We start from the raw sequence: 57,671 nt of genomic DNA on the forward strand, positions 1-57,671 counted from the left end.
CTCCCCCCCCCGTGCCGCCCCCCATCGCTCGCTCGATGTCGGCGTCATCGGCAATTGTGCGTTCAGCGCGCTGATCGACAGGATGGGCTGCGTTGTCTGGAGCTGTCTGCCGCGCTTTGATGGCGATCCGGTCTTCAACGCACTGATCGACACCTCGGACCACGCCGGCCTGTGGAGCATCGAACTCGAGAACTATGCGCGTGGCGAGCAGTTCTACGAGCCGAACACCGCAGTGCTGCGCACGCGCCTGTACGACACGAACGGACAGGGTATCGAGATCACCGACTTCGCGCCGCGCTTCTACTCGCGCGGGCGTTATTTCCGCCCCACGACGATGGTGCGCCGCGTGAAGCCGCTGCAAGGCGCGGTGCGCATCACGGTACGGCTGCGCCCGCGTTTTGACTGGGGCCGGCTGCCACCGGCGATCACGCACGGCAGCCACCACATCCGCTATGTCGGCCCCGCGCAAACGCTGCGACTCACGACCGACGCGCCGTTGTCCTACATCGTCGCGGAACAGCAGTTCCTGCTCGATCGCGAGGTCAACTTCATCCTCGGACCGGACGAGACGCTTGCCACAGGCATCGAGAACACCGCGCGCGATTTCGAGCAGGACACGATCCAATACTGGCGCACGTGGACTGGCCGGCTCGCGATACCGCTGGAGTGGCAGGATGCGGTGATTCGCGCGGCGATCACGCTGAAGCTGTCGCTGTTCGAGGATACCGGTGCGATCATCGCCGCGATGACCACCAGCATCCCAGAGGCACCGAGCAGCAGCCGCAACTGGGACTACCGCTATTGCTGGCTGCGCGATGCGTTCTTCGTCGTACGTGCGCTGAACAGTCTGTCCGAGGTCGGCACGATGGAGGACTACCTGCGCTGGCTGCGCAACATCGTGCTGCGCTCCAAGGGCGGACATATCAAACCGCTGTACGGCATCGGCCTGGAAGCGTCGCTGCCGGAGTCGATCGTCGAGCATTTGGGCGGATACCGCGACCACGCGCCGGTGCGCGTGGGCAACCAGGCGCACGAGCACTTCCAGCACGATGTGTACGGCAACATCATCCTGGGTGCGACGCAGGCTTTCCATGACCGGCGCCTAATACGCCCGGCCGGCCTGTTCGAGTTCGAGCACCTGGAAGCCGTCGGCGAAAATGCCTATCGAATCTATACAAAGCCGGATGCCGGCATGTGGGAGCTGCGCTCGCGCGCGCGCATCCATACGTCGTCGGTGCTGATGAACTGGGCCGCTTGCGACCGGCTCGCAAAGATCGCGCATACGCTCAGGCTGCCCGAGCGCGAGATGCTGTGGCGCGGGCGCGCCGACGCGATCCGCGAATACTTGCTGAATAACGCGTGGAATGAGGCGCGCGGCGCGTTCGCTGAAAGTGTCGGCGGCCAGGATCTGGACGCGAGTGTGCTGCTGATGGCCGAAGTCAACATGATCGACCCGAAGGATCCACGCTTCGTATCCACTGTCGAAGCGCTCGAGCGCTCGCTGTGCGACGGGCCCTACATGCGGCGCTATGAAGCACCGGACGACTTCGGCAAGCCGGAAACCGCGTTCAACATCTGCACATTCTGGCGCATCGACGCGCTGGCTAGGATCGGCCGTCGTGAAGACGCGCGCGCGATCTTCGAAGCGATGCTGGCGGCGCGCAATCACCTCGGATTGCTATCAGAAGACACGCACCCGGTCACCGGCGAGATGTGGGGCAACTTCCCACAGACCTACTCGATGGTCGGCATCATCAACTGCGCGATGCGGCTTTCCGCACCGTGGGATTCGGTCATCTGAGCGAAGCGCTTAACGCATTGGCAGCGCCCACCGTTCAGGAAAACAAATCTTCGTAGTTTGCCGGTCAAACTGTCGATTTCCTCGGCGGTGGCACTCCCTGCCCCGTTACCGCCGCGCTACGCTACGGCGGATTTTTACGACGGGGGTTCGATGATCAAGGTTTGGTCCGGCACCAGCCGTGCGCAGGCACGCCACGCGCAGCCTCGCTACAGGATTCGGATTCGCGAAGCACGCAAAGCTGGCGCCGGCATGCTCAGCTCTTCAGGCGGTACCCGGTCTTGAAGATCCACGCGACGATCGCCATAAACAGCGCCAGGCATGAGATCGTCACGCCCAGGCAGACGCCGATGCTCACCTCGGCCTCGCCCTGAAAACTCCAGCGAAATCCGCTGACCAGATACACGACTGGGTTAAACAGTGCCACCGTGCGCCAAAACGGCGGCAGCATGTCGATCGAATAGAAGCTGCCGCCGAGAAACGTTAGCGGCGTGATGATCAGCAACGGCACGACCTGTAGCTTCTCGAAGTTGTCGGCCCACACGCCGATGATGAAGCCGAACAGCGCGAATGTGAACGCGGTCAGCAGCAGAAACAACAGCATGAAACCCGGATGGTTGACCTGGACCGGCACGAACAAGTGGGCCGTCGCGAAAATGATCAGTCCCAGCATGATCGACTTGGTCGCGGCCGCACCAACATAGCCGATCACGATCTCGACGTACGACACCGGCGCGGACAGCAGCTCGTAGATCGTCCCGGTGAAACGCGGAAAGTAGATGCCGAACGAGGCATTCGAGATGCTTTGCGTGAGCAGCGACAGCATGATCAGTCCGGGCACGATGAATGCCCCGTAGCTCACGCCGTTGACATGCTGGATACGCGAGCCGATGGCCGCACCGAACACGATGAAATACAGCGACGTTGAAATCACTGGCGACACGATGCTCTGCATCAGCGTGCGCCAGGTACGCGCCATCTCGAAGCGATAGATCGCACGGATCGCATACACGTTCATCACAGCGCCTCCTGTCGTGATGGTTCGCGGCGCTCTTGCATGAGGCTCACGAAGATGTCCTCCAGCGAGCTTTGCGTCGTCTGCAAGTCCCTGAACGCGATATTCGCGTCATCCAGCGCGCGCAGCAACTCGATGATACCCGCGTGCTCAGCACGCTCGTCATAAGTGTAGATTAGCTCGTTGCCGCCGCGCGCCAGCTCAAGCCGGTATGCAGCAAGCTGCTGCGGGACGCGCTGCAGCGGCATGTGCAGTTGCAGCGTGAGTTGCTTCTTGCCGAGCTTGCGCATCAACTCGGTCTTCTGATCGACGAGAATGATCTCGCCGTTGCGGATCACGCCGATGCGATCGGCCATCTCCTCCGCTTCATCGATATAGTGCGTGGTCAGGATAATCGTCACGCCGCTGTCGCGCAACGAGCGCACGAGTCGCCACATGTCGCGCCGCAACTCGACGTCCACGCCTGCGGTCGGCTCATCTAGAAACAATATACGCGGCTCGTGCGACAGCGCCTTGGCAATCATCACGCGCCGCTTCATACCGCCGGACAGCGTGCGGATCTTGTTGTCCTTCTTGTCCCAGAGCGACAGCGCCTTGAGCACTTTTTCGATATGCGCAGGATCGGCCGGCTTGCCGAACAGGCCGCGGCTGAACGAGACCGTGCCCCAGACCGATTCGAACGTGTCAGTGGTCAACTCTTGCGGCACCAGCCCAATGGTCGCGCGCGCGGCGCGATAATCGGTGATGATGTCATGGCCGTCGACCGTCACGCGGCCCGCGCTCGGATTGACGATACCGCAGATAATGCTGATCAGCGTCGTCTTGCCCGCGCCGTTCGGCCCGAGCAGTGCGAAGATTTCGCCACGCCGGATATCGAGGTTGATGTCGTGCAGCGCCTGGAACCCAGACGCATACGTCTTCGAAAGGTTGGATACGGAAAGAATCGTTTGCATGTTTGGGACGATAACAGAAGCCATCGTTTTGTTCAGCCTCGACGTCCCCCGAAATACGCTGGCCACGGCCCCCGATACGAGGGTGAGCGGCGGCGGTGCGCTGTTATGTTATATCATCTATTCTCGTGCGATGACGCCAGCACGCCCGCGCCCGGTCGCTGTCGGAGCGGGCCTTTCGTCGATCCCGGTCCGCCGCGTCGCGGACCTATCCGGAGCCGTTTGATGAAACGCCTTGTCGCAACCGTTGCCACATCGATCGCCCTGTGCCTGCCGCTATTGACCGCCGCACCCGCACGCGCTGCGGCCTCCCAGACGATTCAAGTCGTCGCAGCCGAAAACTTCTATGGCGAACTGGTCCAGGCGCTGGGCGGCCCGCATGTGTCGGTCACCAGCATTCTGAGCAACCCCGAGCAGGATCCGCACCTGTTCGAAGCCAGCCCCAAAACCGCGCGCGCGCTCGCCTCCGCGCAACTGGTCGTCTACAACGGCGCGAACTACGATCCATGGCTGCCCAAGTTGCTCGCCGGCGCGCGCGCAAACCGCCAGGCGCGCACCGAGATCGTCGCCGCCGAGCTGGTGGGCAAGAAGCCGGGCGACAATCCGCACCTGTGGTACCTGCCCGCGACCATGCCGGCGGTGGCGCGTGCGGTCAGTGCGTTCCTCGTACAGGCGGATCCGGCGCACAAGGCCGACTACGCCATCCGACTGACGCAATTTATCGACTCGCTCAAGCCAATCGATGAGAAAATTGCAGCATTGAAACAACGTTATCAAGGCGCGCCGGTGACCGCGACGGAACCCGTGTTCGGCTACATGGCCGAGGCCATCGGCTTGACGATGCGCAACGAACGTTTTCAGCTTGCGGCAATGAACGAGACGGAGCCCAGCGCGGCCGATGTCGCCGCCTTCGAGCGCGACTTGAGGACGCAGCAGGTGAAGGTGCTCATTTACAACAGCCAGGCCAGCGACACGTCGACCCAACGGATGCTGAAGATTGCGCAGCAGTCACATGTGCCGACGGTGCACGTTACCGAAACGGAGCCAGACGGCAAAACGTACCGGCAATGGATGCTGGAACAACTCGACGCCTTGGAAAAGGCATTGCAAGGACAGGCTCAATGACTGCCCCGGCGATCGAGCTGGATCGTGTCACGCTCGAATTGGGCCCACGCCGCCTGCTCGACGATGTCAGCTTCACGGTGGACAACGGCGAGTTCATCGGCGTACTGGGTCCCAACGGTGCCGGCAAAACCACGCTAATGCGTGCGCTGCTCGGGCTAGTGCCCCCCTCCCGCGGCACGCTACGCGTGCTCGGGCAGCCCGTCACGCGCGGCAATGCCGCGATCGGCTACATGCCGCAGGTGCGCAGCACACCGGCGGCGCGGCGCCTGTCCGGCCGGGACTTTGTAGCATGCGCGGTCAACGGGCACCGCTGGGGAATCACGCTGGCCCGCAGCCGCACCCGCCGAGCGGTGGACGACGCACTGGCGATCGTCGGCGCGTCGGCGCTGGCTGATCGGCCCCTCGCCGAACTGTCGGGCGGCGAACGCCAGCGCCTGCTGCTCGCGCAATGCCTGCTCGGCCAGCCCCGATTACTATTGCTGGATGAACCGCTGATCAGCTTGGATCCGAACCACCAAGCCGGCGTCACCGAGTTGGTGCGGCGGGTACAGCGCCAATTGGGCATCACCGTGCTGTTCAGCGCCCATGAACTCAATCCACTACTCAACGCGATCGACCGCGTGCTCTACCTGGGCAACGGCCTCGCCGCGCTCGGCACCGTCGACGAGGTCATCACGCCACCGGTACTGTCACGGTTATATGGCGCGCCGATCGACGTCATGCGACTTGCCGGACGGATCTTTGTGATGTCCGGCGGCGTGGAAATCGAGAAGCGCGATCACGCGCACGAAGATGACGGCGGCCACAGCCACAGCCATCAGCATAGCGCTGCGTCGGACCCTGGCTCTGATCACCTGTCGATGGCACGCCAGCCCGACCACCCCCTCGCGCGCCGCGGAACACACGATGTTTGAATACGAGTTCATGATCAACGCGTTCGCGGCATCCGGTATCGTCGCGATCGTCGCCGGCATCGTCGGCTTCTTTCTGGTGATGCGCCAGCAGACCTTTGCGGGACATGCGCTGTCGCATGTCGGCTTCACCGGCGCCACCGGCGCCGCGCTGCTCGGCGTCTCGCCGCTGTGGGGCATGATCGGCTTCACGGTCGCGGCCGGCATTGCGATGGGCGCGCTCGGCGAACGCCTGTCTGGACGCGACGTCGCCATCGGTATCACGCTGTCGTTGTCGCTCGGCGCCGGCTTGCTGTTCCTGCATTTCTTCACTGCCTATGCGACGCAGGTCACCACGCTGTTGTTCGGCAACGTGCTGGGCGTGAGCACCAGCGTGCTGGCATCGCTCGCCTGGCTGGCGCTGCTGGCCCTTACCGCGTTAGCGGCAATCGCACGGCCGCTGATTTTCTCGAGCCTGCAGCCCGAGTTAGCTGAGGCCAAAGGCGTGTCGCTGCGCGCCGTATCGGTGCTGTTCCTGGCGGTTGTCGCCATCGCGGTCGCGCAATGCACACAAATCGTCGGCGTGCTGCTCGTATTCACGCTAATGGTAGGGCCGGCCGCTGCCGCGCAGAATCTCACCACGCGGATCGGCGCCGGCGTCGCGTGTGCGGCCCTGCTTGCGCTCACGCAGGCATGGAGCGGCATCACGCTGGCGTTCTACACCGACTGGCCGACGAGCTTCTGGATCACCTCGCTGTCCGCCATCGCGTACGGCACCAGCCTGTTGGTACGGTGGCGGCGCCCGCTGTAACGACTTGCAATCGACATCCCGCCCTGCTAGCCATCATCGGCCCAACTCTCGGTTCGTCAGCGGCGGCTCACATTACTTGCGGCCAACCAACGATCAGCACAACATGAGCGGCCGGCGGGGGCTTCATCGCAGCCATCACTGCACGCAGCGACGTGCTGCACTACGTGCCGTTCCCACTCGCGACGCCGGTCGCGTCAATCCGATACATACCGGCGCGCTTCGGTGATGGGTACGTTCATACCGCACTTGGGCAGCATCAACGCGGGCAACCTGCTGTTCATCGTCGGCCGCTACGCATTCTGAGCGCGGCAGCATCCTGTCCGGCCGGGCTGCGATCAATCGGTCAGCGCCGACTGGACGTCGGGCGCGGGCGACTTGACGCGCAGCAGTGTGGATCCAAGCACGCCGGCCAACAACGCAAATAATGCACCGATGCCAAACGCGACGTGATACCCGGCGTTGAGCGCAGCCTGCGCCACGGTGCCGGACGCGGCCAGCGCGTCGGTACGTGCCGCCGCGACGCTGGCCAGCACAGCCAGTCCCAGCGCGCCCCCCATCATGAACGCCGTATTGACCACGCCGGACGCGAGCCCCGATTCGGATGGATCCACTTCGCCCATTGCGGCCAATAGCAACGGATTGAACGCAATGCCCGCGCCCAAGCCCAACAGCGCCATGCCGGGCAGCACGTCCAGCAGGAAGCCGCCGTCCACCGGCGCGCGTGCAAACAGCGCCAATCCAAGCGCCGCAGCCAGCAAGCCGACGCCGAGCGGACGGCGGATTCCGAAGCGCATGATCAGCCGGGCTGACAACCCCAGCGAGAAAAACGCCATGATCAGGTTCCCCGGCAGGAACGCGAGCCCCACCTCGAGGGGGTTATAGCCGAGCACGCGCTGCATATATAGCGCGGAGAGGAAGAACCAGGCGAACATGGCTGCGGCCCACAACACGGCGACCAGATTCGCGACTGCGATGTTACGCAGGCGGAACAACCCGAGCGGCATCAGCGGCGCGCGCACCCGCGCCTCGACGACAATGAAACCGATAAGTAGTGCAACGGCCAATGCGATCAACCCGAGCGTCGTGTGCGACAACCAACCGGCCTGGTTACCGTTCACGATCGCGTAGACGGCCAACATCAGCGAGGCGGTCACGGTGATGGCGCCGCCGATGTCCAAGCGTGCCGGCAGCGCGTCGGCGCGGCGCGATGGCAGCCATACCGCGCACAGCCCATAGACCGCGATGCCGATCGGTAGATTGACCAGAAAAATCCAGTGCCAGCTCAACACGCTTGTCAGCAAGCCGCCAAGCAGCACGCCAATGCTGCCACCGCCGGCGCATACAAAGCCGTACACTCCCATCGCGCGCGCTCGCTCGCCCGCTTCGGTAAACAGGTTCATGATTAGCGACAGCGACACCGCGGACACCACCGCCCCGCCCAGGCCTTGCACCGCTCGCGCGGCGACCAGCGCGTGCTGCGTCGTCGACAGCCCGCACGCAAGCGACGCGAGTGTGAAGAATGTGATGCCGGCCAGGAATACGCGGCGGTGACCGTATAGGTCGCCGAGCCGTCCGCCCAGCAGCAGGAAACCACCGAAGGTCAGCATGTAGGCGTTGACGACCCACACCAGTGTGGTTTCCGTGAAGCCGAGATCGGCACGGATCGACGGCAGGGCGACGTTGACGATTGTCGTGTCGAGCACGATCATTAGCACGCCGAGACAGAGTATCATCAACGCGAGCCAGCGTTGGTGGGAGTTCAGGCCGACGCTCATAGATGACAGTCTCCTTCGAAGCGAATGCGCGCCACCGCACGCAGCCATGACCGCGCGCACTCGCAACGCCCTCCCGCCGTGTCCTGCGAAAGCCGGTCCAGGACGATTGGGGGCGACTGCGGGACGCCAACGAACGTCACGCGCATCGCGCTTAACCGTCGCTCGCTGACACCGTCACTGGCGTGCTCGCCGCACCCAACGCCGCCGCCGCGTCAGCCGGCCGCGGGGTATCGCCGGTGTGCTGCAGCCAACCACCGCCGAGGCATTGATATAGGTCGACGAGATTCGTCAGCCGGTTCAACCGCGCCGAAATTAGCGACTGCTGAGCGCCATAGAGGTCGGTTTGTGCAGTCAGCACATTCAGATAGCTGTCAACGCCATTGCGATAACGCAACTCGGACAGCTCAAGCCGCCGTTGCTGCGAGGCCACATAGCGGTCCAGCGACTGGATTTGCTGATCATACGTGCCGCGCGCGGCCAGGCCATCGGCCACTTCGCGAAATGCAGTTTGGATCGCCTTCTCGTACTGCGCGATCGCAATTTTTTTGCCGACGTCGGCCAATTGCAGATTCGCGACGTTCAACCCACCCTCGAAAATCGGCAAATCGATCTTCGGCGTAAATCCCCAGGCAGCCGATCCCGGCTTGAACAGCCCACCCAGTGTCGGCGACAGCGTACCGAAGTTGCCGGTCAACGAGATATTCGGGAAGAACGCGGCACGCGCGGCGCCGATATTTGCATTGGCCGCCAGCAATCTCTGTTCGGCCTCCATCACGTCCGGACGGCGCGTGAGCAGATCTGACGGCAGCCCGGCCGGGATGTCCGCGAGCAGACTCTGTGCGTTCAGCGGCAGGCCGGCCGGCAGGTCTTCCGGCAGCGGCTGGCCGACCAGCAGCACGAGGGCATTTTCGGCCTGCGCGCGCACGCGCTGCTGCGCCTGCAGGTTGGCACGCGCCTGCTCGACGATCCCCTGCGACTGACGCAGATCGAGTTCGGAGCCGATACCGGTGTCGAACTGCAGTTTCGCCAGGTTATACGATGCGTTCGCGGTATCAAGCGTGCGCTGCGTGAGCGCGAGTTGCTCGTCCGCGGCCAATACCGTCAGGTATCGGTCAGCAACCTGCGACACCAGCAGGATCTCAGCAGCTTTACGCGCCTGGGCGGTCGCCAGGTACTGTGCGAGCGCCTGATCCTTTAGGCTACGCAAGCGGCCCCAGAAGTCGATCTCCCATGACGCCGACAAACCAACCGAATACTGGTTGCTGATCGTGCGATCAAAGGACGACAAATTCCTCGGCGTACGCGTCTTGGTCTCGCTGCCTACCGCGTCCAGTGTTGGAAGCAGGTCCGCGCGGGTCACGCGATACTGCGCGGCGGCCTGCTGCACCTTCAAGACCGCGACCGCGAGATCCCGGTTGTTGTGCAGCGACAACTCAATCAGTCGCTGCAAGCGCGGATCGTTGAACAATTCGCGCCAGCCGATATCAGCAGCGGCCACACCGTTGGCGCCCTGCTGGCCAGGCGCTACACGCGGCTGCGTCGCATAGACACCGCTCTGCGGAAACGTCGACGCAACGGGCGGCGCTGGACGCTCGTACTTCGGCTGGAATGTGCACGCCGATACCAGCGCGGCAACGGCCACGGCGATGGGAAGCTTGCTCATCGGTTTCATATCAATGCCCTTGCTGGTTCGAGCCGTTACCTTCGATGCGTGACGGCGTCGGCTCACCCGCCGGCTTGTTGTCCGAGCCAAAACGATCGCGGATCACAACATAGAACATGGGGATCATGAAAATCGCCAGGAACGTTGCGGTCAGCATCCCGCCGATCACGCCCGTGCCAATCGCGTGCTGGCTGCCCGAACCCGCACCGTTGCTCACTGCGAGTGGGAACACGCCGAGGATGAACGCTAGCGAGGTCATCAGGATCGGACGCAACCGCAGGCGCGCCGCTTTCATCGCCGCGGCCATCGCGCTCATGCCTTCCTTCTGCTGCAGCTCGCGGGCAAATTCGACAATTAAGATCGCATTCTTCGCGGACAAGCCCACCGTGGTCAACAGGCCCACCTGGAAGAACACGTCGTTTTCCAGCCCGCGCAACGTCACCGCCAACAGGGCGCCGATCACCCCAAGTGGCACAACCAGGATCACGGCGAACGGGATCGACCAGCTTTCGTACAGCGCCGCCAGGCACAGGAACACGACAAGGATCGAGATCCCGTACAGGATCGGCGCCTGCGACCCCGACTGGCGCTCTTGGAACGACAAACCGGTCCATTCGAAGCCGATGCCGGCGGGCAGCTTCGCGGCAATCGCCTCCATCGCCGCCATCGCCTGGCCGGTGGATTTGCCCGGTGCAGCCTGGCCCTGGATCTCGACTGCCGAGATGCCGTTGTAGCGCTCCAGCTTTGGCGAGCCGAAGGTCCAGTTACCGGTGGCGATTGACGTGAACGGCACCATCGTGCCCGACGCGCTGCGCACGTACCAGTTCGCCAAGTCCTCCGGATTCATCCGGAACGGCGCATCCGACTGCAAATACACTTTCTTGATCCGGCCATCGGTGTCGAGGAAGTTGTTGACGTACTGCGATGCCCACGCGATCGAGAACGTCTGGTCGATCGAAGATGCAGACACGCCCAGCGCCTGCGCCTTTTCACGATCAATGTTGATCTTGAACTGCGGCATGTCGTTCAGCCCGTTCGGACGCACCAGCGCGAGCGTTGGATCCTTCGCGGCCATGCCAAGCAACTGGTTGCGCGCCTCCATCAGTTTCTCGTGGCCAAGCCCGCCCCGATCCTGCAGCTCAAAATCAAAGCCCGATGCGGTGCCAAGCTCCGGAATCGACGGCGGATTGACCGGAATCACCATCGCATCCTTATACGACGCGAAGTGAGCGGACGTGCGCTGCACCAGCGCCTGTACCTTCTGATTCGACGCAAGGCGCTGCGAGTAGTCCTTCATGCGGACGAAGACCAGCCCGGAGTTTTGCCCGCGGCCCGCGAAGCTGAAGCCGTTAACAGTGAACACCGACTCGACGATATCCTTTTCGTCCTGCAGCAGGTAGTGCTGCACGTCTTGCAGCACCTTGGCGGTACGCTCCTGCGTGGAGCCGGACGGCGCCTGCACCAGCACGAACATCGTGCCTTGGTCCTCATCGGGCAGGAACGAAGTCGGCAGCCGCATAAACAGCAGCCCCACTGCAACGATCACGGCCAAGTAGATCATGAGCCAGCGGCCGGAGCGTCGGATAACATGCTGCACGCCGTCGTGGTACTTGTCGCGGCTGCGGTCGAACGTGCGGTTGAACCAGCCGAAAAAGCCGGTCTTCGCCTCGTGATGGCCGGCCGGAATCGGCTTGAGGATCGTCGCGCACAGCGCCGGCGTCAGGATCAACGCGACCAGCACCGACAGCACCATCGCGGAGACGATGGTCAGCGAGAACTGCCGGTAAATCGCGCCCACTGAGCCACTGGACAGCGCCACCGGCACGAACACGGCCGACAACACGAGCGCCACGCCAATCAGCGCGCCGGTGATCTGCCCCATTGCCTTGCGCGTCGCCTCGCGTGGCGACAGGCCCTCCTCGGCCATCACCCGCTCGACGTTTTCCACCACCACGATCGCATCGTCCACCAGCAATCCGATCGCCAACACCAGGCCGAACATCGATAGCACGTTGATCGAGAAGCCCGCTGCGTTCATGATCGCGAACGTGCCGAGCAGCACCACCGGCACCGCGATCGTCGGGATTACAGTCGCGCGTAGATTCTGTAGGAACAGGTACATGACCAAGAACACCAGCACGATGCCCTCGAGCAGCGTCTTGACCACTTCCTCGATCGACAGCTTCACGAACGGCGTCGTGTCATACGGGTATTCGACGACCAGCCCCTGCGGGAAGTACTTCGACAACTCGTCGATCTTCTGGCGCACCGCCTTGGCCGTGGCCAGCGCGTTCGCGCCAGTGGCCAGCTGAATGCCGAAGCCCGCCGTCGGCTGACCGTTGTACTTGGTATCGAAATTGTAGTTCTCACCGCCAAGCTCCACGCGTGCGACGTCCTTCAACCGCACGCGTGAACCGTCTGGGTTCACTTTTAATAAAATGTTGCCAAATTGCTCCGGCGTATTAAGCAGCGTGGCCTCCGTGATGGTTGCCTGCAACATCTGCCCGGGCTTCGCAGGCGTGCCGCCAAGCTGGCCGCCAGCGACCTGTACGTTTTGCGTCAGCAACGCCTGCTGTACGTCGATCGGCGTCAGGCTGTAGTTCGTCAACTTAGTCGGATCGAGCCAGATGCGCATCGCATACTGTGAACCGAACAGCGTAACCGTGCCAACGCCATCGATCCGGCTGATCGGATCCTGCACTTTCGAGGCAACATAGTTTGCGAGGTCGTACTTCGACATGCCGCCGTCTTTCGACACGAACGCCATGACCAGCAGGAAACTGCTGCTCGATTTCGTCACCTTTGTGCCGAGCTGCTGCACCACTTGTGGCAGCAGTGGCGTAGCCAGCTGCAGCTTGTTTTGCACCTGGACCTGTGCAATGTCCGGATCCGTGCCTGGTGCAAACGTGAGCGTGATCGTCGCGCTACCGGAGTCGTCGCTGGTGGATGACAGATACAGCAAGTGGTCCAGCCCACTCATTTGCTGCTCGATGACCTGCGTGACGGTATTCTCAACCGTTTTCGCGGATGCGCCCGGATAGTTCGCGCTGACCTGAATCGCCGGCGGCGCAATCGTTGGATACTGCGCGACTGGCAACTGGAAGATCGACACGACCCCTGCCAGCATCAAAATAATCGCGATCACCCAAGCAAAGATCGGGCGATCAATAAAGAATTTGGCCATGAAGCGATGCTCCTCGGATTATTGCGCAGCGCTTGCATCGGCCGGCGCGCTCGCACTCGCGGCGGCCTGGCTGGCCTTGCGGGGCGCGGCGGGCTGCACGCCGGATGCGGCCGACGCCCCGCCGGGCGACGGGCTCGCTGTCATTTCGGGCGGCAGTTGCGCGGGCACCGGCTTGACGGTTGCACCCGGGCGCACCTTTTCGGTGCCCTGCACGATGACGCGCTCGCCCGGGTTCAGGCCGCTCTCGACAATCCAGTTCGCGCCATGAGTTCGGCTAGTAACCAGCTGGCGCAGTGTGACCTTGTTGTCCAGGCCGACCACCAACGCGGTCGGCATGCCTTTCTGGTCGCGCGTGATACCGACCTGCGGCACAACAATTGCCCGCTCGTTCACCCCTTCGACGATGCGCGCGCGCACAAACATACCGGGCAGCAGCACGCGATCCGGGTTTGGAAATAATGCCCGCAGGATGACTGAGCCGGTGGACTGGTCAACCGTCACGTCAGCAAACTGCAGCTTGCCTTCGATTGGATAAAACGTGCCGTCCTCGAGCATCAGCTGAACTTTCGCGCTGTTCGAGCCCTGAGTGCGCAAGCGCCCCTCCTGGATCTCGCGCCGCAACCGCAAACCATCAGCGCTCGATTGGGTCAGATCGACATACATCGGATCGAGTTGCTGCACAGTGGCCATCAGCGTGGCCTGGTTCGCCTGCACGTATGCGCCCGGCGTGACGACGGACAAACCGATGCGGCCGTTAATCGGTGATACCACGTCGGTATAGCCCAGATTAATGGCAGCTGTCTGCACCGACGCCTTGCCGGCCGCGACATCCGCCTCGGCCTGCCGCTCGGCGGCCACCGCATTGTCGTAGTCCTGCTTGCTGATCGCGTTTGAGGCAACCAGCACCTTGAAGCGCTCCGCCTGAGCACGGGTCGATGCGAGATTGGCTTGCGCTTTGGCGAGCGACGCCTTCGCGCTGGCGAGCGCGGCCTCGTACGGCGCCGAGTCGATTTTGTACAGCCGCTGGCCGGCCTTGACCTCGCTACCCTCGGTGAATTCGCGGCGCTGCACAATGCCGTCCACGCGCGCGCGCACCTGTGCGACGAGGTACGCACTGGTGCGCCCGGGCAAATCGGTGATCACCGGCACCGGTTTGGGCTCCACCGTCACCACGCCGACTTCGGGTACTTGCGCTGGTGGAGCGACCGGCTTCTTGCCGCATCCGGCAAGCATCAAAGCTGTGGCTACCGCGGTCGCCGCGGTAACGGGGAAAAAACGTACTCGAACCCAATCGACGCGCATGGAACGCACCTCTGTATCTGACTGTGGCTAAGAATTGGAAGGACCCCGCGCCTAGAACTGCCGGGTCGCGTCTGCCGACGCCTGATCACAGGCCGTGCGCAAATACTGCGGCGCCCGGAACCGAAAATGCACCGTCTAAGTTGCATACGGCGGGAGCACGCGGTGAGCTTCACTTTATCCGCGCGCGCCGATCAGCAACCGTACCCGGCGTGTCGTGCAATCCGGAGGAAAACGCCGGTTGGCCTGACGATCAACGAGTGCTATTGTATATACATTCATTGCTGAATGTATATTACCGTAACATTCTAAAGTCATTCATTGCACACCGGCCCACATTGTGTGCAATTCACCCGGGCCGCTCGTGCCGGCCCTGCAATTTGCGCAACAGCGCTTGCAGCAACGAGACCATGAGAAGGACCAAGGAAGCAGCGCTCGAGACGCGCAACCACATTCTCGACGCGGCCGAAATAGTATTTTTTGAACGGGGTGTGGCGCGCACGTCACTCGCGCATGTCGCCGTGGCAGCCGGATTGACGCGCGGCGCGATCTACTGGCACTTCAAAAACAAGGCCGACTTATTCACCGCGATGGTCGATCGGGTCACGCTACCCATGGAAACGTTGGTCGAAGCCACCGTCGACTCGCGCGAACAGGATCCGCTTGGCAAACTCCGCGACGTATTCGTGTTCTGCCTGCGCGATGCCGCACAAAATCCCCGCAGCCGGCGGGTTTTCGAAATCCTGTTCACGAAATGCGAATACACGGAGGATATGGGCCCCGTGTTGGAGCGTCACCGCAACGCGACCCGCGATGGCCGTGCGCGGCTGGAGATCGGGCTGCGCAATGCAATGGCCAAGGGCCAATTGTCCGCCGAGTTCGATCCGCGGCGCGGCGCACAGTTGCTGCACGCGTTCTTCGGCGGCATCCTGCGCGATTGGCTGCTTGACCATACGTCAATCGCGCTGGAGCAGGAAGCGGAGCGCATCGCGGACAGTGGTTTCGCGATGCTGCGCAGCCCGGCAGCGCTCACCACGCCCCGCTGACGCGCTTACCGGCTCCGGTACAGCGTCTTACGTGTCCGGTTCGGCCCATCGCCGCGTTGCGCGCAGCGGCGCATCGAACGGTTCTTCGTAGCTCCACGCCGCGTTCTCGACAACGCCATCCTCGGTTCTCCGATGAAAATAACTTGCGTCGCCCTTGTACGGGCAAGGGGTACGATGCTCCGATCGCATCAGCCGCGCCATGTTCACGTCCGCGCGCGGCGAGTATTGGACCGGTGCCAGGCCGGTCTCCTGAAGCGTAAGCGCGTGCAGCGTGTCCGCGTAAGTGACACCTTGTTGGATAATGCGAACGCGGTGCGGATTACTGACGATAGTGATCGGATGTTCGTCTGACGATACACCCATCTGAACCTCCGTCAAGGCGCCACAGCCACACAGTTGCAACCGTGGCACCTATTATCGGCAAAATTGCGCTGCCGCATATCGTGCGGCACGCCGCCGACCGCGCCGCGCTTACGGCTGCGACCAGCGGAACGCGAGCGTCGCATGGCGCTGCAGCTTGATCAACTTCGTTTGCGCCGTGCCCTCATACTGCGCGCGTACCGTGTAGCGTCCGGGCGCGAGCTTGACCAGCATGTACGGACCCTGCGAAATCGTATCGAGCACGGCCTGGCCGCCCGCCCGCGTGATGGTCACCTGTACGTCGGCCAGGTATTCGCCGCGCGAGCCAGTGAACCGCAACGTGAGCGGCCAATGCGGCGCCTCGCGGCGCAACGCCTGCGACTCGTCCAATCCGACACCGCCCGACGTATAGCTGACCTCGCCCTGCGTGCTGACCGGCGGCAAGCCGTTGTTGTCCTGCGCCGCGACCCGCGTGGCAAAGCCGGTGACCCCGAGTAAGCCGGTCGCCAGCATGGCAAGCCCCATTCGATGGCAGTTTTTCATCGTGTCACTCCTTTCCTAGGCTGGTTCAAGGACGGCGGATCCGCGGCGCGCCGCGCACACGGCTCCCCTATTTTACCGACCCGATCAACGGCAGACGGTTCCGGCAAAACACAAAGCAGCCGGTAAACGTTGGTTACATCAACGCTTTTTATGTCTCGTCACATCGGAGCCGAGGTAGCTTCGCGCGCGCCGCCCGAGTGCCGCGCAAAGGTGACGCTAACGCGCAATCCGCGTCCGCCCGGACCGTCGTCCAACTGCAATAACGCACCGTGCTGCTGCGCGACACCACGCACGATGGCCAGGCCCAACCCGCTGCCGCAGATCTGTGCAAGCGACTCATCACGTGCCGGCATCCGATAGAATCGATCGAACACGCGCGCACGCTCCGATGCCGGAATGCCGGGCCCGGTATCGACGATCTGCACGCGCGGCCGGCCAGCGCCGTCGACATCGATCGACACGTCGACGCGCCCGCCCCGCGGCGTGTACTTGACCGCGTTGTCAACTAGGTTGCTGATCATCATGCGCAACGCATCGGCGTCGCCGGATACGGTCGCGTCCGCGGCGGCGTCCATGCCCAGATCCACGCCGCGTTGCGCGGCGAGCGTCGTGTACGCGCGCACGCTGTCCTCGACCACCGCACGCAACGACACGGGTGCCCCTGCGCTGGCGCAGTCCGCGGCGGGCTCGGCACGCGCGAGCGCCAGTAATTGCTCGACCAGCCGCGTCGCGCGCTCGACCCCATGCCTCAGGTCCGCTGTCGCCTCCCGCCGCGCCGCGTCGTCCCGCGCGCGCTCCAGCAGCTGCACCTGGATCTGCAACGCGGCCAGCGGCGTGCGCAACTCGTGTGCGGCATCGGCGACAAACGCGCGCTGCGTATCCAGCGCATGCGCCAGCCGCTCGAGCAATCCGTTGAGCGCGCGCACCAGCGGCTGCACCTCGTTGGGCAGCCGCTGGTCCGGCAGCGGGTCGAGCGCGTCCGGCTGCCGCGTGTCCAACGCAAGCGCCACGCGGCGCAATGGCTTCAGCCCGCGGCCGATGACCAGCCAGACGGCCACGCCCAGCAGCGGCAACAGCATCAGCGAAGGCCACAGCGTGCGCAGCGCCACTTCCGCCGCCAGCCGGCTGCGCACGCTCATCGGTTGAGCGAGTTGCACGACATTGTCGCCCACCACCGCGCTGTAGACCCGCCAGTCGCCACCCGACGTGTGTTCGGTCGAAAAGCCCAGCCTGGCATGCGGCGCGAGGGGCGCGCGCGGGTGCGAGTAGTACAGCTGCACGCCCTCGCGGCTCCAGATCTGGATCACGACACCGCCGCTTTCCGGATCGCCCGCACCGAACGCGGAGCTGAACGGCTCCGATGGCAACGCCGCGGCAGTTTGCTGCAATTGGAAGTCAAACAATTCATTGGCTTCGGCCCGGGCCTGCCGAAAGGTGAGCCAGCCTGCCAGGCCAAAGCCCGCCAGCAGCACCGTAATTAGCGAGAACAGCAGTTGTCGGCGAATCGAATTCATCAGCCCGCGTCACGCCTTCGGCATCATGTAGCCCAGCCCGCGCACGGTGCGGATCAGTTCCGCGCCAAGCTTCTTGCGCAGCGAATGGATATAGACTTCGACCGTATTGCTGCCAATCTCCTCGCCCCAGCCATAGATTTTTTCCTCAAGCTGGCTCTTGGAGAGCACCGCGCCAGGCCGCGCCAGCAGCGCCTCGAGCAACCCGTACTCGCGCGCGGACAACGCAACAGGCACGCCATCGAGTGTGACCTCGCGCGCGGCCGGATCCAACGTCAAGCCGCGGTGCCGGATCACTGTCTCGGTCCGACCGGCCTGGCGGCGCACCAGGGCCCGCATGCGGGCGCCAAGCTCGTCCAGATCGAACGGCTTGACCAGATAGTCGTCCGCGCCCGCGTCGAGCCCCTTGACGCGATCGGCTACCGCGTCACGGGCGGTCACGATCAGCACTGGCAGCGCATGTTTTTTAGCGCGAACCGTCTTGAGCACATCCAGTCCATCGCGCTGAGGTAATCCGAGGTCGAGCAGCATCAGGTCGTACGGCTCGCCGTCAGCGGCCAGGATCGCCACTGCGCCGTCCTGGACCCAATCCACTGCCCAGCCGTCCGCACGCAGCGCCTTGCGCACACCTTCAGCGATCATCGGGTCATCTTCGACGAGTAAAACACGCATGGTGCCGACCGTTCGTCCATCCACAATTGAGTCATACGCACATTCTATCCTTGTCGCCACACCGGTCCGGCGCATTGCTGTCCCGTGTCGAATTTTGATCGTAGCGCCGTCGACCTGTCCCATTGTCACTACAATGAGCGCTTCGCGCGCAACCGGCCGCCATGTCGGCGTCAGCGCGTTTCTATCGCTCGCGCTTCTCTATGCTTCCGTATCCGTTCGCTTTCTTTGGCCGCTTCACCCGCCCGGGCTTCGCCCGCTCTATCCTGTCCGTTGTCCGATTGCGCAGCCGTAACGGCGATGTCCGCCAGGGCGCTGCGCGCGTCACGACCCTCCCGCGACAAATGGGTGATGCGACGCAGCGATCACGCCGCCAGTGGCTGGCTGCGATGCTCGCGTGTGCAGCATGGATTGCACTGCCAAGCGTGCCCACGCCGGCCTTCGCCGACGCGAAGCCCCAAACCAAGGGATGGCGGGCTAAGAGCAAGGTAACTCGCAAGGCAAGTCGCAATGCGGCGGCCAACGCATCGTGCGCCAAGGCCCGCACGAAGCGCAGCAAAAGCAAGACCGCTGGCCGCACAGCCAACGTACCGTCCGGCCCGCTGCCCGCGCCGGTGATGGCCGGGCTCGCGCGTGCGCGGGTGCCGCTATCGTCGGTCAGCGTCGTCGTGCAGCGCGTGAACGACAGGCAGCCTTTACTCGCGTGGAATGCGAGCAAGCGTATGCTGCCCGCATCGACGATGAAACTGGTGACCACCTACGCCGGCCTGTCGATCCTCGGCCCGAATTACCGGTGGCGCACGAGCGCATACCGAGACGGCAGCATCGACGCCTCCGGCATACTGCACGGCAACCTGTACATTCAAGGCACTGGCGATCCAAAGCTCGTGCCGGAGGAGTTGATCGACCTGGTGGACAAGATCCACAAACAAGGCATCACCACGCTGGACGGCGATCTGGTCTTGGACAAGCGATGGTTTGACGCATCCACACATAACCTGCCCGCGTTCGACAACAACACCGACTCGCCGTACAACGTCGGCCCGGATCCACTGCTGTATGCATTCAAGTCGCTGTCGTTTAAGCTGAACCCGTCGCCGAACGGTGACGTGGCCATCGACGTGACGCCTGCGCTCGCGCAACTGAAAATCGTCAACCAGTTGCGCAAGACGCGCGGCGCGTGCACTGGCGTGCTGCAAAGTGTGACCCCGGCTATCACGCCGACGCCGCAAGGCATCGTGCAAGCGGTGTTCAGCGGCGACTATCCGACGCGCTGCGGCGCACGTACCGTCAACATGGCCGCACTGGATCACTCGAGCTTTTTTGCCGGTGGTTTCCTAGCGCTGTGGAAGCAAACCGGAGGCACCTTCACCGGCAAAGTGCGTGACGGTGCAACGCCGTCCAACGCGCAGCTAGTGGCGACCCATCGCGGGGTTGAACTATCGACGATCGTGAACGACATCAATAAGTTGTCGAACAACACGATGACGCGCAACCTATTCCTGTCGATCGGCGCAGTCGGCGCGCGCCCGATTGCATCGCACATCCCCGTCACGCTCGCCCCGCCGGTGCCGTCCACGCCCGCGCGCAGCGCACAAGTCATCCGCGATTTTCTGGCCAAGAGTGGGCTGGCGATGCCCGAGTTGCAACTGGACAATGGCTCCGGCTTGTCGCGCAACGAGTACGTCAGCGCAGCCTCGATGGCTAAGCTGCTGGTGGCGGCCAACGCCAGCCCTGTCGCGCAGGCCTTTGTCGCGTCGCTGCCCATTGCCGGCGTCGACGGCACGATGCGTCACCGGCTCACCGGAGCGCCGGTGGGCGGCAATGCACGGATCAAGACTGGCACATTGCGCGACGTGCGCGCGATTGCCGGCTATGTCGCCGCCGCGAACGGCAAAAGCTACGTGGTGGTGAGCTTTATCAACGATCCACGCGCCGCCGCCGCGCGGCAGGCACATGATGCCCTGCTCGAATGGGTATACCAACACGCCCGGTAACGCCCGCCGGCCGATGCCGTGTTTCAAACATCCAGAAAAACCCTAACGGCATGACGGCATGCGAGGTTGGACGTGTCGCATTGAATAAAGCCTCTAGCCGACAGACGTAAGCGGCGATTAGAGTCGGTGTACTCTTGATCCGTTCTCACTGTGACCGCTCAGACGGCTCCAGCGGGACGTAGCGCCGGTGCGCCCACGCCCGGCACAGCAATGACAATGCACGAGCGGTGCCATGCCGCTCGAGACGAATATCGGAGGACGCGGATGCGATTCGACGCCATTGGGCTACTGCCAGCGCCCAGGTAACGTTTCGTTATCCGTATCGACATGATCCGCCGCGAGGTCGGCTTGGCAAGCGCGCGGCGTGCAGCCGCTTACGGCCTATCCGGCCTGGTAGCACAACCAACCGTACGAGGAGACTCAATGAAGAATCAGAAAAACACGTTGCAGCGCTTCGTGCGCACAGCGATCGCCTGTACCGTATTCGCGCTGCTCGCCGCGTGCGGCGCCGGCACCAGCGGCGACCCATCGACGCAGACTCCGGCGGGAGACATCCGGCTGCAAGTGGTCACGTTCGGCGACAGCCTGTCCGATGCCGGCACCTATGCGGTGACCAGCACGAGCGCTGCCGGCCCGCTCGCATTGGGCGGCGGCCGCTTCACGACAAATCCTGGGCAGGTGTGGGCGCAGAACGTCGCGCAATACTACGGCGATACGCTCACGCCGGCGTTCAACGCAGGCTTCGGCGTGCCGCTGACCGCGGCGGGCGGCTTGGATTACGCGCAAGGTGCGGCCACGGTCAATACCAGTGGTTCGACCACCAGCGCCAGCATGACGGCCGAGCCCGTCACTTGGCAGGTCAGCGCCTACTTGCAGGCGCACGGCAGCTTCAACAGCAAACAGTTAGTGCTCGTCGAGGCCGGGGCCAACGATGTGCTGGGCAACGCGCAAGCGCTGGCGGCCGGCCAGATCACGCAGGCCACGGCGATACAGAGCATCACGACGGCGGCCCTCACGCTCGCCCAGGTAGTCGGCCAGATCCTGCAGGCCGGCGCAACCAAGGTGGTCGTCGCGAATCTACCCAACATCGGCGTGACGCCGCTCGGTGTGTCCAGCGCCGATGGCGGCACCGGGCTCACGCAACTGTCGGCCGGCTTCAACACCGCGCTAAAGGCGGCGCTCACGCAAGGCGGCATCGGCCAGAAGGTGATCCAGCTCGACGTATTCTCGTGGATCACCAACCTAGCGGCCAATTACCGAGCCAATGGATTCAAGGTCGGCGCCAACGGCACCGCATGCAATTTGGCCCAAATGGTCGCGTCGGCGCAACAGGCCGGCGTGCCCAACCCGGCCTCGTACGGCACGTCGCTGCTGTGCGCGCCGGACAGCTACACCGAGCAGAACGCAGACCAGACCTATATGTTCGCCGACCAGATCCACCCGACGACCCGCACCCATCAGTTGTTCGCGCAATTCGCGCAGCAGCAGATCGCGGCGCACGGCATCGGCAAGTGATTGCCCGGTAACGCGCACAAGCCACGCATCGACAGCGATGGGGCGCCCGACCGGGCCACGCCCGCTCTGTTCGTGTCAGACGCCAGCTTCGAACGCCGCCGCCGCGCGCTGCAGCCGGTCGTTGACCGCTGCCCATTCCGCGGTGGCCGGCAATGGCTCGATGAAAATACGCAGCACGTTCGCGCCATCCAGTTCGCGCAGCATCCGGTACAGTTCGCGCGCATACACGTGCGGATCGTCGGGCGCGGCGACGAACTGCAAGTTGGGCCGCGCACGCAACGCCTCGGCTTGTGGCAGGCCGGCGCGCGCGATGACCGCCAGTCGTTCATGCGGCGCATGGGCGGCGACCTCGCACAGGATTGCTTCGAGCGGCAGCAACGCGAGCGGCGTACGCGGCGCATAGTGAGCTTTCAACGTGCCCGAGGCGCGCGGCACCGTGGCATCGCTGCCGTCGGGCAGCCGCGGCGGCGCGCCCAGCACGTCGGCGATCTGTTGCGGCGTGATCCGCCCAGGGCGCAGCAGCGCCGGAAAGTCACGCGACAGGTCGATGATCGTCGACTCGATGCCGACATCGCATGCGCCACCGTCCAGTACGTGCACGCTGTCGCCAAACTCGTCGCGTACATGCTGCGCGGTCGTCGGGCTCACATGGCCGAACTTGTTCGCGGACGGCGCCGCCACACCGCCGTGGCCGTGCTGCAAGTCGGAGAACGCGCGCAACAACGCCTGCGCCACCGGGTGCGACGGACATCGCAGCCCGATCGAGTCCTGCCCGCCGCTCACCGCATCCGGGATCGCGTCGGCCCGCTTCAGGATTAACGTTAATGGCCCGGGCCAAAATGCATCGATCAGGCGGCGCGCCTCCGAACCCAGCGTGCGGACCCAGCCACCGGGATCGTCACCTGGTGCCAAATGGACAATGACGGGATGAGTCGCGGGCCGCCCCTTAGCTGCGTAGATGCGCGCCACGGCCTGTGGATTGCGGGCATCCGCGCCTAACCCGTACACTGTCTCGGTCGGGAACGCAACTAGTTCGCCAGCGGCCAAGCGGCGTGCGGCGGCATCGATCAAGGCCAGTGCCGGCCACCCGTGCGTCGGCACGTCGCTGTCGGCAAACATCGGCGTTGGCGCATCACTGTCAGCAGACGTCGGCGTTGGCGCGCCACGCCCGTCGTTGCGTTGCCGGATACCATTCATTCGAGTCGGATATGCAAAAGGCGCGCGCAGTCGCGCGCGGCCGCCCGAGCTTCATCCAGCGTCAGCGCAGTCAGCGTCAGATGGCCCATCTTGCGCCCGACGCGGGCTTCCTCCTTCGCGTACAGGTGCAGGTGCGCACCCGGTATCGCGGCAACCTCGTGCCATGGCGGCACGCGCGGCGTCTTGTCGGCAAACCACACATCACCAAGCAAATTTAGCATGACCGCGGGCGAATGCTGGCGCGTGCAGCCCAGCGGCATGCCAGTCATTGCGCGTACCTGCTGCTCGAACTGGTTCGACACGCACGCGTCGATCGTATAGTGGCCGGAATTGTGCGGCCGAGGCGCCATTTCGTTGGCCACCAGCGAGCCGTCCTTCAACACGAAGAACTCCACGCACAGCACGCCGACATAGTCTAGTTGTGCAGCAATCGACAGCGCCGCAGCCTGCGCCCGCTCAATGAGCGCCGCATCCGCAACCGGCGCCGGCGAAATCGTCTGCGACAGAATGCCGTTAACATGGATATTCTGCGCGACTGGAAACACCACCGTCGTGCGGTCCGCGCCGCGCGCAACGATGGCCGAGATCTCGTACGCGAGCGGCAACCGTTGCTCGAGTACGCACGCGACGCCACCCAGCGCTGCATGCGCGGCGCGCACCTCGTCCGGGTTGCACACGCTCATTTGCCCCTTGCCATCGTAGCCGAGCCGCGCGGTCTTCAGGATGCCCGGCAGCACCGCCGCCAGGGCCTCGTCGGACAGGGCCTGCAGCGCGGCCGACGACTCGATCACCACGTGTGGCGCGACCAATACGCCGGCCTGCTCGATCCAGCGCTTTTCGGCGATACGATCCTGCGCGATGGCGACGCACTGCGCGGACGGACTCACGCAGGTGGTGCGTGCCAGCCAGTCTAGGCTGGCGGCTGGCACATTCTCGAACTCGGTCGACACCGCCGCGCACAGCCGCGCCATTTCAGCGAGCGCCTCGCGATCGTCATACGCGGCGCAAAGATGGCGATCAGCAACACCGCCCGCTGGACAGGTGATCTGCGGATCCAACACGGCGACACGGTAGCCCATCGCCTGCGCGGCAAAACAGAACATCCGGCCGAGTTGGCCGCCGCCGACTATGCCCAGCCATGCGCCCGGCATGATTGGCGCGCGTGGATACATCGGCGCGCCGAATGTGGGCGAGCCGGCACACGCTGTCGAGGATGAACCCGTGCCTACGGGTAAGTGAACATCTGTCATCTTGTCAGAATAATAAGGTCGGCGGCAGAGCCTCTGAGACACACAATTCAATGCCGAAGGCCGCCATGCCAGCGCATCGGCCCATGCGACGCGTCAATCCGCCGGCAGCACCATCGCCCGCGCGGCATCGTTCTGACGCACGCGGAACATTGCGAGTTTGGACGCGAAGCCGTCCGCGTCGACCGGCGCGCCGACACTGTCCGCGCTCGCGAGCAACGCAACGGCGAACAACGCGGCATTGGCCGCGCCGGCCTCACCGATCGCAAACGTCGCGACCGGCACGCCTTTGGGCATCTGCACGATCGAGTGCAACGAGTCCACGCCCCGCAGGTACTTGCTAGCCACCGGCACGCCGAGCACCGGCACCGTCGTCTTGGCCGCGAGCATGCCGGGCAGGTGTGCGGCGCCGCCCGCGCCCGCAATGATCGCGCGCAACCCACGCGAACGCGCTGCTTGCGCATAATCGAACATCTCATCGGGCATCCGGTGCGCGGACACGACGCGTGCCTCGTAGGGCACGCCGAACTCGCGCAGGATCGCCACGGCGTGCTGCATCGTGTCCCAGTCCGACGACGATCCCATCACCACGCCAACCAACGGGCTCGGGTGGCTGTGCGCACCGCCGGGCTGTACTGGCTGCTGTGCTTGCTGCTGAACTTCATTCATTGCGCGCTTCCGTTATCGATGCAGTGGCTGGCCCGTGAGCCGCTCGAGAGCTTCGCGGTATTTCGCCGCGGTTTTGTCGATCACCTCGTGCGGCAGCTTCGGCGCCGGCGGCGCCTTGTTCCACGGCTGCGCCTCCAGCCAGTCGCGCACGAACTGCTTGTCGAACGACGGCGGGTTGGTGCCGACCCGGTATTGGTCTGCAGGCCAGAATCGTGACGAGTCGGCGGTCAACACCTCGTCCATCAGGTACAGCTTGCCGTCGTCATCGAGCCCAAACTCGAACTTGGTGTCCGCGATGATGATCCCGCGCGTGGCCGCGTAGTCCGCGGCCGCCTTGTACAGCGAGATGCTGATGTCGCGAATGCGCGTAGCTAGCTCGGCGCCAATACGCTGCGCGACGTCAGCAAACGTGATGTTCTCGTCGTGATGACCGATGTCCGCTTTTGCCGCCGGCGTGAAGATCGGCTCCGGCAGCCGTTGCGCGTTCTGCAGGCCCGCCGGCAGCGCGACGCCGCACACCGAGCCGCTGGCCTGATAGTCCTTCCAGCCACTGCCGGTGAGGTAGCCGCGCACCACCGCCTCCACCAGGATCGGCTTCAGGCGCCGCACCACGACCGCGCGGCCGGCGACCTGCGGCACCTCGTCGGGCGCGACGACACTTTCCGGCGCCACGCCGGTCAAGTGGTTTGGCACCACGTGCGCAAGCTTGTCGAACCAGAAATTGGCCATTTGGTTCAGCACGCGCCCCTTGTCCGGAATCGGCTCGCCCATGATCACGTCGAACGCCGACAGGCGGTCGGTCGTCACGATCAGCAACTTGTCGTCGCCAACCGCGTAATTGTCGCGAACCTTGCCGCGTCCCAGTAGCGGCAGCGACTTCAGCGTGGATTCATAGAGCACAGAGGGCATCGTCGGGTCCCAGAAAGTGGAAAAGCCGTTCCACGGCAATGCGGGAACGGCGTGTATTGTAAACCGAGCGCAGCATGGCGCCGCGGGACCGGCAACACGCGCCGGCCCAGCTAGCGGCGAATCAGCGCACCACTTGCTTGAGCGCGCCCGACTTGTATTGCTCGGCGATCTTGTCCAGCGGCAACGGCTTGATCTTGCTGGCCTGCCCTTCGCAACCGAACTGCCGATAGCGCGCCAGGCACACCTTCTTAGCCGCTTCGCGCGCCGGCTTCAGATAGTCGCGCGGGTCGAACTTGCTCGGGTTCTCGACGAAATAGCGGCGGATCGCACCAGTGATCGCCAGCCGCAGGTCCGTATCGATATTGATCTTACGCACACCGTGCTTGATGCCTTCCTGGATTTCCTCGACCGGCACGCCATACGTTTCCTTCATGTCGCCGCCGAACTCGCGGATCTCCGCCAGCAGCTCCTGCGGCACCGACGACGAGCCGTGCATCACCAGGTGCGTGTTCGGGATCCGCGCATGGATTTCCTTAATCCGATCGATGGCCAGAATGTCGCCGGTCGGCTTCTTCGTAAACTTGTAAGCACCATGGGACGTACCGATCGCAATGGCCAGCGCATCGCACTGCGTCGCGCGCACAAAGTCGGCCGCCTGCTCGACGTCGGTGAGCAGTTGCTCGCGCGTCATCGTCCCTTCCGCACCGTGGCCGTCCTCCTTGTCGCCCTTCATCGTCTCGAGCGAACCGAGCACGCCGAGCTCGGCCTCGACCGTCACGCCGATCGCGTGCGAAAACTCGACCACTTGTCGCGACACCTCGACGTTGTACTCATAACTGGCAACCGTCTTGCCGTCAGCCTGCAGCGAGCCGTCCATCATCACACTGGTAAAGCCACTGCGGATCGCCGCCATGCAAACCGCCGGCGATTGCCCGTGGTCCTGGTGCATCACAATCGGCAGATGCGGATAGGACTCAACCGCCGCCTCGATCAGATGGCGTAGGAACGCTTCACCCGCATATTTGCGCGCCCCCGCCGACGCCTGCATGATCACCGGCGCATTTGCCTCGTCCGCGGCCGCCATGATCGCCTGCACCTGCTCGAGGTTGTTGACGTTGAACGCCGGCAATCCGTAGCCGTTTTCAGCCGCGTGATCCAACAGTTGACGCATCGATACGAGAGGCATGTTTCACTCCTTCAATGAGAATTCTTCCCGGCATTGGCCGCGCTACCGTGAGCCGCGCGCATCCGTGTTATGCCGTGCGCCGCGCGCTGCCTCAAATCGGGCGCTGTCGCGTCGGTCATTGACCATTATTGTACGTTGACTGGAACGCGCCCAGCGGTGAAAACCTCAGACAATGTCGCCCACCTTGACGATCTTCAGCGTATTGGTACCGCCCGCCTGTCCCATTGGCTCGCCCACGGTCAACACAACAATGTCGCCGCGCACTGCGTAACCGTTCCTCACTAGCAACTCGAGCGCCTGCTGTAGCGCCGTATCGCGGTCCAGGCTCGATTCCAGGTGCAGCGGCACCACATTGCGATACAACGCCATCATCCGCTCGCTGGCCACGCGTGGCGTCAACGCATAGATCGGCACATGCAGCCAATGCCGGCTCATCCATAACGCGGTCGCGCCCGACTCGGTCAGCGCAATAATTGCCTTGGCGCCAAGGTGGAACGCGGTGAACAGCGCTCCCATCGCAATCGATTGGTCGATGCGGGTGAACGTACGATCCAGGAAATCCTTGTCCAGCTCGACGTGCTCGGACTTTTCCGCCTCCACGCAGATGGCCGCCATCGTCTCGATGGTCTCGACCGGATACCGGCCAGCCGCAGTCTCCGCGGACAACATCACTGCATCGGTGCCATCCAGCACCGCGTTGGCTACGTCCGAGACTTCTGCCCGCGTCGGCACCGGGTTCTGGATCATCGACTCCATCATTTGCGTGGCGGTAATCACGGTCTTGTTCGCCTCCCGCGCCATCCGGATCATGCGCTTTTGCAGCGCCGGCACCGCCGCGTTACCGACCTCCACCGCCAAATCGCCGCGCGCCACCATGATGCCGTCCGATGCATCGAGGATCTCCTGCAATGCCGGGATCGCCTCGGCACGCTCGATTTTGGCGATCATCTTCGGCTTGTAGCCGTACGGTGCGCCGGCGATGTTCGCGAGCTGCCGCGCCATCTCCATGTCCGTCGCGTTTTTGGGAAACGACACGGCGACCAGATCTGCGCCGAGCGCCATGGCCGTACGTATATCCTCCATGTCCTTTGCCGTCAGTGCGGGAGCGGACAGACCACCGCCCTGCCGGTTGATCCCCTTATTGTTCGATAATTCACCGCCGACCTTCACGGTCGTGTGGATCTCCTCGCCAACCACCCGCTGCACGCTCAACACGATCAGGCCATCGTTAAGCAGTAGGACATCGCCGGCCTTCAAATCGCGCGGCAGGTCCTTATAGTCCAGGCCGACGCGCTCGTCGTTGCCCAGTTCGCACGCGGCATCCAGCACGAACGGCGCGCCAGCAGCGAGCGTCACACGGCCGTTCTCGAACTTGCCGACGCGGATTTTCGGGCCTTGCAGGTCCGCCATGATCGCCACTTCACGGCCCGCCTGTCGCGCAGCCTCCCGCACGAACTCGGCACGCTGACGATGATCGTCGGCGGTGCCATGCGAGAAATTCAGCCGCACAACATCCAGCCCCGCCGCGATCATCCGCGACAGGATATCTGGCGAGCTGGACGCGGGTCCAATGGTGGCGACAATCTTGGTAGCGCGATGCATGAGTCTCCTCGACTGGGTTAAAGCGCTGCTGCGGAGGCGATTGCCCGGAGCGAATGCGACACCGGCGCAACGCCGCTGCGCGCGGCCGGCCAAGCCAGGACAGCCGCGCCGCTATGCTGCGGTGTCGGCGGTGCGTTGCACAAGGTCGCGCGCCGTTGGCCGTTTATGCGCCGGCGTTACCGGTTTGCGCACGGCTTTGCAGCACCTCGACCGCAGGCAGCGTCTTGCCCTCGAGGAACTCGAGAAAGGCCCCTCCACCGGTCGAGATATAACTGACCTTGTCATGAATACCGTACTTCGCAATCGCCGCGAGCGTATCGCCGCCGCCGGCGATGGAGAACGCCTCCGACTTCGCGATGGCCTGTGCGAGCGTCTTCGTGCCGTTGCCAAACTGATCGAACTCGAACACGCCGACGGGCCCGTTCCACACGATTGTGCCGGCCTTTTCCAGTTGCACGGCCAGCGCGGCCGCGGTCTGCGGACCGATATCCAAGATCATGTCGTCGTCGGCCACCTCGCTTGCCGCCTTGGTCTGCGCGTGGGCATCCGACGCGAACGCCTTCGCAGTCACCACGTCGGTCGGAATCGGCACCGACGCCCCGCGCGCGTTCGCCGCGTCGATGATCGCTTTGCCCTCACCGACTAAATCCACTTCGGCCAGCGATTTGCCGATTGGCAGCCCGGCGGCCAGCATGAACGTGTTCGCGATGCCGCCACCTACGATCAGTTGGTCGACCTTCTCGGCAAGCGACTTTAGGATTGTCAGCTTCGTTGACACCTTCGAGCCCGCCACGATCGCCACGAGCGGACGTTTCGGGTTGCCGAGCGCTTTGCCCAGCGCATCGAGTTCCGCCGCGAGCAGTGGACCGGCACACGCGATTTTCGCGTACTTCGCGATCCCGTGCGTGGTCGCCTCCGCGCGGTGCGCGGTGCCAAACGCGTCATTGACATAGACGTCGCACAGCGCGGCCATCTTTTGCGCAAGCTCGTCCGAATTCTTTTTCTCACCCGGGTTGACGCGGCAATTCTCGAGCAGCACGACATTGCCGGGCGCCACGCTCACACCACGCTCAACCCAGTTAGCCACCAGCGGCACGTCGCGGCCGAGCAACTCGCCCAGGCGCTTGGCCACGGGTGCGAGAGAGTCTTCCGACTTGAACTGCCCTTCGGTGGGCCGGCCCAAGTGCGATGTCACCATCACCGCTGCGCCGGCATCGAGCGCCTCACGGATCGCCGGGACCGACGCGCGAATGCGGGTGTCCTCGGTGATGTGGCCGGCATCGTCTTGTGGCACGTTCAGGTCGGCACGGATGAACACACGCTGGCCGCGGAGCTTTCCGTCCGCGATGAGGTCGGTCAAACGCAGAACTTGAGTCATGAGGTTGGCTTGACGGAGTTGAGGAAAGGGTAAAGCCGCAGCGCGATGGCCGCTGCCTGCCGCTCAGATGACGCATTTGCACGCGATGGTCCATTTTAACGCATCGCATGGTGACGCAATGCCACAGCGACCAAGTGTATTGCGCTTACACTGCGCACAACGTAGTGCTTGCGGGCATGAAGGCGATGCGCTCAACCCACCAAACAATGTCGATGCGTCTTTATAGGCGGGGCGGCATTAAAAAGAGCTGGTATCTGCGCGCCGGTAGTGTCATACCCCAAGCCCGCTTTTGCACCTCGCATAATGTTGGCGACACTGCGCTAATCGAGCTTGCGGCAGCGATGCAATCACGGTCGCCGTCCCGGCAAACGAGAAGGGCGCCCTGACGCGCCACATCAGTGGCGCTTACCCACGGTGTGTCATGGGGGTGACGGAAGTCCCAAAAACGTGTGCGTCCACGACCATAAAATGCAATCGATTGCGCTTCATGGACTGCTCCGCCTACTATCGGGACATCCCCACCCATCCGCTGGCGCCAAAGATCGCTTGCAGCAACCGCAAGCTCAGCCCGCGGCTCGCCCCCCCCTTCTGTATTGCGCTTCGCAGCCAGCCATCCGACAATAGGCGCTATCGTCAGTACGATCAGCCAGTAGGTCAACATCACCCGCGGTACGCGCTCCAGCGTTATCTCGAATCCGTCACGACGAAGTACCATCAGCCAAAACGGAACGATAGCGAACCACTGAGCCATGCCCCATACGGAGGCCATCTGCGTTTTCGCCACCACTGCTATCGCCCCCACAACAATAAGCGGGCCTGCGACTAGCCACCAAAGGCCAGCATGCCTGGAAGGCGTGACACAACTGCGCGCCATCGCGAGAGCCGCCTGCCGCCAGCGTGCCCCGGCCAATAAAATAACAAAGCAGAAACTTGGTAAAAGATAGCCTAATTGCGCAGCCGTGTAGGTACAAAAACGCGCGATAGCATCTCCCAGCGTTCCGCCCGCACGGTTTTGCGCGTAATGGAGTGTTGGAAAATCATTGACCACGAGCCAGTGAAGATGAGGTAGCACGACGACTGCTGCAGTGCCTGCTACCAGCCACGAGCGCCAACTCAACAAAGTGGCGCGCCAAGCCGGATACACAAATGCGACAATGCATAACGCTATGAGCAATACCGCTGAAAAGTACTTACCCAGCATCGATACACCGGAAAGTACACCAAGCGCAATCGCGCAGCCCACGCGGCGATTTTGCATAAAGCAGACAAAAAAATATGCAGTCCACGGCCAAAGCGACAATAAAACTGCATTAGCATTGAACTTGATCGCAAGATTTGAGTACAGTGGGGAGACCGCCATTGCCAATCCTGCCAAGACAGCGAGCCGCGCTGGCAAGAAGCGCTTGGCAAGAGCCACGATACCAAGCAAGCCCACCATTACGTTAAGCGACGACAGAGAGAAGTACGCAATATCAGTATGAGGGAAAACGCGAAACCACGCTGCAGTAATCCATGCAAACAATGGGGGATGCTTTGAATAGCCGGCTTGCCATTCTATGCCCCACACGTAGTTCTCGACCATGTCACCCTGCCTGTCAAGGTTACCCCATGACAGCCATGCGGCGAATGTCCATACAGCCGCGTGTATCGGTAACAACCAGAGCATGCGCAAATCGCAATCCACGCCGCCCTTCTTTTTCATATCAATACCAGTTTTGTAGAACAAAGCTAATTTGAAATTGAGTTTCAGAATAAATTTTTACTGCGATGAACCATGCACGCTTAACGATAGATTTTCCGGACAATATACGCAGGCCTTCTTTTGGCTTCCATATATATGCGTCCCACGTACTCGCCTATCATACCAATCCCTATCAATTGAATCCCACCCAGAAAAAGCACGACAGTAATGATCGATGCATAGCCCGGCACATCGACTCCCCGCAACAGCGTGCGCATAATTAAATACGTGGCATAAAAAAGGGCCAGCCCTGCAACAGTGCCACCAATATACGTCCACATCCGCAGCGGTAACGTTCCAAAACTGGTCAGTCCTTCGAGAGCCAAATTCCACAACTTCCAGGCAGAAAACTTTGATTTGCCGCCCGCCCTTGAGTGACGAACATAGTCAACCACACTCGTGCGGAACCCAACCCATGCAAACAATCCCTTCATAAACCGCCGGTTTTCAGGCAATCGCTTCAGCGCTTCCACTACATTGCGGGACATCAACCTGAAGTCACCCGTATTTTCGGGAATTGCTGTGTCGGAGATTGCATTATGTAGTCGATAAAAAAGCTTGGCGGCCCCTCGTTTGGCATAGGTATCTGTGTGCCGCTTCACACGTCTGGCCAATACCACATCGAAACCCTCCCGCCATCGCGCCACCAACTGGTGAATAACCTCCGGCGGATCTTGCAGATCCGCGTCAAACGGGATGACCGCCGCGCCTCGAGCCTCATGGATACCGGCTGTTAACGCCGCCTCCTTGCCAAAATTGCGCGACAATTCAACGATACAAATGTGCTGATCGCTCGCGCGCGCAGTCAACAGTTTCTGCTGTGTAGAATCGATACTACCATCGTTGACACAAATAACTTCATAGTGCGCTTTGGGCAGGCTGCGCAGCACCGGCAAGACGGCGCGAAAGAACGGTTCGACCACCAGCTCTTCGTTGTAAAACGGCACAACGAGCGAAACCAAAGGGTACTTCATAGCCGCCTGAGATTCGGCATCCTCTTCTACGCTGCTGCCCGCCGGCGCCAAGCCATGTCGAACATGGCAACAATGTGGACAGACACACTGCACTGCCGCGGGCAAGCCGTTTAGCGACGGATTGCCACCATGCTGCCTGTCACCAGCAGTGTCACACTGCCACGAAGTTTCATCGATGGGAGCGGTAAACCGTTGCAATACGTACTCTCCAAGCCTATTATTCAAAAAAGCCTAACAACATGCACCGGACACGGGGATTAACCGGCAAAACGACGCACATTCCCGCGCTCATTAGATTGTCAAGCAACTATAGCCGACACTTCAAAAACCGACACTTAAAAATAGTGTGTCACCCAACGATCGGGAGCATGTTACCTGACCAACAGGTAGCTTCCCTATAACCTTTTATGCCAGGGTTACAAATATGGACTGCCCGCTCCCCCGGACTGTTAGCCACACCCGTTTACCGGCGCGCAAGCCTTGCCATCAAAGCCGATGCACTGACCGCCCAGCATCGCATGGTCGCTTTACCGCACGCGCAACTAGTAGAACAACCAATCGTTTAGTGTAAGGGGCTGCGAACCGTATGATGCATGTCGCCCCAGTCGATTAAAATATTATCGCACAAGGTACACGACACTCCAGCAACAACGTCCGCTTACCAGCTCTACACGACATTTTGCAGAACAAATCAGTTACTGGCGGATTCTGACAACAATCGCCGACACCATGATCGGCACCAGCGCCAGCGTGCCGACCAGAGGCTCAATCCCCAATCGCCTGGGAAAAGGCGTGCGGACAGGATGCCGACGATCGACGATGTCTGCCACTGGGCCCAGCTCGATGCCGCCATGCCCCAGAAAAACGGCTCTTTCCCGAGTTCATAGCTTGGCTTGAATCCGCGTGCCTGAAACAGCAGGTAAATCACGTCGCCGTTGAAATAGCCCATCAGCAAACGGCGCGGCCTTGACAGGTACGAAAATGGGCGCCAAGCCGGCACTAAACACGATAAACCACGTATTGACCATTGCCGCGGTCAGCAGCACGGTCCACATCGGCAGCTTCGCGGCGAGCAGCGGCAACACGGCCAGTTGCGAGGAACCGGCATACACGAGCAGCGACATCCCGAGGGCTTGCGGCGCGGTCAGCACCGACTTGCTCATCGCGATGCCGGTCACTAGCCCCCAGGAGAACATCGCGGCAACGGTCGGCGCATAGGTGCGCACGCCATCGACAAAGGCGCGGCGATCGACATCGGATAAACGCTGGAACATGGCAGCAACGGTCAATTTTGCGCTGTATTCAGCCTCGCTTGCGATGAATAAAGCGTACCGCAAAGAGGAATTGACGATTAACTGACGGATCCCGAAACGCCGGCGTGTGCCGCGCGCGGCCCGCCGCGAGAAACGACGGCAGGCCGCTGCAAGCTGTACGCCGTATGCGCGTCGGGGTTCGAATTGGCGCTAAAATAACGTCCTTTGGCTGAGCCGTTGCACGTTCCGTGCGGGCGGCCAATGACAGACACCGCGAGGAGAATCCCTATGTCAATGGCCGACCGCGATGGCAAAATCTGGATGGACGGCAAGCTGATCGACTGGCGCGACGCGAAGATCCATGTGCTGACGCACACGTTGCACTACGGAATGGGCGTATTCGAAGGGGTGCGCGCGTACCAGACCCGCGAGGGCACCGCGATCTTCCGGTTGAAGGAGCATACGAGGCGCCTGTTCAACTCGGCAAAGATCTTCCAGATGGGCGTGCCGTTCGACCAGGAAACGATTATCGCCGCGCAGCGCGACGTCGTGCAGGAAAACAAACTCCAGTCGTGTTACCTGCGCCCGATCATCTGGGTCGGCTCCGAGAAGCTCGGCGTGTCGGCGACAGGCAACACGATCCATGTCGCAATCGCAGCATGGCCGTGGGGCGCCTACCTCGGCGACGAAGGGCTGTCCAACGGCATTCGCGTGAAGACCTCGTCGTTCACGCGCCACCACGTCAACGTGTCGATGGTGCGCGCCAAGGCGTCGGGCTGGTACGTGAACTCGATCCTCGCCAACCAGGAGGCGATCGCCGACGGCTACGACGAGGCGCTGCTGCTGGACGTGGACGGCTACGTGTCCGAGGGCTCCGGCGAAAACTTCTTCCTCGTCAACAATGGCAAGCTGTATACGCCGGACCTGTCGTCGTGCCTAGACGGCATCACGCGCGACACGATCATCACGCTGGCGAAAGACTTCGGCATCGAAGTCATTGAGAAGCGCATCACGCGGGACGAGGTGTATACCGCGGACGAGGCGTTCTTCACCGGAACCGCGGCCGAAGTCACGCCAATCCGCGAACTGGATAACCGCCCGATCGGCACCGGCCGCCGCGGACCGGTCACCGAAAAGCTCCAATCTGCATTCTTCGATATCGTGTCGGGGAAAAACAAACAGTACGCGCACTGGCTGACCCAGATCTGAACCTGCCTCTTTGAAACCCAAGATCGACCCTATGAGCGAACTGAAGGAAATGCCGCTGATCGAACTCAGCGTGAAGGACGTCCCCGCCTATTGCCCGAACCCGGCGATGCCCCGCTGGAGCGCGCATCCGCGTATTTTCATCGACGTCACGCACGGCGAGGCCCGGTGCCCTTACTGCGGCACGCGCTACAAGCTGCGCGACGGCGAGGTGCTCAAGGGCCATTAAGTCCAGCGCCACGCACCGGCGCAGGCTGATCGTGAAAGCTGTCGCACCACGGTGCGACAGCTTTCGCGCGCAGCGTCTCCGTGTTGCTTCCCCCGTAATCGACCCGCTTCCGGCGCTCCAGGTGAGAGCCGGCCGAAGCGCTTTTTGACTGGAATTTCTGACCCGATGCGCCGTGCGCTCATAATCGCGCCCAATTGGATTGGCGACGCGTTGATGGCTCAGCCATTGTTCGCGCTAATCAAGCGGCTGCACCCGCGGATCGTCCTCGATGCCGTCGCGCCCGCGTGGGTGGCGCCGGTGCTCGCACGAATGCCGGAGATCCGCGAGATCCATTCGACTGACCTTGAACACGGCAAGCTGCAGCTATGGCAGCGGTGGCAATTGGCCAGCGACCTGCGTGAAGCCGGCTATGACGCAGCCTACGTGTTACCGAACTCGCTGAAATCGGCACTGATTCCATGGCTTGCCGGCATCCCGCTGCGCATCGGCTATACCGGCGAGAGCCGCTATATGCTGCTGAACGTGCGGCATCCGAATCCGCCGAAGGGCGAGCGAGCGCCGATGGTGCCGCATTACGCGGCGCTCGCCTACGCGCCGGGCGCCAAGCTGCCGGCCGACTTGCCGCCGCCGCGGCTGGAAATTGACTTGAACGAGCCGGTGCGCGTGTCACACCGGTTTAATCTCGACACGCGGGTGCCACTGATCGCGTTCTGTCCCGGCGCCGAATACGGGCCGGCCAAGCGCTGGCCGCCGGAGCACTTCGCGGCGCTGGCTCGGATGATCGGCCAGTCATTTCCGTACACGCAGATCGTCGCACTGGGCTCGCCCAAGGACAGCGCGGTCGCTCAGGCCATCGCGGAACGCGCCCCGAACGTGCGCAACCTGTGCGGCCAAACGTCGCTTGGCGAAGCCTGTGCACTGATCACGCGCGCGAGCGCGGTGGTGACCAACGATTCCGGCTTGATGCATGTGGCCGCGGCATTGCGCCGACCGCTCGTCGCGCTCTACGGATCGACCGACCCGCGACATACCCCCCCCCTGTCCGAGCTTGCGAAGGTACAATGGCTGCATCTCGAGTGCAGCCCGTGCTTCGCGCGCGAGTGCCCGCTCGGTCACCTGAAGTGCCTGCGCGAACTGTCTGCCGAACAGGTGTTCGGCGACCTGCGCGGGATGCTGATCGCCAACCGCTGAGCTGTGTCGGGGCGCGCCACGCTTGCCGCGCAAAACGAGCGCCCCGCCAGAACCGAACCTATCATCGACGCGCCATGCCACGTTTCGCCCGCCTTTTCGACGCCGCCGCCGACGCGCTCAACGCGTACTACCAAGCTATTGCCGACGCGAACCTGGATCATGCGATGAGCCTGTGGATTGACGAGGAATTCGCCAGCTGCATCTGCGCGGACGGCACGCACATGCACGGCCTTGGCGAAATCCGCGGTGGGCTGGCGAAGCAGTTCGAAGCGGCACGCGTGACGATCGAGCCGGTCGACATCCGCATACACGACAGCCTGAGCACCGTGGTCTACGCAATCGCTGAGGCACACCGTCCGGTCGACCAGACCGAGCCCGCGACGATGGTGTTCTCGACCTACGTGCTCGTGCATGAGCGCGGCGAATGGCGGATCGCCCATATCCACGCGAGCCCGATGCCGGACAAGGCTGCCGGCCAGTTCGCCGCGAAGATGCGCCATGGACAGGGTTCGCTACACTGAACGCTCGTCAGGCGCGGCCCACATCGATTTGATCTACCGGCCGCCCCGCTGGCTACCCAATGCTCATATCCAAACGATCGTGCCGGCGCTGCTCGCACGCGCGCCACGAGTCGCCTACCGGCGCGAGCGATGGACCACACCAGATGGCGATTTCATCGAGTTGGATTGGCTCGATACCGCCGAGCAGGCGCCAGATGCGCCACTCGTCGTGCTGTTTCACGGCCTGGAGGGCAGTTCTGGCAGCCATTACGCACGCACATTGATGGCGGCCGTCGCACTGCAGGGCTGGCGCGGCGTGGTCCCGCATTTCCGCAGTTGCAGCGGCCCGATCAATCTGGCGCCGCGTTTCTACCATCTGGGCGACAGCGCCGAAATGGACTGGATTCTGCACCGTCTGCACGACGCGCACGCGGGCCCGCTGCTCGTTGCCGGCGTGTCGCTGGGCGGCAACGTGCTGCTGCGCTGGCTCGGCGAACGGCGTGAGGACGCTGGCAGACTGGTCGATGCTGCGGCGGCCATCAGTGCGCCGCTGGACCCGAGCGTAGGCGGCGTTGCGCTGTCCAGCGGCTTCAACCTTCTGTACACGCGTAATTTCCTGCGCACGCTCAAGCGCAAGGCCGTCATCAAGGCGCAACAATACCCTGGCTTGTTCGACGTCACCGCCGCGCTGCAGGCGCGCGACTTCCGGGCGTTCGACGATATCGTCACCGCCCCGCTGCACGGCTTTGGGGACGTGGACGACTACTGGAAGCGCTCGGCGTCTAAGCCGCTGCTGTGCGAAATCACAGTGCCAACGCTGCTGCTCAACGCGCGCAACGACCCATTCCTGCCCGCGCATGCGCTACCGGCAGCGCGCGACGTGTCGGCGGCCGTCGAACTGGCGCAACCCGAATACGGCGGCCATGTCGGTTTCATGACGGGGCCGTTCCCAGGACGCATCGAGTGGCTGGCACGGCGCGTGCTGGGCTACTTTCAACCCTACGCTCGGTGACTCGCGATGGATGACATCGTCAAGAAAGCACTGGCCAAATGGCCCAACGTCTCACACTGCACCGGCTGGCTGCTGCTGGACAGACGCGGCAACTGGCGCATGCGCGATGAGGCAGCACAGTCGGGCGGCGAGCTGGGCACGCCGATCCGGCACCCGGCGCTGCTCGGCTTTATCAATCGCAACTACCAAGGCGACAAAGACGGCCAGTGGTACTTCCAGAACGGGCCGCAGCGAGTCTACGTCGAACTGGCGTACACGCCGTACGTTGTCAGGATGTCCAAGCACGAGGATTTGTCTGAAGCATTGCATGGTGACGTCCTGACGCTGTGCGACCATACCGGGGCACCGTTCGTGCCTTGCGCGTGCTACCTCGACGATGCCGGCGGCGTATTGTTCGTCGATGATGGCGCGCCTGCCCGGGTCGCGGTATTGCACGATTACGACCTAGCGCTCTTCTCCGAGCACATCGATTTCGATGACGACGGGCAGCCGCATACGTTCGTCTGGCGTCCGCATGAGCCGTTGCGGATCCAGCCCATTGACCGCGTTGATGTGCCGGTGCGCTTTCATTTCGAGCCTAGCCCCGCCGCCGTCGCGGCAGCGCGCATGCCAACTCCGTAGCGTGAGCGTGCGGCACGACGGCCCCCGTGGACCCGCTATCCGCGATGCTTGTCGTCGTCCCGCTCTTCCCGATAGCGCTCCTCGAATTCCCGCAGCCGCGCGGCGATCGCCGACATGTCGTAGTATGACGCACCGCGCGTATCGCGCGCCTGCCTGAGCTGGCGGATCGCCGATGGCCACGCGCCGTCGAGCGCCAACGTCTCTGCTTGCGCGCGGCGCTGCTGGACCGTGTCACCCAGTGCGGCACTCGCTTGCGCCAGATAGCGCCACCATTCACTGCGCTGCGGCTCCGCGGCTGCCTGCGCCCGTGCCAGCGCCTGCGCATCGGCGTACCGGCGCGCGGCGATCATCGCCTGCAAATACGCGTCGATCGCCGCGTGCGAAGCCGGATTGCGGCGCCGCGCCAGTTGGGCGTCGCGCAACGCATCGTCCAGCCGTCCGGCGCGGCGGGCGATTTCCGAGCCCAGCACATCCAGGCTGACCGTGGACGGCATGCCATCCGGCTGCGCCGACTGCAATGCGCCGAATGCCGCCCGCGCGCGCCGCAACGAAGCCTGCGCGGCCGCATAGTGCGCTTGCAGCATTTGCGCCAGCGCAATGCCATACCAGTTCGCCGCCACACTCGGCGCGGTCTGGTCATCGATCTCCGCCCGCAAGCGCTGCTCGATAACCGCAAGGTCGCTTGCCGACTTGTTCTGCAACACCCGCACGCGTGCCCGCACGAATACGTACTCTGGCGACTGCCGCGGCTGGCGATACGCTGCATTGCGGGCCCGGTCTGCCATATCGGCGATCCGCTCCCCGGTCAGGGGGTGCGTTCGCGCATAGGGCGGCACGCCAACATTCGCGACCGTACCCCGCTCCATGCGCTCGAAGAATGATGGCATTCCATACGGATCAAAGCCCGCGCCTTTCAGCATCATAAAGCCGACGCGATCCGCCTCGCGCTCGGCGGTGCGTGAAAACCGCAACTGATTGTCGATGGCGAACGCCTGTCCCCCGATCGCCACCGCCGAACCCAGATCCGCGCTGTGAGCCAACGCGCCAGCAAGCAAGCCAAACAGCATGCCGGCGATCGCCGCATAGCTGTTGCGCTCGCTGACCGTGATCATCCGCGCGATATGCCGTTGCAGCACGTGACCCATCTCGTGGCCGACTACCGACGCCAGCTCCGATTCGGTGCGTGTCGCGACGATCAAGCCCGTATTCATCCCGATGAAGCCGCCCGGCATCGAGAACGCATTGATCTGCATGTCGCGCACTGAGAACAGGTCGAAATCCGGCACGTAGCCACCGATGTAGCGCTCGCGGGCCGCGGCCGCGAGACGTGAGGCGACCGAGTTCAAATAGTCCCGCACCAGCCAGTCGTCCAGGTAATCGGGATCATGCCGCACCGCACGCATCACCCGCTCGCCAAGCTTGCGCTCCGCCTGCGGCGACAACGAGCCGCCTGAGCCGTCGCCAAGGCTGGGCAGCGAGTGCCCGTCCGGTCCATGGGACGCATCGGTGAACCTCGACGTACCCGGACGCTCGATGCTGCTCGCATTGCCGCGATACACGCCGAAGACATCGCTCAGCGAATCGGAATAGCGCGGATCATATTGCCTAACATCCCGGCCCGTTGCGCTGACCACCGGAATCGCCGGCGTGCCGGTAGACACCCGCACGCCGGCCTGCACGGTGTCGGGCGCGCCGGATAGCTGGGCGCTTGGCAGCCGCGGCCAAACCAGCGCAACGATGACGGACAACGCAATAAGACGTTTGATTTGCATGACTCGGTCAGGACATCCCGGCACACGACTGTGCAACGGCAGCACCCGTTCAGCCACCGCACCACCGTGAGTACACGTAGGCGTGGGCGCCGCAGTGCTCGTACGCGCCCACGCGTGCCACTGCTATGATACCGGGATGGCTGCGGGCCTCGGTGAATCGCTATTGCACGCTGATGCGCCGCGGACCGGGCCAGCCTCCCGCGGACCGGCAAGCCCCCGCAAGCTGCACAACGCCGCTTCCGGCAACGATATCGTGCCATCACTATCATGTCAGAACTTACCCATTTCGATGCATCCGGCCAGGCGCAGATGGTCAACGTCGGCGACAAAGATGCAACCCGCCGTGTCGCGATTGCGCGTGGCACGATCGCGATGCGCGCCGAAACACTGGCGCTCATCCGCGAGGGCCGCGCCGCCAAGGGCGATGTGCTGGGCGTCGCGCGTATCGCGGCGATCCAAGGCGCCAAGCGCACATCCGACTTGATTCCCCTGTGCCACCCGCTCGCGCTGACCCGCGTGAGCGTCGATTTCACCCTAGACGAAACGCCAGCGGCCGTGCACTGCACCGTCCGCGTCGAGACGATCGGCCGCACCGGCGTCGAAATGGAAGCGCTCACGGCGGTGCAGATCGGCCTGCTGACCGTCTACGACATGTGCAAGGCCGTGGATCGCGGCATGACGATTACCGATGTAAAGCTGCTCGAGAAACACGGCGGCAAGTCCGGGGATTGGGTAGCGGGGGAATAGGTACGGCCGGAACCACGGGGGTTACCCACGGGTCCCGCGCTAGATCAAAACCGGCGAAGCCGATCATTCCCCACCGTCTTCGTCGTCCTCCGGCGGCGCCACCGGCACGATCCCATAGCGGGCGACAAGCGTCTGCTTGAATGGCGCAAGCACACTGCCGGCATCGTCACACGCGCGATACACCGCAGCAAGCTGCATCGGCCAATCCTTCAACATGTCCGCAAATACTTTCAGCCGACGCATGGTCTGCAACGCGCCATCGGTATCGCCAGCGATCGCCTGCAGCACCGCGTACCGCCGCACCACGGTTTCTCCAGGCAATAGGGCCATCGCCTGGCGGTGCATCGCCAGCTTCTTGTCGAGATCGGTCTTATCCAATGGCAACAATGTCGCGAAACCATATTCGCCCCATGCGGAAAACAGCACCGCCGGATCGGCCCGGTATTGCTCATAGGGATTGGAGCCGTAGTACAGCACTTCCGAGCGCGCATAGTCGCGCTGGATTGGGTACAATGCGACGAGGCCGGCAAGTACCAGCGCGCCCTGCCCTCCCCGAGCGGCTGCGGGCGCCGCCCGCAGCGGTGCGGTCTCCAGCAGTCCAATCACGAACCACGCCGGCAGTAGGAAGAACATGTACTGCTGTGGATACTCGACCAGCGCGTGCATCAACAGGATGCCGATCAGCGCGATGCCGAATACCCGTTCGACCCGCTCACCACCACGCAGAACGCGCACGCACCACAGCAGCAGTCCCACCACGACGATCGTCAGTCCGAGTACACCGGTCTTAGCCAGCAGGTCGATCACGATGTTATGGGAATTGTTCGCAATCTCGACGTTGCCGAGCTTGTTGACGAGTTCATATTGAATGCGTGGAAATTCGCCCCAGCCAACGCCAAACCATGGGTGCATCTCGAACATCGCGAGCCCATATTTCCAGAGCGCCAACCGCGGCGCAATCTGGCCGGCATCCTGAAACCGTTCGGCAGCGGACTGACCCAGATTCAGGCCGAAAGACACATTGGCCCAGCGCGTCGCGATATTGACGGCGACGAAAATGACCAGCAGCAACACCGGCGTCGCCCAGTCGCGCAGCGAACGCCGGGTGTCGTGGCGTCCGCCATAGGACGTTACGCGATTGCGATGCGCCTCGAACGCCATCCATACTCCCGCCAGCACGATGACGCCGGTCTGCAACCAAGGGCCACGCGAGACCGTCAATGCCTGACCGGCGGTATAGACCACCGACAACATGATCCATACTGGGTAACGTAACCGTCGCTGCTGAACCAGATACAGCGCCGCGGCCAGCGCAAACGCGATGTACGTGGCCAAATGGTTCGCCTGCGCCATGTTGCCGAACGGCCGCCGCCCTATCTGCACGTTGTAGCTGACCACGAAGGGCGCCACGCGGTTTTCCAAATGAAACAATTGGACGAATTGACAAAACACCGCGAATACGCCACCTGCCAGCAGCGCGTACGCCATCACATTGAACGCGCGTTGCATCGAACCCAGGCGACTGACCCAGTACCCCGTCTGCGTCGCCATCAACGCGGCGAGCAGAAACCCGCCACCGAGCAGATTCATCGATGGCTGAACGGTATCGATGATGAACGGCTGCGCGAATAACAACGCGCCGAACAGCAGCGGCACGAGCGCCACCCGCGGCGCACCGATCGCCACACGCTCGCCGGACACAAACACCCATGCGAAGACCGATCCCCCGACCAGCAAGTACAACGCAAGCGCCAAGTACTCGGCGTAGAAGGTCGGAATCGGATACGTATGTAACGTGACCGCGTACGGCAGGATCCAGGCCAGGATAAGAAAGACAAACGTCAGCAATTGCGGCAACGATACGGGCATGGCGGATCGGACTCGGGGAAACCGGCGCACTATACAAAAATTCCGCACCGCTGTGGCGATGCATTGGCTATTTAGCTGACTGCAGCTGACTCGTCCTGTTGCGCAGAATGCCTCAAACCGCATTCGATTCCCGAAGCGGCCTCTTGTGAGGAGCGCACCGATGACTGCATCGACCCGCCAGAAGCCCGACGATTCTTCCCGCACCACGGCACGGGCACCGACACCGTCGTGCGCGGCATTCACGCTGGTGGAACTCATGATCGTACTGGCAATCGTTGGCGTCATCGCGTCATTTGCGCTACCGGCGTACCGCGACTATCTGACTCGCAGCCGAGTCGGCGAGGGCCTATCGCTGGCTGCGCCGGCGCGGCTGGCCGTGGCAGAAAACGCCGTAGCGGGCGCGCAACGGCTCGGCAGCGGCTATGCACGACCGCCGGCGACGCGCAACGTGGAGTCGATTGACATCGACGACAAAACAGGGGCCATCACGATCAGCTATACATCGCTGGTCGCACCATCCGGCGAGAACACGCTCGTGCTGGTGCCGTCGACATCCGACGATCCGGACGCACCCCATGCACAAGTATCCGTCAGCAGCAACCGCAGCAGCACAGGCACACTGACTTGGGAGTGCTTCGCCGCCGGCAAGACCACTTCGTCGCTCCCGATTCCCGGGCCAGTGCCGGACCCGAGGCCGACGCTGCCGGACCGTTTTGCGCCGCCGGAGTGCCGTGCGTGAGCCTCATCCAGATTCGCGTGTCGCGGCGCATCGGCATGCTGGGCGTGGCGGCATTGCAGTGTCGCCATCGGCATACTGGGCATGGCGGCATCGCAGGACCGGTACCGGTGCACCGGACTTGCGAGCATCGCAATGCCGTAAACGAGCGCCATTGTTGCGTGATCGCCATTGGGGCCCCGCGCATGAACGACACCGGCAGCGTCGTGATGGAATGCCGGAACGCATTGGCCGTCGCGTCCCGTATCCGCGCGTCAGCGAACGCGCACCGCCGTGCCATACCGGCTACGGCGTTTCAGCCACCCACCGATCCCGATCACGGTCAGCGCACCGATAACGCCGGCGACGTAGTGATACGCTTGCGTGCTATCCTCAAGCAGCCTCCCCACAAGGGGATCACCGATGATCAGGCCACCGGCAATCCAGCCGAGCAACGCGGCGCCGAATGCGACGATCGCCGGGAAACGACCCAGCAATTTGAGCACCAGCGCGCTGCCCCATACGATCAACGGCACACTCAACAGCAAGCCAAAGACCACCAGCCCCAGCCGATGCTCCGACGCAGCCGCATCGGCCGCGCCGGCTATCGCGATCACGTTGTCCAGGCTCATTACGAAATCGGCAACGATGATGGTACGCACAGCCGCCCACAGCTTGTCCGCGGCCTTGACGCTGCCATGCGCATCCGGTTGCGGCCGCATCAACTTGATGCCGATCCACAGCAACAACAGGCCGCCAGTGAGCTTCAGGACTGGCACGTCGAGCAACAATACGGCGAACGAAATCAGCACGACGCGCAGCGCGATGGCGCCGACCGTGCCCCACAGCACGCCTTGCACCCGTTGCGCGGGAGAAAGATTCCGGCAGGCCAGCGCGATGATAACGGCATTGTCGCCGCCCAGCAGGATATCAATGATGACGATCTGGAGCACGGCGCTCCAGTTCAACGAGGCGAGCAATTCGAGCATGGTGGTCGGCGCAGAATGGAAAAGACCAAGCGTTTTTCAGACTCGTTGCTTATAGCAAGCGCCGAACTCGAAAGATTTTTGAAAGGATATCAAATTCCGCGCTTCACCGGCTGGAAAAAGATACGGCCGGCCACCGCATCGCGGTGGCCGGCCGTGCCGGAAGTGATGAATACGTGTCGGCGGTGCTTACAGCACCGACTTCAACAAGCGACCCATCTCGGATGGGTTCTTCGTTACCTTGATGCCGCACGACTCCATGATCTCGAGCTTCGCTTCGGCGGTGTCGGCGCCACCCGAGATCAATGCGCCAGCGTGACCCATCCGCTTGCCCGGGGGCGCCGTCACGCCGGCGATGAAGCCCACGACCGGCTTCTTCATGTTGTCCTTGATCCAGTACGAGGCATTCGCCTCGTCCGGGCCGCCGATTTCACCGATCATGATGACCGCATCCGTATCCGGATCGTCGTTGAACATCTTCATTACGTCGATGTGCTTCAGACCGTTGATCGGGTCACCGCCGATCCCGACAGCCGACGATTGGCCCAGGCCAAGCGCAGTCAGTTGGGCAACCGCCTCATACGTCAGCGTACCCGAGCGGGAGACAACGCCGATGCGACCTTTCTTGTGGATGTGACCGGGCATGATGCCGATCTTCAGCTCGTCGGGTGTGATCACACCCGGGCAGTTCGGCCCGAGCAACAACGTCTTGCGGTTCTCGCGGCGCATCCGGTCGCGCACCTCGATCATGTCCCGAACCGGAATGCCTTCGGTGATGCAGATCGCCAGGTCCAGATCGGCTTCGACGGCTTCCCAAATTGCCGCAGCGGCGCCGGCCGGCGGCACATAGATCACCGACACGGTCGCACCGGTCTGCGCCTTGGCTTCCTTGACGCTGCCGAAAATCGGAATGCCCTCGAAATCCTCGCCGGCTTTCTTCGGATTTACACCCGCGACATAGGCAGCGCGGCCATTCGCGTACTCGCGGCAGGCGCGCGTGTGGAACTGGCCAGTCTTGCCGGTAATACCCTGCGTGATGACCTTCGTATCTTTGTTGATCAGAATCGACATGTAATGACCTCTTTCGTTCGGCGTCGCAGCTCGCGCAGGCGCGGTGGCAACGACACCATGCGTATCCTCGAAGTGAGCGCGGCGGCTTACTTGCCTTCGGCTGCGGCGACGACCTTCTGCGCGGCTTCTTCCATGCTGTCCGCGGAAATGATCGGCAACCCGGAGTCGGCGAGCATCTTCTTGCCGAGGTCCTCGTTAGTGCCCTTCATTCGCACGACCAGCGGGACTTGTAGGTGCACCGCCTTCGATGCCGCGATCACGCCCTCGGCGATCACATCGCAACGCATGATCCCACCGAAGATGTTCACAAGGATGGCCTTCAAGTTCGGGTTCTTCAGCATCAGCTTGAACGCTTCGGTTACCTTCTCGGTCGTCGCACCACCGCCGACATCGAGGAAGTTCGCCGGTTCGCCACCGAACAACTTGATCGTATCCATCGTCGCCATCGCCAAGCCGGCGCCATTGACCAGACAGCCGATGTTGCCATCCAGGGAGATGTACGCAAGATCGAACTTTGACGCCTCGATTTCAGCCGGATCCTCTTCGTCAAGATCACGGTATGCAACGATCTCCGAGTGACGGAACAGCGCGTTCGAATCGAAGTTGAACTTTGCGTCCAACGCGATTACCTTGCCGTCGCCGGTCAGGATCAACGGGTTGATTTCAGCCAGCGATGCGTCCGTTTCCCAGAACGCCTTGTACAGTCCATGCAGGTTTGCACGAGCCTGTGCGAGCGATGTATCCGGCACGCCGATTTTCTTAGCGATCTCGTCTGCTTCAGCGTCCTGCAAGCCCTTAGCCGGATCGACCGCAACCTTGTGGATCAACTCGGGCGTCTTCGCAGCCACTTCCTCGATGTCCATGCCGCCTTCGCTGGAGGCCATCAGCACGACTTTTTGCGAGATACGGTCGACGACGAGGCCAACATACAGTTCCTTCTTGATGTCCGCGCCTTCTTCGATCAGCAGCCGGTTGACCTTTTGCCCTTCGGGGCCGGTCTGGTGCGTCTTGAGCTGCATGCCAAGGATCTGGTTCGAATATTCGCGCACCTGATCCAGGGATTTCGCGACCTTGACACCACCGCCTTTGCCACGGCCACCCGCATGGATCTGGGCCTTCACCACCCAGACCGGGCCGCCGAGCTCCTCGGCCACCTTGACGGCTTCGTCTACCGAAAACGCGGGCTTGCCGCGTGGCACCGTGACCCCGAATTTCCGCAGGATCTCTTTACCCTGGTACTCGTGAATCTTCATGCGTGATTCCTTCAGTCTGAGAGTTGGAATGAATATCGCTGTGTGCGGCGCTTGGCGCGGCTTCGCGCACGAAGCGACGCGGACCTCACGCGGCGCCTAGCCCTACCAGCGCGAATAGAATTGCGTAACCACGAACCGTCAAGCTTCAACGCGTGGCAGCGATCAAGCTGAAACGGCATCACATCGCCGGCTGCGTCCGTGTCTGACACGCCTGTCTGCGACACGTCGCCGACGCAAGCCTGGAGGGTTACTACACTCGTCGATAGCATGCGCAAATTGGTCAGATGCGCGCGGCCCGCCGCCTCACCAAGACGCTCAGTAACGGCATGCCGGAGCCCACGACGCAGGTCCAACTCAATCAATGCGCGATCGCTTGGATTGACGTCTTCGCCATGCCCCAGATCAGAAACCCATTTCACCGCCGGTGACTGCGCATCGACGACATTTATCCGATGATCAATCGTCACCCGCAGCCGGAGTTTGTGGATAGGTAGCTCGGTCAGCCTAACGCCGGTTGCGAGTTGCGTGTCACGCGCGTTGCAGTCGGTCAGGCATGCTTCGATGTCCCACAGGCCGTCTCCGCGCTCGAACGCTTGCACGTCAATCGCACGGCGATGACGCGCCCGACGAGGAGCAGAGGGAGGGAGCGGCATGGAAAGGGTTGCGGCCGGATGGAAAACTCAGCGATTTTAGCATACCGGTCTGACGGCCTGACGACACCCGCGTGCCCACCCCGGAACGCACTTCACCGCCACGAACGCATAGACGGAGCACAGCATGCTACGTAGCACGACGCGGTCTACGCAGACCGTCATTCATCGCCGGCTTCGTCGTCGATCCCGCTGACGAGCCGCGAAATCACCACGCGGGAAAAGCCGCGGGCGGCCAGGAAACGCGCCTGCTTCGCACGCTCGGCCGGCGACTGCGCGACATGGCCCTGAAATTTCTTTTGCCACACCGCTTTCGCCCGCTCCCATTCGGTTTCCCGTAATTGATTGCCGATGTCGTCCAGCAGGTCGCCATGCAACGCGTGCCGCTTCAACTCACCAACGATCCGGGCCGCGCCGAAGCGGGACGCACGGCGATGCACGACGCTTTCAGCAAACCGACTATCGGACAGCCAACCGTCCCGTTCGAGTGCATCGAGAATCGGCTCAATATTGTCGCCTTCCTGGGCGTCGCGCTTGAGCTTAGCAGCCAGTTCGGCACGACTGTAATCTCGGCGCGACAAATACCTCAACGCGCGCCCCTTCAGGCTTGGCACGGGGCGCGGGCACTTCGTGCGCACTTCGCGTTACGCTTGTCCACCCTCGGCGGCTACCGCGCCGGCCGGCATCGCCACGACACCGAGCGATTCACGAACGCGATTTTCGATCTCGCGCGCAAGATCCGGATTTTCACGCAGGAACTCCCGCGCATTGTCCTTGCCCTGGCCAATCTTCTCGCCGTTGTAGCTATACCAGGCACCCGCCTTCTCAACGATCTTCGCCTGGACGCCAAGATCGATGATTTCACCGTGTCGCGAAATCCCCTCGCCATACAAGATGTCGAAAATCGCCTCGCGAAACGGTGGCGACACTTTGTTTTTGACCACCTTAACCCGCGTTTCGTTACCGATGACTTCATCGTTCTTCTTAATCGAGCCGATCCGACGGATATCGAGCCGGACCGACGCGTAAAACTTCAACGCATTGCCGCCGGTGGTGGTTTCCGGGTTGCCGAACATCACACCGATCTTCATGCGAATCTGGTTAATGAAGATGACCAAGCAGTTGGTCCGCTTGATCGTACCGGTCAGCTTGCGCAGCGCCTGCGACATCAGCCGCGCCTGCAAGCCGGGCAGTGAATCGCCCATTTCACCTTCGATTTCGGCTTTCGGCACGAGCGCAGCCACCGAGTCGATGACGATCATGTCGATCGACCCCGAGCGCACGAGCGCATCGGCGATTTCCAGTGCCTGCTCGCCAGTATCGGGTTGAGAAATCAGCAGTTCCGACGCGTTGACGCCCAGCTTGGACGCATACTGGACATCGAGCGCGTGTTCCGCGTCGATAAACGCGCAGGTGCCGCCGATTTTCTGCATCTCAGCGATTACTTGCAGTGTGAGCGTCGTCTTGCCGGACGATTCCGGCCCGTAAATCTCGACGACACGGCCACGCGGCAGCCCACCGACGCCTAGCGCAATGTCTAGGCCGAGCGAGCCAGTCGATACGACTTGAATGTCTTCGACTGCCTCGCCATGGCCAAGTCGCATGATCGACCCCTTACCGAACTGCTTCTCGATCTGCGACAGCGCGGCAGCCAGTGCCTTGTTCTTCTCCGCAGTCAGTCCAGCTGAGCCTTTCTTGCTTTCTTCCATGAATCGTCCTTTGCTATGATGAGCGGCAGTCCGTTACCGAGGCGGCACGCCTCGCATCGCGGCCATTCCGGCCATCTCTGGATAATACCGCTGCCCGCGCCAACGCACGGCTTCGGATACTGTATAAAAAAACAGTGTTGTTTGCAAGCGCGAAATACATGCGTCCTTTTCGCAACTAGCATGCCTGGTCCCGCCGCGTCCCTCGGAGGGTAGGGTCGATGCGTATTGCGCTGGACACCGCATGTCGTTGCAATATGTACGATAAGAAAACGCCGAGAACGGGGACAAGTTTGCGCCGCCGGCACTAAAATGCCCATACGCATGCTTATTGCCGAAAATGACAGCATACTCGCGGATGGCCTGATCCGATCACTCCGCCATTTGGGCTATACGGTTGATCACATCAAGACGGGGTCGAGGCCGACGTAGCCCTGTCGATGCAATCGTTCGACCTGCTGTTCCTTAATCTCGGACTGCCGCGCATGGGCAAGCTCGACGTATTAAGCAGGCTGCGGCAACGCAATTCCAACCGCTTTGCATCGGCCGGCCCCCAAGGGGGACGTGAAAGTGGTTGACAACACGTCTGCTCATGCCCATAATCTGAGATTCTTTCGGCGAATTAGCTCAGTCGGTTAGAGCGACGGAATCATAATCCGCAGGTCCGGGGTTCGAGTCCCTGATTCGCCACCATATTTGACGCGGCCCGCCACGATGCGGGCTGTTTTGTTCCGCAAATAGCGCGCTGTTCTGCAATCTTCGCTACCGGGTAGACGTCACCAGCTTGCCCTTCCGGTGCCGCACATATCGGCGCGTCATCTTCTCATCAGCGTGTCCTAGCTGGTCGTTGGCCGCCGCCATGCCTGCCGATTTCCCCTTGTCGGTGCCCCGCTTTAACGCGCAGGTCGTGGGACTGGAACGCTTCGATGGCAGTGGCCAGTTCGTGCCGTTTCTGCGCACGCACCTTCTTCGCTGCACCCAACCACGCTCGTGGGCATCGCCATAGACAAGCTTCGCTCGCTCCAGCATTACGTGTGCGCGGTGCGGCCGCAGACAGTAGGATGCAACTTATCTGCATCATCAGTTATTTGAGCCGCACGTTGTTTGGGCTGCTTGCTGTTTACCAGGGCCAGCGTCGCACGAGCTTCTTCAAAAGTGTGCGTTACCAAAAAACGATGTAACCGCTCCCGCATATCGTCAGAGCACTATCCGCCAAAAACATGGCGTTTAAAAGTTCATAGCTGTGCTCGTCTTCCCGCTTTTAGCTAACCTGCTGTGCGGTTTCGCTTCGTATTGCGCCGTTTCTTTTTATCGACCGCTGAGTGTGCTGATGGACTTTGATCTGAATGCCGCTTTAAACGACTATAGTGCCTACATCCGCGCGTTGGAGTCGTGCCCGCAACCCGCCGCGTCGGTGCCACCGCCACGGCAGCCACCAAGCAGCGCTTTAGCTAACACGTCGGCCAGCCGGCCCACGACATATCATGACCTGCCGCCCGAACTGATTGAGCGGATCGGTGACTACGTGCCCGTTCAAGACGTGAAAAATTTTTCAGTAGTCAATCGTCGCACGTATCATGCGATGCAAACCAAGCAGTTAGTCTACCGCTACTGGCAACGAGCCAATCAAGCCGTAAGTCTCGCGTCAATCAATCAACTGCTCAATGAGATGGATGGCACGCTCGCCGATCCGGCGCAGCACGTCGAGCCGATTGACGCGTTGCGCCAGCGTCTGCAAGCATTGCCGAAGGCCGAGCAAGGCGAAGCGTTCAAGCGATTGTTCGCAGCCGCGCAGCGCATTCCGAAGCATGGGTTACCAATACAAAAGGCGCTGATGCTGAGATTTCGTTATTTGCCATGGTATCAGCGTCTTGAAGTATTTGACTTCGCTCACGCCTTAGTGGCACAGCGCGGGCCTGAGCAGGACAATGTCTGGCCGGCACTGGCGATTGGGTTGATCAATTTCAACATCGGCTCACCGGAGTTCATTGAGCGTTATCAGGCGATCTTGGCGCGGCTGCCGTCTTTGAACGTGTCCCAGCAAGCGGAGCTGATTTCGGTCTTGGTCGGGCTACTGGGGCATTTGCATTCGGATAGGGCGCACCCGAGTAAATCCGCGCAGTACGCGTTTTTTTACGAACAGACTCTGCGCCTTCCACCCGCTTATCAGGATAAGGCAGTTGGCGCGTTGGCGGACAGCATATGGGTCTTGCCAAAAACGGAGCAGCCCGTGCGTTACGCGCAAATGCGCGACTTAGCTTTATCGCTGCCAGACGAGCAGTGGGGAATCGCATTTCGCCATTTGCCGGCGGCGGGAATCAAGGCGTTGCCGCCTGACCAACATGCACAGGAGTTGGCCTTGTTTGAGCGCCATTTGGCGCGTGTGCCAGCGGCGCAGCGTGAGGGGGCGGCGCTCGGATTGCTGTCTAGTATTCGTTATCTGGATGAGGCGCTGTCGCAGCGAGTATGGCCGCAAGGGTTGGATTTGATCAATGGCAGGGGCGAAGCGGCGTTATTGCGTCTGCTCACCGGGCTTCAGACATATTCTGTGTTCCGGACCATTAACGATCAAAAATTATTATCTGCCAAGGCTCAGGTCATCGAGTTTATGGAAGCCAATCGTTTCTCTGAGGCGGCCCGTGCACGCATCCTAGACAGTGTTCGAAATTGGAACTTTCCATGGCTCAGGCATGAGCCATCTTAATGGAAGCGGTGCGCAGAGTTGGTTTTGGCAATCAGGGCTGATTGTGCATCTGTTCGGTGCAAGCATTCTGCGCCGCGGCAATCTGATTGAGGTCCTGCCAAAGCACCGAGCGGCCCCAATGCCGATGACATTGTTCGCCCCCCACCGCGAACCGGTATCCAGACGGTTTCGAGTCTTTGCCGAACGGCTCGAACCGCTGTTGAAACGGCGGCTGTCGCAACGGTGATGTCGCACCGGCCATAAGCTCATGTTTTTTCGCCATCGTGTGGAACATGCGCACGTGAATCGGGACCGATCCTTGCTTTCCCCATGCACGTCGCGCTGCGCGCGGCACATCAATCACGCTGGAGGTATCGACGGTATGAACCATTCACAAGCGCAAACAGATATCGCGCGGGCTTTGCTAATCATTTTTATTTTGTCGCTGCTGATCGGGGGCAGCCTGTATATCATGAGCCCGTTCCTGCCCGCGCTGATTTGGGCCACGATGATCGTCGTGGCAACGTGGCCGATGATGCGCGGCGCACAGGAGCGGCTCGGCGGACGACGCGGCCGAGCGACTGCGTTGATGCTGGCCGCCTTGTTGATCGTCATCGCGTTGCCGCTGTATGGCGCGGTGGTAGCCATCGCGGCCCACGCCGATACGATCCTGCAACACGCCCGCGCCCTGCCAGACTACCGGCCCGCTCCGCCACCGGCTTGGTTGCACGAGGTGCCGCTGGTCGGCGAGCGCATCACCTCGGCATGGCAGCGGCTCACCCACGCCGGCGTCGACGGCCTGCTGGAATTCGTTGCCCCTTACGCGGATACCGGCGCGAAATGGATGGTGTCGCGCGCGACCGCGGTCGGTGGCGTACTCGTGCATCTGCTGTTGACGCTCATCCTATGCGGGGTGTTGTACATGCATGGCGAAGCGGCAGCCGGGGCTGTGCGGCGCTTTGCTTATCGCCTTGCCGATGAACGCGGTACGGCCGCGGTGCGCCTGGCCGGCCAGGCCATCCGCGCCGTCGCGCTGGGCATCGTCGTCACCGCGGCTGTGCAATCGGCGCTGGCCGGGCTGGGGCTACTCGCCGCTGGGATACCCGGCGCGGGCATGGTATGCGCGATCACCCTCATCTTCTGCCTGGCGCAGATCGGTCCGCTGCTGCCGTTAATTGGCGCGGCAATCTGGTTGTTCTACCAGGACGCGACTATCGCCGGGGTCGCCATGCTCATCTGGGCGTTCGTCGTTTCCAGTCTCGACAATGTCATACGTCCGCCGCTGATCCAGCGTGGCGTGGACCTGCCGATGCTATTGGTGTTGGCCGGCGTACTTGGTGGACTGATTGCATTCGGCATCGTCGGACTGTTCATCGGGCCGGTCATTTTGGCTGTCACCTACAAGCTGATGCACGCATGGATCGATGAGCAGGCCAAAGCCGTATCCTGCCCCTCTCGCCAAGAACGGGCGTAGCCGTAACGACGCAAACGCCCCACGCCGGCGTTCAACCCAGCACCGCACGACGAGCAATGTGCTCGTCGGCGCGCCGATGCTTGCGCTGGGCATCACATTCGCGGGCTCCACGCTGATGGCTGCCTGCGGTGGCGACAACGCGTGACGGGAGCGTTGTCGCCACCGGTCAGCATGGCGTCGCTCCAAGGCGCGTCGTTCAACTCGATGCCCGCACCTGCGTTGGCTAACTCGGCAGCCATGGCAAGCACGAGCATGGGCTTGATACTGACGACCCGCTTCAGCGACGGCAGCCGCCGCGCCTACAATCTGGCTTACCAGCCGTTCAGTCAGAACCTGTACGGTGATCCGACCAAGACTGAACCCTACTCCTTACCCGTACGGCCACCTAAGCCGCCGCACGTGCGACGACAAGTTTTCACGTCGCATTGTTGAGACGCAATCGGGCTGTTAGCGCAGTGTATCGACGATCAACGCAACGTTTAGGCCAATCACCAGCACTGCGGCCACCATCGATAATACGGCAAGCCACGGACTGAGCCGATAGCCACCCATCACATCGCGATGGCGACACAACCAAACCAGCGCAATCATCGGCACCGGCACCGTGAGACTCAATACCACCTGGCTGATGATCAAGGCGCGGGTCGCATCAACACCGGCAGCGACTACCAGGAATGCAGGCAACATCGTCACTAAGCGGCGCACGATGACGGGAATGCGGAAACCGACGAAGCCCTGCATGATCATTTGTCCCGCCATCGTGCCGACCACCGAGCTTGACAAGCCCGAAGCGATCAGCGACACGATGAACAATGCCGAGGCTGCAGCACCAAATAACGGCGTCAATGTCCGGTACGCCTGGTCGATCTCAGCAACATGTGCATGACTAGGATGGAATGCGCCGGCGGCCATCACCACCATGGCCATGTTGACCAGTCCCGCCACACTCAACGCAACGAGCACCTCGATCCGACTGTAGCGCAGCAGCGCGCGACGGTCCGCGTCGCTTCGCGCGACGACGCGCTCGCCGGTCAATCCTGAATGCAAGAAAAGCGCATGCGGCATCACCGTCGCACCGACGATGCCGACCGCGATGGTCAATGCCGGATGGTCGGGTATTGACGGGTGGAGCGCGCCGTGTCCCACTGCCCGCCAATCAATCGGCACGATGAACAGCTGCGCAACGTAGGCTAATGCGATAATACCGACCAGGGCGCCAATCGCCAGTTCCAGCGGCCGAAAACCGTGCCGCTGGAACATTAGCATTAGGTACGTCAGCACGCCGACGATCACCATGGCGGTGAGCAGCGGAATGTGAAACAGTAACGCCACGCCGATGGCCCCGCCGATGAACTCGGCCAGATCCGTGGCCATCGCCGCGAGTTCGCTGGCCATCCACATCGACAAGGTCACCGGCTTGGGCAGACGCGCCCGGCATAACTGGGCCAGGTTACACCCGGTCACGATCCCGAGCCGTGCCGACAAGCCCTGGAAGAGCATCGCAACGAGGCTGGCGAACAGCACCACCCACAGCAACTGATAGCCATATCCAGCGCCGGCCTGGATATTGGTGGCGAAGTTGCCCGGGTCCATATAGGCGACCGACACCACCACGGCCGGTCCAGCCAATGGCAACAGGATCCGTACGCCGCGTCGGCGGCCGTCTAGAACCTGTCTGACTTGTTGCGCGGTTTGCTCGCTAGAAATCGCCATGAATTTGCACATCCCCATCGTATTGAACGCCTCGGCGCCGGCGCGTGCGCGCCCTCCGGCAACGCCGCGTCGTCACCGCTCTGGATTGCGGCGGTCGTCAGCCACAACCTTGCGGCCATATTCGAGCGCCGCCGCACGCGCCTGCTCAATCGTGTCGAATGGACCGATCTCGGGAGCACCCGGAAATGGGAAGATCACGCGGCGATCGGCCTGTCGCACGACCTTCAGCACACCGATAAAACGGCCGTCCATGCCGGGCTTAGCGGTGACGAGCACCTTAAATCCTTCACTCCAGGATTGCTCGGCGCCGGGATTCTGCCTTCCAGCTTGGGGTGGGTTGTACTGCACGGTCCTCTCCTGTCGAGTCGGCACCACACACCAACGCCGTGCGGCGCCCCGCGCCCGCCGTCGCGCCTTGTTTGAAACACGGTGCCAGCTACTTCTATCGGGCGACGCCGTTAGCCGTTAGCATGGTTCATTCCCGGCTGCAAGCCACGCAATTTGCGGGCTTGAGCGAACGCAAGCCAGCCGCGCCGCACACACGATAGGTTTAGCCCGCGATGCGTTTGATACACGATGTGTTTGATACGTGGTACGTTTGGTATGTGATACCCACGAGTACGAGCAATACCACTAGTACGCAGACGCGCCAGCAACACACCCCGCACCGACATCCGCGTACGACAGGCAGCAGGAATCCAGCGCTCGGTGCCGCATCGTTCACCGTCAACCGACTGGCGCTCGGTACCGCGTCGTTCACCGTCAACTAGCGCCTCGTCGCCTCTCGATGAACAAACGCGCCCGCTCCACTCCGGCGCGCACGGCTTCATCAGCTGTCAGCCATTCCGGCGCCACCTCTTGTGGCATATCGAACTGCACTGGTTCGCGATCGCGCGTGATTTGAATCTGCGGTACCCACGCGCCCCGCGCGTTGCGCTGCGCCGTCACCTTGGCATGGTGGTCCAAATAATCGAATACCGTGACGCCATGATCACTGACGCCGGACAAGCTGTTCATCATCGTCCTCCGTTGATCCACATTGCCCTTGAGAGTGCCGTCATTACGTTACCTGTCACACGCTTGCGCCGGATACGGCCGCTTTTCAACGAACGGATCAAGCCGTTCCGGCTGCGCATGGATTTCTTGCGACCGCACGGCGTGCACCAGATAGCCTTCTACGGGGCACGCGGGTGACGTCGCTATCGCAATACCCGTGCCACGATGCGGTTGCGCATTGCATTGGCGGGAACGCACGTTGCGCAAACAAATCGGCGGCTGACGCTACGCGTGCGGCCTTGGCGAGCACCGCGACACCTTTCACGTCACAGGAGGCTTCATGTTCGTCCACAACAAACGATTGCAGTACACCGTACGGGTCAATGGCACGGACCCTGGCCTGGCTAATCTGTTGCTGGAGCAGTTCGGCGGCCCACAAGGCGAATTGGCCGCAGCCATGCGTTACTTCACGCAGGCCATCAGCGAGGAAGATCCCGGCCGCAAGGACATGCTATTCGACATCGCGACAGAAGAACTCAGTCATCTGGAGATCATCGGGTCTATCGTCGCGATGCTCAATCGTGGAGCGAAGGGCGAGTTGGCCGAGGCGGTCGATGAGCAGGCCGAGCTTTATCGCAAACTGAATGGCGCCGGCAATGACAGCCACGTGACACAAGTGCTGTACGGCGCCGGCACGCCGCTGACGAATTCGGCCGGCGTGCCGTGGAGCGCCGCGTACATCGATACAATCGGGGAGCCAACCGCTGACTTGCGCTCGAATATCGCCGCCGAGGCCAGGGCCAAGATCGTCTATGAGCGGCTGATCAATGTCACCGACGATTCTGGCGTGCGAGACGCGCTCGGCTTTTTGATGACCCGCGAAGTCTCTCATCAGAAATCATTTGAAAAAGCGCTTTATTCCATTACGTCGAATTTCCCGCCGGGCAAGCTGCCGCCCGCGCCGGAATAT

General features: G+C 62.4%; 48 protein-coding genes, 1 tRNA gene and 5 pseudogenes (1 of these 54 running past the window's edge). 23 read left to right on the forward strand and 31 right to left on the reverse strand.

Annotated elements, in window-relative coordinates:
- Positions 1-46: 46 nt before the first annotated feature.
- Positions 47-1,801, forward strand: coding sequence for a glycoside hydrolase family 15 protein (locus KQH55_RS11525; RefSeq protein WP_235091116.1), 1,755 nt, complete (start codon positions 47-49; stop codon positions 1,799-1,801).
- Positions 1,802-2,054: 253 nt separating this feature from the next.
- Here KQH55_RS11525 and KQH55_RS11530 read toward each other — a convergent pair whose 3' ends face one another.
- Positions 2,055-2,816 (reverse strand): ABC transporter permease, encoded by a 762-nt coding sequence (locus KQH55_RS11530; RefSeq protein WP_076786171.1) that lies wholly within the window; start codon positions 2,814-2,816, stop codon positions 2,055-2,057.
- Positions 2,816-3,766 carry an ABC transporter ATP-binding protein gene (locus KQH55_RS11535; protein ID WP_076786170.1) on the reverse strand — a complete coding sequence of 317 codons (951 nt, stop codon included), beginning with the start codon at positions 3,764-3,766 and terminating at the stop codon, positions 2,816-2,818. Before KQH55_RS11535 ends, KQH55_RS11530 begins: the two co-directional genes overlap by 1 nt.
- Before the next feature lie 105 nt (positions 3,767-3,871).
- Here KQH55_RS11535 and KQH55_RS11540 point away from each other — a divergent pair, with 105 nt between their 5' ends.
- The 4 genes and pseudogenes from KQH55_RS11540 to KQH55_RS16970 all read left to right on the forward strand — a co-directional run.
- A complete protein-coding gene (locus tag KQH55_RS11540; protein WP_370643008.1) occupies positions 3,872-4,888 on the forward strand; it encodes a metal ABC transporter solute-binding protein in 1,017 nt (338 codons plus the stop codon).
- Positions 4,885-5,802 carry a metal ABC transporter ATP-binding protein gene (locus KQH55_RS11545; protein WP_235091017.1) on the forward strand — a complete coding sequence of 306 codons (918 nt, stop codon included), beginning with the start codon at positions 4,885-4,887 and terminating at the stop codon, positions 5,800-5,802. Before KQH55_RS11540 ends, KQH55_RS11545 begins: the two co-directional genes overlap by 4 nt.
- Positions 5,795-6,589, forward strand: coding sequence for a metal ABC transporter permease (locus KQH55_RS11550; RefSeq protein ID WP_076796146.1), 795 nt, complete (start codon positions 5,795-5,797; stop codon positions 6,587-6,589). The genes KQH55_RS11545 and KQH55_RS11550 overlap by 8 nt, the downstream gene beginning before the upstream one ends.
- A 122-nt stretch (positions 6,590-6,711) precedes the next feature.
- A pseudogene (locus KQH55_RS16970) lies at positions 6,712-7,014 on the forward strand (hypothetical protein); the annotation flags it as partial.
- Here the strand turns inward: KQH55_RS16970 and KQH55_RS11555 are convergent.
- From KQH55_RS11555 to KQH55_RS11570, 4 genes are all read right to left on the reverse strand, one after another.
- Positions 6,925-8,364, reverse strand: a complete 1,440-nt coding sequence (locus KQH55_RS11555) for a DHA2 family efflux MFS transporter permease subunit (RefSeq protein ID WP_235091026.1) — start codon at positions 8,362-8,364, stop codon at positions 6,925-6,927. The pseudogene KQH55_RS16970 and the gene KQH55_RS11555 sit on opposite strands and share 90 nt — an antisense overlap.
- Before the next feature lie 151 nt (positions 8,365-8,515).
- Complete coding sequence (locus KQH55_RS11560; protein WP_373566389.1) at positions 8,516-10,036, reverse strand: efflux transporter outer membrane subunit; 1,521 nt, start codon at positions 10,034-10,036, stop codon at positions 8,516-8,518.
- Between the two features lies 1 nt (position 10,037).
- Positions 10,038-13,211 (reverse strand): efflux RND transporter permease subunit, encoded by a 3,174-nt coding sequence (locus tag KQH55_RS11565; protein WP_076796153.1) that lies wholly within the window; start codon positions 13,209-13,211, stop codon positions 10,038-10,040.
- Between the two features lie 18 nt (positions 13,212-13,229).
- A complete protein-coding gene (locus KQH55_RS11570) occupies positions 13,230-14,513 on the reverse strand; it encodes an efflux RND transporter periplasmic adaptor subunit (RefSeq protein WP_235091029.1) in 1,284 nt (427 codons plus the stop codon).
- 407 nt (positions 14,514-14,920) lie between these two features.
- On the opposite strand from KQH55_RS11570, the gene KQH55_RS11575 reads away from it, so the two are divergent.
- A complete protein-coding gene (locus KQH55_RS11575) occupies positions 14,921-15,556 on the forward strand; it encodes a TetR family transcriptional regulator (protein WP_076796159.1) in 636 nt (211 codons plus the stop codon).
- 27 nt (positions 15,557-15,583) lie between these two features.
- Here KQH55_RS11575 and KQH55_RS11580 read toward each other — a convergent pair whose 3' ends face one another.
- The 4 genes from KQH55_RS11580 to KQH55_RS11595 all read right to left on the reverse strand — a co-directional run bounded on the left by KQH55_RS11580 (position 15,584) and on the right by KQH55_RS11595 (position 18,642).
- Entirely contained in the window at positions 15,584-15,919 is a 336-nt protein-coding gene (locus tag KQH55_RS11580; RefSeq protein WP_076797263.1) for a DUF427 domain-containing protein, read from the reverse strand.
- 108 nt (positions 15,920-16,027) lie between these two features.
- Entirely contained in the window at positions 16,028-16,459 is a 432-nt protein-coding gene (locus KQH55_RS11585; protein WP_235091032.1) for a carboxypeptidase-like regulatory domain-containing protein, read from the reverse strand.
- Between the two features lie 158 nt (positions 16,460-16,617).
- Positions 16,618-17,973: an ATP-binding protein gene (locus KQH55_RS11590; RefSeq protein ID WP_235091034.1), complete on the reverse strand. Its 1,356-nt coding sequence runs from the start codon at positions 17,971-17,973 to the stop codon at positions 16,618-16,620.
- A 9-nt stretch (positions 17,974-17,982) separates the two neighbouring features.
- Entirely contained in the window at positions 17,983-18,642 is a 660-nt protein-coding gene (locus tag KQH55_RS11595) for a response regulator transcription factor (RefSeq protein WP_076796167.1), read from the reverse strand.
- 386 nt (positions 18,643-19,028) lie between these two features.
- On the opposite strand from KQH55_RS11595, the gene dacB reads away from it, so the two are divergent.
- Both dacB and KQH55_RS11605 read left to right on the forward strand, forming a co-directional pair.
- Positions 19,029-20,636: a D-alanyl-D-alanine carboxypeptidase/D-alanyl-D-alanine-endopeptidase gene (gene dacB / locus KQH55_RS11600; RefSeq protein WP_373566392.1), complete on the forward strand. Its 1,608-nt coding sequence runs from the start codon at positions 19,029-19,031 to the stop codon at positions 20,634-20,636.
- A gap of 423 nt (positions 20,637-21,059) precedes the next feature.
- Complete coding sequence (locus KQH55_RS11605) at positions 21,060-22,151, forward strand: SGNH/GDSL hydrolase family protein (RefSeq protein ID WP_235091048.1); 1,092 nt, start codon at positions 21,060-21,062, stop codon at positions 22,149-22,151.
- Between the two features lie 75 nt (positions 22,152-22,226).
- Here KQH55_RS11605 and KQH55_RS11610 read toward each other — a convergent pair whose 3' ends face one another.
- The 10 genes and pseudogenes from KQH55_RS11610 to KQH55_RS11655 form a co-directional block, all read right to left on the reverse strand.
- Positions 22,227-23,270, reverse strand: a complete 1,044-nt coding sequence (locus KQH55_RS11610) for an L-threonylcarbamoyladenylate synthase (RefSeq protein WP_235091128.1) — start codon at positions 23,268-23,270, stop codon at positions 22,227-22,229.
- Positions 23,271-23,344: 74 nt separating this feature from the next.
- A complete protein-coding gene (locus tag KQH55_RS11615; RefSeq protein WP_076796169.1) occupies positions 23,345-24,520 on the reverse strand; it encodes a 5-(carboxyamino)imidazole ribonucleotide synthase in 1,176 nt (391 codons plus the stop codon).
- Positions 24,521-24,691: 171 nt separating this feature from the next.
- Entirely contained in the window at positions 24,692-25,264 is a 573-nt protein-coding gene (gene purE / locus KQH55_RS11620; protein ID WP_235091051.1) for a 5-(carboxyamino)imidazole ribonucleotide mutase, read from the reverse strand.
- 12 nt (positions 25,265-25,276) lie between these two features.
- Positions 25,277-26,173 (reverse strand): phosphoribosylaminoimidazolesuccinocarboxamide synthase, encoded by an 897-nt coding sequence (locus KQH55_RS11625; protein WP_235091054.1) that lies wholly within the window; start codon positions 26,171-26,173, stop codon positions 25,277-25,279.
- 121 nt (positions 26,174-26,294) lie between these two features.
- Positions 26,295-27,359, reverse strand: a complete 1,065-nt coding sequence (gene fba, locus KQH55_RS11630) for a class II fructose-bisphosphate aldolase (RefSeq protein ID WP_076786154.1) — start codon at positions 27,357-27,359, stop codon at positions 26,295-26,297.
- Positions 27,360-27,524: 165 nt separating this feature from the next.
- A complete protein-coding gene (gene pyk / locus KQH55_RS11635) occupies positions 27,525-28,961 on the reverse strand; it encodes a pyruvate kinase (protein ID WP_076786153.1) in 1,437 nt (478 codons plus the stop codon).
- 163 nt (positions 28,962-29,124) lie between these two features.
- Positions 29,125-30,339: a phosphoglycerate kinase gene (locus KQH55_RS11640; protein WP_235091057.1), complete on the reverse strand. Its 1,215-nt coding sequence runs from the start codon at positions 30,337-30,339 to the stop codon at positions 29,125-29,127.
- Between the two features lie 220 nt (positions 30,340-30,559).
- Positions 30,560-32,065, reverse strand: a complete 1,506-nt coding sequence (locus KQH55_RS11645) for a glycosyltransferase family 39 protein (protein WP_235091059.1) — start codon at positions 32,063-32,065, stop codon at positions 30,560-30,562.
- Between the two features lie 56 nt (positions 32,066-32,121).
- Complete coding sequence (locus KQH55_RS11650) at positions 32,122-33,054, reverse strand: glycosyltransferase family 2 protein (protein WP_076797267.1); 933 nt, start codon at positions 33,052-33,054, stop codon at positions 32,122-32,124.
- Positions 33,055-33,761: 707 nt separating this feature from the next.
- Positions 33,762-34,328: pseudogene (locus tag KQH55_RS11655) on the reverse strand (AzlC family ABC transporter permease); the annotation flags it as partial.
- A 267-nt stretch (positions 34,329-34,595) separates the two neighbouring features.
- Between KQH55_RS11655 and KQH55_RS11660 the strand changes: the two are divergent.
- The 6 genes from KQH55_RS11660 to KQH55_RS11685 all read left to right on the forward strand — a co-directional run bounded on the left by KQH55_RS11660 (position 34,596) and on the right by KQH55_RS11685 (position 39,066).
- A complete protein-coding gene (locus KQH55_RS11660) occupies positions 34,596-35,516 on the forward strand; it encodes a branched-chain amino acid transaminase (protein ID WP_235091062.1) in 921 nt (306 codons plus the stop codon).
- 31 nt (positions 35,517-35,547) lie between these two features.
- Positions 35,548-35,742: a zinc-finger domain-containing protein gene (locus KQH55_RS11665; protein ID WP_235091064.1), complete on the forward strand. Its 195-nt coding sequence runs from the start codon at positions 35,548-35,550 to the stop codon at positions 35,740-35,742.
- Positions 35,743-35,907: 165 nt separating this feature from the next.
- Positions 35,908-36,933, forward strand: coding sequence for a lipopolysaccharide heptosyltransferase II (gene waaF / locus KQH55_RS11670; RefSeq protein WP_076786148.1), 1,026 nt, complete (start codon positions 35,908-35,910; stop codon positions 36,931-36,933).
- Positions 36,934-37,007: 74 nt separating this feature from the next.
- Positions 37,008-37,454, forward strand: coding sequence for a nuclear transport factor 2 family protein (locus tag KQH55_RS11675; RefSeq protein WP_076786147.1), 447 nt, complete (start codon positions 37,008-37,010; stop codon positions 37,452-37,454).
- Complete coding sequence (locus tag KQH55_RS11680) at positions 37,432-38,445, forward strand: hydrolase (RefSeq protein ID WP_235091066.1); 1,014 nt, start codon at positions 37,432-37,434, stop codon at positions 38,443-38,445. The genes KQH55_RS11675 and KQH55_RS11680 overlap by 23 nt, the downstream gene beginning before the upstream one ends.
- A gap of 6 nt (positions 38,446-38,451) precedes the next feature.
- On the forward strand, positions 38,452-39,066 hold the full coding sequence (locus tag KQH55_RS11685; protein ID WP_235091068.1) for a DUF2946 family protein: 615 nt from the start codon (positions 38,452-38,454) through the stop codon (positions 39,064-39,066).
- Between the two features lie 35 nt (positions 39,067-39,101).
- Here KQH55_RS11685 and KQH55_RS11690 read toward each other — a convergent pair whose 3' ends face one another.
- Entirely contained in the window at positions 39,102-40,838 is a 1,737-nt protein-coding gene (locus KQH55_RS11690; protein ID WP_076796184.1) for a M48 family metalloprotease, read from the reverse strand.
- Between the two features lie 267 nt (positions 40,839-41,105).
- Here KQH55_RS11690 and moaC point away from each other — a divergent pair, with 267 nt between their 5' ends.
- On the forward strand, positions 41,106-41,585 hold the full coding sequence (gene moaC / locus KQH55_RS11695; protein ID WP_076796186.1) for a cyclic pyranopterin monophosphate synthase MoaC: 480 nt from the start codon (positions 41,106-41,108) through the stop codon (positions 41,583-41,585).
- Positions 41,586-41,648: 63 nt separating this feature from the next.
- On the opposite strand, the gene KQH55_RS11700 is transcribed toward moaC, so the two are convergent.
- The gene (locus KQH55_RS11700; RefSeq protein ID WP_235091070.1) at positions 41,649-43,454 is read right to left on the reverse strand and encodes a PglL family O-oligosaccharyltransferase; all 1,806 of its coding nucleotides are present in this window, start codon (positions 43,452-43,454) and stop codon (positions 41,649-41,651) included.
- 160 nt (positions 43,455-43,614) lie between these two features.
- Between KQH55_RS11700 and KQH55_RS11705 the strand changes: the two genes are divergently transcribed.
- Complete coding sequence (locus KQH55_RS11705) at positions 43,615-44,193, forward strand: pilin (RefSeq protein ID WP_255763139.1); 579 nt, start codon at positions 43,615-43,617, stop codon at positions 44,191-44,193.
- Positions 44,194-44,444: 251 nt separating this feature from the next.
- Here the strand turns inward: KQH55_RS11705 and KQH55_RS11710 are convergent, their stop codons facing one another.
- The 6 genes and pseudogenes from KQH55_RS11710 to recA all read right to left on the reverse strand — a co-directional run bounded on the left by KQH55_RS11710 (position 44,445) and on the right by recA (position 49,838).
- A complete protein-coding gene (locus KQH55_RS11710; protein WP_235091072.1) occupies positions 44,445-45,158 on the reverse strand; it encodes a TerC family protein in 714 nt (237 codons plus the stop codon).
- Positions 45,159-45,344: 186 nt separating this feature from the next.
- On the reverse strand, positions 45,345-46,226 hold the full coding sequence (gene sucD, locus KQH55_RS11715) for a succinate--CoA ligase subunit alpha (protein WP_041754466.1): 882 nt from the start codon (positions 46,224-46,226) through the stop codon (positions 45,345-45,347).
- Positions 46,227-46,312: 86 nt separating this feature from the next.
- Positions 46,313-47,479, reverse strand: a complete 1,167-nt coding sequence (sucC, locus tag KQH55_RS11720; RefSeq protein WP_076786139.1) for an ADP-forming succinate--CoA ligase subunit beta — start codon at positions 47,477-47,479, stop codon at positions 46,313-46,315.
- A gap of 11 nt (positions 47,480-47,490) precedes the next feature.
- The gene (locus KQH55_RS11725; protein ID WP_235091074.1) at positions 47,491-48,132 is read right to left on the reverse strand and encodes a DUF2889 domain-containing protein; all 642 of its coding nucleotides are present in this window, start codon (positions 48,130-48,132) and stop codon (positions 47,491-47,493) included.
- Positions 48,133-48,290: 158 nt separating this feature from the next.
- Positions 48,291-48,758, reverse strand: a pseudogene (gene recX / locus KQH55_RS11730) (recombination regulator RecX); the annotation flags it as partial.
- Between the two features lie 15 nt (positions 48,759-48,773).
- Positions 48,774-49,838 (reverse strand): recombinase RecA, encoded by a 1,065-nt coding sequence (gene recA, locus KQH55_RS11735; protein WP_076786136.1) that lies wholly within the window; start codon positions 49,836-49,838, stop codon positions 48,774-48,776.
- A 315-nt stretch (positions 49,839-50,153) separates the two neighbouring features.
- Here recA and KQH55_RS11740 point away from each other — a divergent pair.
- The 6 genes and pseudogenes from KQH55_RS11740 to KQH55_RS11765 form a co-directional block, all read left to right on the forward strand.
- A pseudogene (locus KQH55_RS11740) lies at positions 50,154-50,368 on the forward strand (response regulator); the annotation flags it as partial.
- An 83-nt stretch (positions 50,369-50,451) separates the two neighbouring features.
- Positions 50,452-50,528: transfer RNA gene (locus tag KQH55_RS11745), tRNA-Met, on the forward strand.
- Positions 50,529-51,165: 637 nt separating this feature from the next.
- A complete protein-coding gene (locus tag KQH55_RS11750) occupies positions 51,166-52,539 on the forward strand; it encodes a hypothetical protein (RefSeq protein WP_235091078.1) in 1,374 nt (457 codons plus the stop codon).
- Between the two features lie 67 nt (positions 52,540-52,606).
- A pseudogene (locus KQH55_RS16710) lies at positions 52,607-52,765 on the forward strand (LysR family transcriptional regulator); the annotation flags it as partial.
- A 135-nt stretch (positions 52,766-52,900) separates the two neighbouring features.
- Positions 52,901-53,992 (forward strand): AI-2E family transporter YdiK, encoded by a 1,092-nt coding sequence (ydiK, locus tag KQH55_RS11760; protein ID WP_235091083.1) that lies wholly within the window; start codon positions 52,901-52,903, stop codon positions 53,990-53,992.
- Between the two features lie 237 nt (positions 53,993-54,229).
- The gene (locus KQH55_RS11765) at positions 54,230-54,424 is read left to right on the forward strand and encodes a hypothetical protein (protein ID WP_235091084.1); all 195 of its coding nucleotides are present in this window, start codon (positions 54,230-54,232) and stop codon (positions 54,422-54,424) included.
- 15 nt (positions 54,425-54,439) lie between these two features.
- On the opposite strand, the gene KQH55_RS11770 is transcribed toward KQH55_RS11765, so the two are convergent.
- The 3 genes from KQH55_RS11770 to KQH55_RS11780 form a co-directional block, all read right to left on the reverse strand.
- Complete coding sequence (locus tag KQH55_RS11770) at positions 54,440-55,705, reverse strand: Nramp family divalent metal transporter (protein WP_235091086.1); 1,266 nt, start codon at positions 55,703-55,705, stop codon at positions 54,440-54,442.
- 72 nt (positions 55,706-55,777) lie between these two features.
- Positions 55,778-55,981 (reverse strand): DUF6723 family protein, encoded by a 204-nt coding sequence (locus KQH55_RS11775; protein WP_235091132.1) that lies wholly within the window; start codon positions 55,979-55,981, stop codon positions 55,778-55,780.
- 486 nt (positions 55,982-56,467) lie between these two features.
- Complete coding sequence (locus KQH55_RS11780) at positions 56,468-56,722, reverse strand: DUF6566 family protein (RefSeq protein WP_076787698.1); 255 nt, start codon at positions 56,720-56,722, stop codon at positions 56,468-56,470.
- Between the two features lie 319 nt (positions 56,723-57,041).
- On the opposite strand from KQH55_RS11780, the gene KQH55_RS11785 reads away from it, so the two are divergent.
- On the forward strand, positions 57,042-57,671 hold the 5' portion of the coding sequence (locus tag KQH55_RS11785; RefSeq protein ID WP_076796214.1) for a manganese catalase family protein. 240 nt of this gene lie beyond the right edge of the window; 630 of the gene's 870 nt are visible here — the first part of the coding sequence; the start codon lies at positions 57,042-57,044; its stop codon lies off the right edge, out of view.

Origin of the sequence: Mycetohabitans sp. B3 (assembly GCF_021498065.1) — a bacterium.
Classification (GTDB): domain Bacteria; phylum Pseudomonadota; class Gammaproteobacteria; order Burkholderiales; family Burkholderiaceae; genus Mycetohabitans.

What these genes read in the sequence shown, in the direction of transcription:
- KQH55_RS11685 (WP_235091068.1), top strand. Translation starts at nt 38,452, where the DNA reads ATGGATGACATCGTCAAGAAAGCACTGGCCAAATGGCCCAACGTCTCA.
- KQH55_RS11765 (WP_235091084.1), top strand. Translation starts at nt 54,230, where the DNA reads ATGGCAAGCACGAGCATGGGCTTGATACTGACGACCCGCTTCAGCGAC.
- purE (WP_235091051.1), bottom strand. Translation starts at nt 25,264, where the DNA reads ATGAATGAAGTTCAGCAGCAAGCACAGCAGCCAGTACAGCCCGGCGGT.
- KQH55_RS11585 (WP_235091032.1), bottom strand. Translation starts at nt 16,459, where the DNA reads ATGAAAAACTGCCATCGAATGGGGCTTGCCATGCTGGCGACCGGCTTA.
- KQH55_RS11605 (WP_235091048.1), top strand. Translation starts at nt 21,060, where the DNA reads ATGAAGAATCAGAAAAACACGTTGCAGCGCTTCGTGCGCACAGCGATC.
- pyk (WP_076786153.1), bottom strand. Translation starts at nt 28,961, where the DNA reads ATGCATCGCGCTACCAAGATTGTCGCCACCATTGGACCCGCGTCCAGC.
- KQH55_RS11705 (WP_255763139.1), top strand. Translation starts at nt 43,615, where the DNA reads ATGACTGCATCGACCCGCCAGAAGCCCGACGATTCTTCCCGCACCACG.
- KQH55_RS11555 (WP_235091026.1), bottom strand. Translation starts at nt 8,364, where the DNA reads ATGAGCGTCGGCCTGAACTCCCACCAACGCTGGCTCGCGTTGATGATA.
- KQH55_RS11625 (WP_235091054.1), bottom strand. Translation starts at nt 26,173, where the DNA reads ATGCCCTCTGTGCTCTATGAATCCACGCTGAAGTCGCTGCCGCTACTG.
- KQH55_RS11690 (WP_076796184.1), bottom strand. Translation starts at nt 40,838, where the DNA reads ATGCAAATCAAACGTCTTATTGCGTTGTCCGTCATCGTTGCGCTGGTT.
- sucC (WP_076786139.1), bottom strand. Translation starts at nt 47,479, where the DNA reads ATGAAGATTCACGAGTACCAGGGTAAAGAGATCCTGCGGAAATTCGGG.
- KQH55_RS11570 (WP_235091029.1), bottom strand. Translation starts at nt 14,513, where the DNA reads ATGCGCGTCGATTGGGTTCGAGTACGTTTTTTCCCCGTTACCGCGGCG.
- KQH55_RS11770 (WP_235091086.1), bottom strand. Translation starts at nt 55,705, where the DNA reads ATGGCGATTTCTAGCGAGCAAACCGCGCAACAAGTCAGACAGGTTCTA.
- KQH55_RS11535 (WP_076786170.1), bottom strand. Translation starts at nt 3,766, where the DNA reads ATGCAAACGATTCTTTCCGTATCCAACCTTTCGAAGACGTATGCGTCT.
- KQH55_RS11660 (WP_235091062.1), top strand. Translation starts at nt 34,596, where the DNA reads ATGTCAATGGCCGACCGCGATGGCAAAATCTGGATGGACGGCAAGCTG.
- KQH55_RS11665 (WP_235091064.1), top strand. Translation starts at nt 35,548, where the DNA reads ATGAGCGAACTGAAGGAAATGCCGCTGATCGAACTCAGCGTGAAGGAC.
- KQH55_RS11710 (WP_235091072.1), bottom strand. Translation starts at nt 45,158, where the DNA reads ATGCTCGAATTGCTCGCCTCGTTGAACTGGAGCGCCGTGCTCCAGATC.
- KQH55_RS11550 (WP_076796146.1), top strand. Translation starts at nt 5,795, where the DNA reads ATGTTTGAATACGAGTTCATGATCAACGCGTTCGCGGCATCCGGTATC.
- KQH55_RS11780 (WP_076787698.1), bottom strand. Translation starts at nt 56,722, where the DNA reads ATGAACAGCTTGTCCGGCGTCAGTGATCATGGCGTCACGGTATTCGAT.
- ydiK (WP_235091083.1), top strand. Translation starts at nt 52,901, where the DNA reads ATGAACCATTCACAAGCGCAAACAGATATCGCGCGGGCTTTGCTAATC.
- KQH55_RS11725 (WP_235091074.1), bottom strand. Translation starts at nt 48,132, where the DNA reads ATGCCGCTCCCTCCCTCTGCTCCTCGTCGGGCGCGTCATCGCCGTGCG.
- KQH55_RS11590 (WP_235091034.1), bottom strand. Translation starts at nt 17,973, where the DNA reads ATGAATTCGATTCGCCGACAACTGCTGTTCTCGCTAATTACGGTGCTG.
- moaC (WP_076796186.1), top strand. Translation starts at nt 41,106, where the DNA reads ATGTCAGAACTTACCCATTTCGATGCATCCGGCCAGGCGCAGATGGTC.
- KQH55_RS11610 (WP_235091128.1), bottom strand. Translation starts at nt 23,270, where the DNA reads ATGTTTGCCGACAGCGACGTGCCGACGCACGGGTGGCCGGCACTGGCC.
- waaF (WP_076786148.1), top strand. Translation starts at nt 35,908, where the DNA reads ATGCGCCGTGCGCTCATAATCGCGCCCAATTGGATTGGCGACGCGTTG.
- KQH55_RS11640 (WP_235091057.1), bottom strand. Translation starts at nt 30,339, where the DNA reads ATGACTCAAGTTCTGCGTTTGACCGACCTCATCGCGGACGGAAAGCTC.
- KQH55_RS11675 (WP_076786147.1), top strand. Translation starts at nt 37,008, where the DNA reads ATGCCACGTTTCGCCCGCCTTTTCGACGCCGCCGCCGACGCGCTCAAC.
- KQH55_RS11530 (WP_076786171.1), bottom strand. Translation starts at nt 2,816, where the DNA reads ATGAACGTGTATGCGATCCGTGCGATCTATCGCTTCGAGATGGCGCGT.
- KQH55_RS11680 (WP_235091066.1), top strand. Translation starts at nt 37,432, where the DNA reads ATGGACAGGGTTCGCTACACTGAACGCTCGTCAGGCGCGGCCCACATC.
- KQH55_RS11575 (WP_076796159.1), top strand. Translation starts at nt 14,921, where the DNA reads ATGAGAAGGACCAAGGAAGCAGCGCTCGAGACGCGCAACCACATTCTC.
- recA (WP_076786136.1), bottom strand. Translation starts at nt 49,838, where the DNA reads ATGGAAGAAAGCAAGAAAGGCTCAGCTGGACTGACTGCGGAGAAGAAC.
- KQH55_RS11750 (WP_235091078.1), top strand. Translation starts at nt 51,166, where the DNA reads ATGGACTTTGATCTGAATGCCGCTTTAAACGACTATAGTGCCTACATC.
- KQH55_RS11560 (WP_373566389.1), bottom strand. Translation starts at nt 10,036, where the DNA reads ATGAAACCGATGAGCAAGCTTCCCATCGCCGTGGCCGTTGCCGCGCTG.
- dacB (WP_373566392.1), top strand. Translation starts at nt 19,029, where the DNA reads ATGCTCGCGTGTGCAGCATGGATTGCACTGCCAAGCGTGCCCACGCCG.
- KQH55_RS11615 (WP_076796169.1), bottom strand. Translation starts at nt 24,520, where the DNA reads ATGTATCCACGCGCGCCAATCATGCCGGGCGCATGGCTGGGCATAGTC.
- KQH55_RS11565 (WP_076796153.1), bottom strand. Translation starts at nt 13,211, where the DNA reads ATGGCCAAATTCTTTATTGATCGCCCGATCTTTGCTTGGGTGATCGCG.
- KQH55_RS11545 (WP_235091017.1), top strand. Translation starts at nt 4,885, where the DNA reads ATGACTGCCCCGGCGATCGAGCTGGATCGTGTCACGCTCGAATTGGGC.
- KQH55_RS11580 (WP_076797263.1), bottom strand. Translation starts at nt 15,919, where the DNA reads ATGGGTGTATCGTCAGACGAACATCCGATCACTATCGTCAGTAATCCG.
- KQH55_RS11700 (WP_235091070.1), bottom strand. Translation starts at nt 43,454, where the DNA reads ATGCCCGTATCGTTGCCGCAATTGCTGACGTTTGTCTTTCTTATCCTG.
- KQH55_RS11540 (WP_370643008.1), top strand. Translation starts at nt 3,872, where the DNA reads ATGTTATATCATCTATTCTCGTGCGATGACGCCAGCACGCCCGCGCCC.
- KQH55_RS11650 (WP_076797267.1), bottom strand. Translation starts at nt 33,054, where the DNA reads ATGAAGTACCCTTTGGTTTCGCTCGTTGTGCCGTTTTACAACGAAGAG.
- sucD (WP_041754466.1), bottom strand. Translation starts at nt 46,226, where the DNA reads ATGTCGATTCTGATCAACAAAGATACGAAGGTCATCACGCAGGGTATT.
- KQH55_RS11595 (WP_076796167.1), bottom strand. Translation starts at nt 18,642, where the DNA reads ATGCGTGTTTTACTCGTCGAAGATGACCCGATGATCGCTGAAGGTGTG.
- fba (WP_076786154.1), bottom strand. Translation starts at nt 27,359, where the DNA reads ATGCCTCTCGTATCGATGCGTCAACTGTTGGATCACGCGGCTGAAAAC.